At 50.5% G+C, this 57,671-nt stretch carries 54 protein-coding genes and 2 tRNA genes (2 of these 56 only partly in view); 19 read left to right on the top strand and 37 right to left on the bottom strand.

Annotated elements, in window-relative coordinates; genetic code table 11:
• The 6 genes from prfB to DDY07_RS02865 form a co-directional block, all read right to left on the bottom strand.
• On the bottom strand, positions 1-257 hold the start of the coding sequence (gene prfB, locus DDY07_RS02890; RefSeq protein ID WP_171694740.1) for a peptide chain release factor 2. The gene continues 841 nt to the left of window position 1, outside the view; 257 of the gene's 1,098 nt are visible here — the first part of the coding sequence; it begins with the start codon at positions 255-257; its stop codon lies off the left edge, out of view.
• A gap of 85 nt (positions 258-342) precedes the next feature.
• Positions 343-1,131, bottom strand: coding sequence for a prolipoprotein diacylglyceryl transferase (gene lgt, locus DDY07_RS02885; RefSeq protein WP_171694739.1), 789 nt, complete (start codon positions 1,129-1,131; stop codon positions 343-345).
• 95 nt (positions 1,132-1,226) lie between these two features.
• Entirely contained in the window at positions 1,227-1,541 is a 315-nt protein-coding gene (locus tag DDY07_RS02880; RefSeq protein WP_171694738.1) for a non-heme iron oxygenase ferredoxin subunit, read from the bottom strand.
• Between the two features lie 36 nt (positions 1,542-1,577).
• Positions 1,578-2,339: a class I SAM-dependent methyltransferase gene (locus tag DDY07_RS02875; RefSeq protein WP_253734602.1), complete on the bottom strand. Its 762-nt coding sequence runs from the start codon at positions 2,337-2,339 to the stop codon at positions 1,578-1,580.
• 19 nt (positions 2,340-2,358) lie between these two features.
• Positions 2,359-2,811 (bottom strand): Fe-S cluster assembly sulfur transfer protein SufU, encoded by a 453-nt coding sequence (sufU, locus tag DDY07_RS02870; protein WP_033157393.1) that lies wholly within the window; start codon positions 2,809-2,811, stop codon positions 2,359-2,361.
• On the bottom strand, positions 2,811-4,034 hold the full coding sequence (locus DDY07_RS02865) for a cysteine desulfurase (RefSeq protein ID WP_171694737.1): 1,224 nt from the start codon (positions 4,032-4,034) through the stop codon (positions 2,811-2,813). The genes sufU and DDY07_RS02865 overlap by 1 nt, the downstream gene beginning before the upstream one ends.
• 80 nt (positions 4,035-4,114) lie before the next feature.
• Here DDY07_RS02865 and DDY07_RS02860 point away from each other — a divergent pair, with 80 nt between their 5' ends.
• Positions 4,115-4,675, top strand: coding sequence for a Uma2 family endonuclease (locus tag DDY07_RS02860; protein WP_171694736.1), 561 nt, complete (start codon positions 4,115-4,117; stop codon positions 4,673-4,675).
• On the opposite strand, the gene sufD is transcribed toward DDY07_RS02860, so the two are convergent.
• The 5 genes from sufD to DDY07_RS02835 all read right to left on the bottom strand — a co-directional run bounded on the left by sufD (position 4,670) and on the right by DDY07_RS02835 (position 10,429).
• Complete coding sequence (gene sufD / locus DDY07_RS02855) at positions 4,670-5,959, bottom strand: Fe-S cluster assembly protein SufD (protein ID WP_171694735.1); 1,290 nt, start codon at positions 5,957-5,959, stop codon at positions 4,670-4,672. The genes DDY07_RS02860 and sufD overlap by 6 nt on opposite strands.
• Complete coding sequence (gene sufC, locus DDY07_RS02850; RefSeq protein ID WP_033157389.1) at positions 5,956-6,705, bottom strand: Fe-S cluster assembly ATPase SufC; 750 nt, start codon at positions 6,703-6,705, stop codon at positions 5,956-5,958. The genes sufD and sufC overlap by 4 nt, the downstream gene beginning before the upstream one ends.
• A gap of 651 nt (positions 6,706-7,356) precedes the next feature.
• The gene (locus DDY07_RS02845) at positions 7,357-8,007 is read right to left on the bottom strand and encodes a hypothetical protein (RefSeq protein WP_171694734.1); all 651 of its coding nucleotides are present in this window, start codon (positions 8,005-8,007) and stop codon (positions 7,357-7,359) included.
• A 509-nt stretch (positions 8,008-8,516) separates the two neighbouring features.
• Positions 8,517-9,965: a Fe-S cluster assembly protein SufB gene (gene sufB / locus DDY07_RS02840; RefSeq protein WP_171694733.1), complete on the bottom strand. Its 1,449-nt coding sequence runs from the start codon at positions 9,963-9,965 to the stop codon at positions 8,517-8,519.
• A gap of 14 nt (positions 9,966-9,979) precedes the next feature.
• A complete protein-coding gene (locus tag DDY07_RS02835) occupies positions 9,980-10,429 on the bottom strand; it encodes an SUF system Fe-S cluster assembly regulator (protein WP_171694732.1) in 450 nt (149 codons plus the stop codon).
• A gap of 370 nt (positions 10,430-10,799) precedes the next feature.
• On the opposite strand from DDY07_RS02835, the gene DDY07_RS02830 reads away from it, so the two are divergent.
• The 4 genes from DDY07_RS02830 to DDY07_RS02815 all read left to right on the top strand — a co-directional run bounded on the left by DDY07_RS02830 (position 10,800) and on the right by DDY07_RS02815 (position 15,994).
• On the top strand, positions 10,800-11,429 hold the full coding sequence (locus DDY07_RS02830; RefSeq protein WP_253734390.1) for a polysaccharide deacetylase family protein: 630 nt from the start codon (positions 10,800-10,802) through the stop codon (positions 11,427-11,429).
• Between the two features lie 172 nt (positions 11,430-11,601).
• Positions 11,602-12,561 (top strand): glycosyltransferase, encoded by a 960-nt coding sequence (locus DDY07_RS02825; RefSeq protein ID WP_171694731.1) that lies wholly within the window; start codon positions 11,602-11,604, stop codon positions 12,559-12,561.
• 58 nt (positions 12,562-12,619) lie between these two features.
• The gene (locus tag DDY07_RS02820) at positions 12,620-13,882 is read left to right on the top strand and encodes a putative O-glycosylation ligase, exosortase A system-associated (RefSeq protein WP_171694730.1); all 1,263 of its coding nucleotides are present in this window, start codon (positions 12,620-12,622) and stop codon (positions 13,880-13,882) included.
• A 36-nt stretch (positions 13,883-13,918) separates the two neighbouring features.
• Positions 13,919-15,994, top strand: a complete 2,076-nt coding sequence (locus DDY07_RS02815) for a sulfatase (RefSeq protein ID WP_171694729.1) — start codon at positions 13,919-13,921, stop codon at positions 15,992-15,994.
• Positions 15,995-16,035: 41 nt separating this feature from the next.
• Here the strand turns inward: DDY07_RS02815 and DDY07_RS02810 are convergent, their stop codons facing one another.
• The 7 genes from DDY07_RS02810 to DDY07_RS02780 form a co-directional block, all read right to left on the bottom strand.
• A complete protein-coding gene (locus DDY07_RS02810; protein WP_171694728.1) occupies positions 16,036-17,382 on the bottom strand; it encodes an IS5 family transposase in 1,347 nt (448 codons plus the stop codon).
• A gap of 191 nt (positions 17,383-17,573) precedes the next feature.
• Positions 17,574-18,578 carry an NAD-dependent epimerase gene (locus tag DDY07_RS02805; protein WP_171694727.1) on the bottom strand — a complete coding sequence of 335 codons (1,005 nt, stop codon included), beginning with the start codon at positions 18,576-18,578 and terminating at the stop codon, positions 17,574-17,576.
• Positions 18,579-18,580: 2 nt separating this feature from the next.
• Entirely contained in the window at positions 18,581-19,852 is a 1,272-nt protein-coding gene (tviB, locus tag DDY07_RS02800) for a Vi polysaccharide biosynthesis UDP-N-acetylglucosamine C-6 dehydrogenase TviB (RefSeq protein ID WP_171694726.1), read from the bottom strand.
• A gap of 45 nt (positions 19,853-19,897) precedes the next feature.
• Positions 19,898-20,503, bottom strand: a complete 606-nt coding sequence (locus tag DDY07_RS02795) for a TetR/AcrR family transcriptional regulator (protein WP_101051582.1) — start codon at positions 20,501-20,503, stop codon at positions 19,898-19,900.
• A gap of 63 nt (positions 20,504-20,566) precedes the next feature.
• A complete protein-coding gene (gene pgsA / locus DDY07_RS02790; RefSeq protein ID WP_033157381.1) occupies positions 20,567-21,127 on the bottom strand; it encodes a CDP-diacylglycerol--glycerol-3-phosphate 3-phosphatidyltransferase in 561 nt (186 codons plus the stop codon).
• Positions 21,117-22,946 (bottom strand): excinuclease ABC subunit UvrC, encoded by a 1,830-nt coding sequence (gene uvrC / locus DDY07_RS02785; protein WP_171697679.1) that lies wholly within the window; start codon positions 22,944-22,946, stop codon positions 21,117-21,119. Before uvrC ends, pgsA begins: the two co-directional genes overlap by 11 nt.
• A 1-nt stretch (position 22,947) precedes the next feature.
• Positions 22,948-23,595: a uracil-DNA glycosylase gene (locus DDY07_RS02780; RefSeq protein ID WP_171694725.1), complete on the bottom strand. Its 648-nt coding sequence runs from the start codon at positions 23,593-23,595 to the stop codon at positions 22,948-22,950.
• A gap of 407 nt (positions 23,596-24,002) precedes the next feature.
• Here DDY07_RS02780 and DDY07_RS02775 point away from each other — a divergent pair, with 407 nt between their 5' ends.
• Entirely contained in the window at positions 24,003-25,070 is a 1,068-nt protein-coding gene (locus DDY07_RS02775; protein WP_171694724.1) for an OmpA family protein, read from the top strand.
• Between the two features lie 87 nt (positions 25,071-25,157).
• Here the strand turns inward: DDY07_RS02775 and DDY07_RS02770 are convergent, their stop codons facing one another.
• The 11 genes from DDY07_RS02770 to DDY07_RS02720 all read right to left on the bottom strand — a co-directional run bounded on the left by DDY07_RS02770 (position 25,158) and on the right by DDY07_RS02720 (position 37,445).
• Entirely contained in the window at positions 25,158-26,117 is a 960-nt protein-coding gene (locus DDY07_RS02770; protein ID WP_171694723.1) for a GNAT family N-acetyltransferase, read from the bottom strand.
• 123 nt (positions 26,118-26,240) lie between these two features.
• Positions 26,241-27,893 carry an alpha-keto acid decarboxylase family protein gene (locus DDY07_RS02765; RefSeq protein ID WP_171694722.1) on the bottom strand — a complete coding sequence of 551 codons (1,653 nt, stop codon included), beginning with the start codon at positions 27,891-27,893 and terminating at the stop codon, positions 26,241-26,243.
• Positions 27,894-28,141: 248 nt separating this feature from the next.
• Complete coding sequence (gene pnp, locus DDY07_RS02760; RefSeq protein ID WP_367650907.1) at positions 28,142-30,223, bottom strand: polyribonucleotide nucleotidyltransferase; 2,082 nt, start codon at positions 30,221-30,223, stop codon at positions 28,142-28,144.
• Between the two features lie 80 nt (positions 30,224-30,303).
• Complete coding sequence (gene rpsO, locus DDY07_RS02755; RefSeq protein WP_171694720.1) at positions 30,304-30,573, bottom strand: 30S ribosomal protein S15; 270 nt, start codon at positions 30,571-30,573, stop codon at positions 30,304-30,306.
• Between the two features lie 109 nt (positions 30,574-30,682).
• Positions 30,683-31,600 carry a tRNA pseudouridine(55) synthase TruB gene (gene truB / locus DDY07_RS02750; protein ID WP_171694719.1) on the bottom strand — a complete coding sequence of 306 codons (918 nt, stop codon included), beginning with the start codon at positions 31,598-31,600 and terminating at the stop codon, positions 30,683-30,685.
• Positions 31,600-32,016 (bottom strand): 30S ribosome-binding factor RbfA, encoded by a 417-nt coding sequence (gene rbfA, locus DDY07_RS02745; RefSeq protein ID WP_171694718.1) that lies wholly within the window; start codon positions 32,014-32,016, stop codon positions 31,600-31,602. The genes truB and rbfA overlap by 1 nt, the downstream gene beginning before the upstream one ends.
• Positions 32,016-34,727 (bottom strand): translation initiation factor IF-2, encoded by a 2,712-nt coding sequence (infB, locus tag DDY07_RS02740; protein ID WP_171694717.1) that lies wholly within the window; start codon positions 34,725-34,727, stop codon positions 32,016-32,018. Before infB ends, rbfA begins: the two co-directional genes overlap by 1 nt.
• A 14-nt stretch (positions 34,728-34,741) precedes the next feature.
• On the bottom strand, positions 34,742-36,253 hold the full coding sequence (nusA, locus tag DDY07_RS02735) for a transcription termination factor NusA (RefSeq protein ID WP_033157370.1): 1,512 nt from the start codon (positions 36,251-36,253) through the stop codon (positions 34,742-34,744).
• Positions 36,243-36,728 (bottom strand): ribosome maturation factor RimP, encoded by a 486-nt coding sequence (gene rimP, locus DDY07_RS02730; protein ID WP_171694716.1) that lies wholly within the window; start codon positions 36,726-36,728, stop codon positions 36,243-36,245. The genes nusA and rimP overlap by 11 nt, the downstream gene beginning before the upstream one ends.
• Positions 36,729-37,270: 542 nt before the next feature.
• Positions 37,271-37,346: transfer RNA gene (locus tag DDY07_RS02725), tRNA-Phe, on the bottom strand.
• A 23-nt stretch (positions 37,347-37,369) separates the two neighbouring features.
• A tRNA-Phe gene (locus tag DDY07_RS02720) sits at positions 37,370-37,445 on the bottom strand.
• 192 nt (positions 37,446-37,637) lie between these two features.
• On the opposite strand from DDY07_RS02720, the gene DDY07_RS02715 reads away from it, so the two are divergent.
• Positions 37,638-38,459, top strand: a complete 822-nt coding sequence (locus DDY07_RS02715; RefSeq protein ID WP_171694715.1) for an HAD-IIA family hydrolase — start codon at positions 37,638-37,640, stop codon at positions 38,457-38,459.
• A gap of 33 nt (positions 38,460-38,492) precedes the next feature.
• A complete protein-coding gene (gene dhaK, locus DDY07_RS02710) occupies positions 38,493-39,479 on the top strand; it encodes a dihydroxyacetone kinase subunit DhaK (protein WP_171694714.1) in 987 nt (328 codons plus the stop codon).
• Positions 39,480-39,492: 13 nt separating this feature from the next.
• Here dhaK and dhaL read toward each other — a convergent pair whose 3' ends face one another.
• Both dhaL and DDY07_RS02700 read right to left on the bottom strand, forming a co-directional pair.
• Positions 39,493-40,140, bottom strand: coding sequence for a dihydroxyacetone kinase subunit DhaL (dhaL, locus tag DDY07_RS02705; RefSeq protein ID WP_171694713.1), 648 nt, complete (start codon positions 40,138-40,140; stop codon positions 39,493-39,495).
• Between the two features lie 164 nt (positions 40,141-40,304).
• Positions 40,305-40,817, bottom strand: coding sequence for a hypothetical protein (locus DDY07_RS02700; RefSeq protein WP_225893059.1), 513 nt, complete (start codon positions 40,815-40,817; stop codon positions 40,305-40,307).
• A gap of 272 nt (positions 40,818-41,089) precedes the next feature.
• On the opposite strand from DDY07_RS02700, the gene DDY07_RS02695 reads away from it, so the two are divergent.
• The 8 genes from DDY07_RS02695 to cpdA all read left to right on the top strand — a co-directional run bounded on the left by DDY07_RS02695 (position 41,090) and on the right by cpdA (position 49,583).
• On the top strand, positions 41,090-42,265 hold the full coding sequence (locus DDY07_RS02695) for an acetylornithine transaminase (protein ID WP_171694712.1): 1,176 nt from the start codon (positions 41,090-41,092) through the stop codon (positions 42,263-42,265).
• Between the two features lie 2 nt (positions 42,266-42,267).
• On the top strand, positions 42,268-43,167 hold the full coding sequence (gene argF, locus DDY07_RS02690) for an ornithine carbamoyltransferase (protein ID WP_033157364.1): 900 nt from the start codon (positions 42,268-42,270) through the stop codon (positions 43,165-43,167).
• Between the two features lie 47 nt (positions 43,168-43,214).
• A complete protein-coding gene (locus DDY07_RS02685) occupies positions 43,215-43,853 on the top strand; it encodes a TIGR04211 family SH3 domain-containing protein (RefSeq protein ID WP_084153328.1) in 639 nt (212 codons plus the stop codon).
• Positions 43,854-43,947: 94 nt separating this feature from the next.
• A complete protein-coding gene (gene ilvD / locus DDY07_RS02680; protein WP_171694711.1) occupies positions 43,948-45,795 on the top strand; it encodes a dihydroxy-acid dehydratase in 1,848 nt (615 codons plus the stop codon).
• A 287-nt stretch (positions 45,796-46,082) separates the two neighbouring features.
• Positions 46,083-46,910, top strand: coding sequence for a helix-turn-helix domain-containing protein (locus DDY07_RS02675; protein WP_171694710.1), 828 nt, complete (start codon positions 46,083-46,085; stop codon positions 46,908-46,910).
• A gap of 78 nt (positions 46,911-46,988) precedes the next feature.
• Positions 46,989-48,302: an amino-acid N-acetyltransferase gene (gene argA, locus DDY07_RS02670; protein ID WP_171694709.1), complete on the top strand. Its 1,314-nt coding sequence runs from the start codon at positions 46,989-46,991 to the stop codon at positions 48,300-48,302.
• 36 nt (positions 48,303-48,338) lie between these two features.
• The gene (locus DDY07_RS02665; protein ID WP_171694708.1) at positions 48,339-48,791 is read left to right on the top strand and encodes a GDP-mannose mannosyl hydrolase; all 453 of its coding nucleotides are present in this window, start codon (positions 48,339-48,341) and stop codon (positions 48,789-48,791) included.
• A 3-nt stretch (positions 48,792-48,794) separates the two neighbouring features.
• Positions 48,795-49,583 carry a 3',5'-cyclic-AMP phosphodiesterase gene (gene cpdA, locus DDY07_RS02660; protein WP_171694707.1) on the top strand — a complete coding sequence of 263 codons (789 nt, stop codon included), beginning with the start codon at positions 48,795-48,797 and terminating at the stop codon, positions 49,581-49,583.
• On the opposite strand, the gene DDY07_RS02655 is transcribed toward cpdA, so the two are convergent.
• Entirely contained in the window at positions 49,580-50,107 is a 528-nt protein-coding gene (locus tag DDY07_RS02655) for an RNA pyrophosphohydrolase (RefSeq protein ID WP_020482442.1), read from the bottom strand. The genes cpdA and DDY07_RS02655 overlap by 4 nt on opposite strands.
• A gap of 153 nt (positions 50,108-50,260) precedes the next feature.
• Here DDY07_RS02655 and DDY07_RS02650 point away from each other — a divergent pair, with 153 nt between their 5' ends.
• Positions 50,261-50,917, top strand: a complete 657-nt coding sequence (locus DDY07_RS02650) for an HAD-IB family hydrolase (protein ID WP_171694706.1) — start codon at positions 50,261-50,263, stop codon at positions 50,915-50,917.
• 60 nt (positions 50,918-50,977) lie between these two features.
• Here DDY07_RS02650 and DDY07_RS02645 read toward each other — a convergent pair whose 3' ends face one another.
• Positions 50,978-51,208, bottom strand: a complete 231-nt coding sequence (locus tag DDY07_RS02645) for a sulfurtransferase TusA family protein (RefSeq protein ID WP_020482444.1) — start codon at positions 51,206-51,208, stop codon at positions 50,978-50,980.
• A 74-nt stretch (positions 51,209-51,282) separates the two neighbouring features.
• Between DDY07_RS02645 and cysG the strand changes: the two genes are divergently transcribed.
• Positions 51,283-52,674 carry a siroheme synthase CysG gene (gene cysG, locus DDY07_RS02640; protein WP_171694705.1) on the top strand — a complete coding sequence of 464 codons (1,392 nt, stop codon included), beginning with the start codon at positions 51,283-51,285 and terminating at the stop codon, positions 52,672-52,674.
• Positions 52,675-52,881: 207 nt separating this feature from the next.
• A complete protein-coding gene (locus DDY07_RS02635; protein ID WP_036274679.1) occupies positions 52,882-53,217 on the top strand; it encodes a c-type cytochrome in 336 nt (111 codons plus the stop codon).
• 76 nt (positions 53,218-53,293) lie between these two features.
• Here DDY07_RS02635 and DDY07_RS02630 read toward each other — a convergent pair whose 3' ends face one another.
• The 4 genes from DDY07_RS02630 to DDY07_RS23805 form a co-directional block, all read right to left on the bottom strand.
• Positions 53,294-53,908 (bottom strand): hypothetical protein, encoded by a 615-nt coding sequence (locus tag DDY07_RS02630; RefSeq protein WP_171694704.1) that lies wholly within the window; start codon positions 53,906-53,908, stop codon positions 53,294-53,296.
• Positions 53,909-54,050: 142 nt separating this feature from the next.
• Complete coding sequence (locus DDY07_RS02625) at positions 54,051-55,262, bottom strand: argininosuccinate synthase (RefSeq protein WP_033157351.1); 1,212 nt, start codon at positions 55,260-55,262, stop codon at positions 54,051-54,053.
• A gap of 96 nt (positions 55,263-55,358) precedes the next feature.
• Positions 55,359-56,618, bottom strand: coding sequence for a lipid IV(A) 3-deoxy-D-manno-octulosonic acid transferase (gene waaA, locus DDY07_RS02620; protein ID WP_171694703.1), 1,260 nt, complete (start codon positions 56,616-56,618; stop codon positions 55,359-55,361).
• 301 nt (positions 56,619-56,919) lie between these two features.
• On the bottom strand, positions 56,920-57,671 hold the 3' portion of the coding sequence (locus DDY07_RS23805) for a hypothetical protein (protein ID WP_216614698.1). It continues 157 nt past the right edge of the window; only the last 752 of its 909 coding nucleotides appear in the window; its start codon lies beyond the right edge, outside the window; it ends in the stop codon at positions 56,920-56,922.

Below are 57,671 nucleotides of genomic sequence, written 5' to 3'. Positions count from 1 at the left end.
ATCAACAGCAATTCTTCAGCGTCGGACAGGCCTTGTTCCAGTTCCAGGATAGTATTGACAATGCCTTCCAACATTGCCCTCTCCTTACCCATGGCTTGCGCTTGTTCCGGCTTATTCCAGATCGCCGGATCTTCCAGCTCGCGCAGCACTTCCACCAAACGCTCACTTTTTGTATCGAAATCCAGATAGCTTTTCAGACCGGCGCTACGCTCACGCAGGTCGGCTATTTTGTATTTAATGGGATTAATTTCTTGCATGAACTCTCAAAACCGAAACAGATACCCCAACGGGGCAGCATACGCCGGGCAGCCCCGGCGATTGAAAGTCGGGGATTATAAACGATTAAGCGACAGGCTTGGGCTGATGGTTTTTCATAGACCAAACGATGCAGCCAATGCCGGCCAGCACGAACGGCATACTGAGTAGCTGGCCGGTGGTGAACATCACCCCGGTGTCGTACATGGCTTGCTCGGTTTTAAAGTATTCCAGAACAAACCGCACGCTGAACAGCATGCTGATGAAACAGCCAAACACAAAACCGGGCTTATCTGCGTGTTTTTTATAAATCGCCAACGAAATCCCATAAATCAGCAGATAACACACTGCTTCGTATAGCTGTACCGGATGACGCGGCAGCGGATCGATCCGCGCAAACACCACGGCCCAGGGTTGTTCTGACGGAATCCCTAAAATCTCGGAGTTGAAAAAATTACCGATGCGAATCAGCGCACCGGCCAACGCAGTCGGGATACTGACGCGATCCAACAACCAGAAATAACTATCACTGTATTTGCGCCGGTATAAATATAAAGCCAGAATGATACCCAGCGTCGCGCCGTGACTGGCCAACCCACCTTCCCAGACTGCCAGGATTTTCAAAGGGTGAGACAAATAATAAGCAGGATCGTAGAGCATGGTATGACCCAGGCGCGCACCGACGATGGTGGCAATCACCATGTACCAAAGCAAGGTATCCAGCTCTTCGATGTTCTTACCTTCACGCTGGTAAATCCATTGCATGGTTAAAAAACTGCCGACAAAGCCGGATGCGAACATCAAGCCGTACCAACGGATTTTCAAGAAGCCGAAGTCGACGAGAATAGGGTCTATATTCCAGATGAAGTGTTCCATGATGATGCGGGAGTTGTTACGGTTGAATCGCGAAAGATCGGGAATTCTAACGCCGACTGGCTTTTTTCGCCGTTTATCTTTTGCCTGGCGCCGGTTTAGTTAGGATTCTCGACTTGTATCCGGCCGTCAACTATCCGTACCGCAAAAGTAGCCACATCTTCGTAAGCCGGCGCACATTTTACCGCGCCGGTTTTCACGCAAAACCGGGCGCCGTGGCGCGGGCAAACAATTTCGTCGCCGTCAAGCTCGCCACTGGCGATTTCAGCGCCGTCATGGCTGCACACGTCTTCGATCGCATAACACTGTCCATCGATTTTAAAAACCGCCACATCGGTACCATCGACATCCACCAGCACATGCTCCCCGTTTGCCAGTGCCGATTCGGCCACCACATCTATCCAATCACTCATGCTTGCCTCGTTTGGGTTTAAGTTTCGTCTGCAAAGTCATTTCAGATAAACATCGTATCTAAGCAATTTACCCTGATAAGTTTCGCTAGGCTTGCCGCCCAGCGGCTCCGCATAGTCGGGGCTTTTCACTACCACCCGCTTGCCGGTAGCTTGCCAAGCCGTCGCGAACAATTCCGCCCTATCCAGGTCGTCCCCCAATATATCGCGCAGTATGGCCATCGATTTCCGGGTTGCCGCGGTTTGCTTGCGCTTGGCTGGAAACATCGGGTCCAGATAAATGCAATCCGGTGTTTCCGATAAACCCGCCAGTAATTCGATGGCATTTCCAACCATTAACTCGGGCGTTTGCAACTGCCGGTTTAGCACCCAATCCTTCCGCGCCAGACGCTGAAAACCATCGGCAATCAGCTCGGCCATCACCGGCGAGCGCTCGATGCAGGTCAGTTGATAACCCATGCGAAATAGCGCCAAGCTATCTTGGGCCCAGCCTGTGGTGCCATCGACGACGGTTTTGGTTTTCTTGCCGATGGCCTGCGCCAACAAGTCTTTTTTGGGAGCTGGGTAGGAATGCTGCTCGCCGGGACGCGGATCGACATCCACCGCCAAACCACCCTTTTTCAGGGTTTGTTTATCCAGCAACTTCAGACAAGCATCCCGATAACAAAGAAAGAACGTTTGCGGCAATTCAGCGGGTAAACTTTGCAAGGCCAGCAAAGGCCAGCCCAAGCGTTCGGCGAGAGCCTGACTGGCGGACAACACCGAGTCATCGGCATAAACCACCGCCCCCTGCTCGGACAAACTCCTCACGCGCGATAACTTATTCGGTGGAGATCGACTGCGCTTCGTTTTTCAAAGCAGCATCCAAGGTATGCCAAGCCAAAGTCGCGCATTTCACCCTGGCAGGATATTCGCGCACGCCGGCCAATACCGCCAGTTTACCGATGGCCTCCAGATTGATTTCCTCGGTTTTGCCGGTGGTCATTTCATGAAATTGTTTGAACAAGGCATCGGCCTCGGCTTCGGTTTTACCTTTGACGATTTCGGTCATCAACGATACGGACGCCGTGGAAATCGCACAACCGGAACCTTGAAAACTGGCGTCGCTAATCACGTGATCGTCGATTTTCAAAAACAGCGTCAGCCTATCGCCGCACAAGGGATTGAAACCTTCCACTTGGCGATTGGCATCAGCCATCACCCGGAAATTGCGCGGATTGCGGTTGTGGTCGAATATGACCTCTTGGTATAGATCGCGTAAATCTTCAAACATTAGCCGAACACCTCTATTAGGGATTGGATGCCTTGCATCAACACATCGATTTCTTGGCGGGTATTGTACATGGCAAACGAGGCCCGCGCCGTGGCCGGAACGCCGTAAAAATCCATCACCGGCATCGCGCAATGGTGACCGGCGCGGATGGCGATGCCCAAACTATCCAGCATGGTGCCGATGTCGTGCGGATGAATCCGATCCAGGGTAAACGACAAGATGCCACCTTTGTGCGCCGCCTGGCCGATGATGTTCAGGCCCTTGATCTGCTCGGCTTGCTGCGTGGCGTAATCCAGCAACTCGGCTTCGTAGGCGGCGATGTTGTCCATGCCAATACCGCTGACGTAATCGATTGCCGCACCCAAACCGATAATTTCGGCGATGGCCGGCGTGCCGGCTTCAAATTTATGCGGCAGACCGGCGTATTCGGTTTTTTCGAAAGTGACCTGCCGAATCATGTCACCACCGCCTTGATACGGAGGCATCGCTTCCAACAGCGCTTGCTTACCGTAAAGCACACCGGTGCCGGACGGTCCGTAAAGCTTGTGCCCGGAAAACACGTAAAAATCGCAATCCAAGGCTTGCACATCCACCGCCATATGCGGAATCGCCTGAGCACCATCCAACAATACCGGAATCTGCTTGGCATGGGCTGCGGCGATAATCTGCTCTACCGGATTGATCGTACCCAGCGCATTGGACATTTGAGTGATCGCTACCAGTTTGGTATTGGCGTTCAACAGTTTTTCGAATTCGTCGAACAGCAATTCGCCTTGTTGATTCATCGGCGCGACCTTCAGCACCGCACCGATCTGCTGGCAAAGCATTTGCCAAGGCACGATGTTGGCGTGATGTTCCATCGCGCTGATGACGATTTCATCGCCGGCTTTGAGTTGCGATTTACCGTAGCTTTGCGCGACCAGGTTAATCGCCTCGGTGGCCCCACGTACGAAGATGATTTCCTTAACGCTGGCGGCATTGATAAACGCCCTGACCTTTTCCCGAGCCCCTTCAAACTTATCCGTGGCGCGGACGCTTAAGGTGTGCACACCGCGATGGATGTTGGCGTATTCATGACTATAGGTGTGTAGGATGCTGTCGATGACCGCTTGCGGTTTATGGCAACTGGCAGCGTTATCCAGGTATACCAAGGGTTTGTTACGGATGGTTTCGCCGAGGATGGGAAAATCGGCACGGATTTGTTCAATTGGAAATATGCTCATCGCTAACTGTTTGGTTTAATTGATTTCGTCTGTACTAAACACTAGAATCGAGTAAGTCGATTCGCTAATGGGATAAAACTATGGTCGCCGTCTTTCCGCAAAAACACCTTACTGACATCGCCGAGTGGCACCGCATGGGGGAAGCCGGGATTTTCCCGCCGGAAGCTCGTATGGAACTCATCGAAGGAGAAATCTTACACATGGCGCCGATAGGATTTAATCATGCAGGACATGTTACCCGGTTAACTCGTTACTTCTTCCGTTTGTTGGATGACACCGTTTCGATTCGGTCTCAAAACCCCATCCAACTTGGCGATCTATCCGAACCCGAACCTGATTTAGTTTTGGTAAAGCCGGATACCGACGACTACACAACCCGCCACCCTAGCGCTGCCGACGTCTTGCTACTGGTTGAAGTCTCCGACAGTACCTTACGCTTCGACCGCACCCAAAAACTGCGCCTGTATGCCACCCACGGCATTACCGAATACTGGATCGTCAATCTGGTCGACGAGTGCCTGGAAGTGTATCGGCAACCGCAAGACGGTGACTATTTGGATAAATCGCTACTGACAAAAGCCGATAGTTTCAATCTCGTGGCGTTACCGGCGCTTCAGGTTTCGGTCGCGGCTATCTTATAAGCTGATCGCCGGAAACCGCACCAACAGTTGCTCCAACAGCAAGGCTTTCAACTCGGCGTTGTCGACCTTATCCACCATCTCGTTGGCAAACGCAAAGGTCAGAATGTTACGGGCCGCCTCTTCATCCAAGCCACGCGATTGCAGATAAAACACCGACTTTTCTTCCAACTGCCCTACCGTCACGCCGTGCGAACATTTCACATCGTCGGCATAAATCTCCAACTGCGGCTTGGTGTCCACTTCGGCATCCGCCGATAACAGCAGGTTGCGGTTGTTCATTTCCGAATCGGTACGCTGCGCATCTTCGGCCACGATCACCCGGCCTTGAAATACCCCCCGCGCGCGGTCATCCAACACGCCTTTATAAAACTCCCGGCTAATGCCGTGCGGTTTTAGGTGATTAATTCGAGTGTGGTTATCGATATGCTGGCGCTTGCCGGCCACAAATAGCCCGTTCAATGAACACTCCGCTGCGGTATCCAGATCACTATGAATATCGCTGCGCGCCAAAGCACTTCCCAAGGCAAAATTGTGATGATTGAAGCGACTATCCCGCGCCTGCTTCACATAGGTGCCACCAAAATGCTGAGCCTTTTCCGCTTCAAGCTGCACTTTGTACAGCACCAACCCCGCATTGCTGCCCAACAGACATTCGTTTACCGAGGCGGTGAAATAACTATCGATGCTGCCCACATAGGTTTCGATCACTTCCGCTTCGGCTTGCTCGTTGATCACCAGTAAATTACGGGTCGCCGCCAGCGCATCGGCGTGGGTCACCACGTGCAGAATCTGCAAGGGCTTGTCCAACTGCTGCTTGGCCTCCACTTCGATTACCACGCCGTCGGTAAACCAGGCATTATTGAAGGCCACCAAATTGTGTTCGGCGCTGGTCACAGCTTGACCCAATCGGCTTTCCAGCCATGCCGGGCGGTCTTGCAGGGCTTGTTTAAAACTGGAAACAGACACTTGGCCTGACAAATCTCGCAGCCGAGACAAGGACGCGGAAAATTGGCCATTAACCAACACCACACTGGCGGCATCCTCCAAACGGTATTGGTTCAACCAATCTTCATCGACCAGCTGATTGGCACTGGGTACAAACACGGTTTTATTCAGCGCCGACAGATTGGTATAACGCCACTCTTCCTCGCGATTGCCGGGAAAACCATTGACCGCGAAAGTCTGCAAGGCCTGATTTCTGAAACCTTGCAACCAAGGCAAATCCAGTCCCGGCAAACTCGCCGCCAAGCCGGAATATTCTGCTAAGTACGCCGCGCCGCTCATGCCGCTTGCCCTTCCAGCCAACTGTAACCGCGCTCTTCCAATTCCAGCGCCAGTTCTGGGCCACCGGATTTAACGATCTTACCATCTGCCAATACATGAACCACATCGGGCTTGATGTAATCCAACAAGCGTTGGTAATGGGTAATCATCAAAAACGAACGCTCGGCCGAACGTAGGGAGTTAACGCCCTCGGCGACGATACGCAGCGCGTCGATGTCCAAGCCCGAATCGGTCTCGTCGAGGATGCACAGCTTCGGTTCAAGCACTGCCGCCTGCAAAATCTCATTGCGCTTCTTCTCGCCGCCGGAAAAACCTTCGTTAACCGCGCGGTACAAGAATTTTTCGTCCATCTGCAATAGCTTGACCTTGCTTTTGACGATAGTCAGAAAATCCATTGCGTCCACTTCCGGCAGACCGTGATGCTTGCGCATCGCATTCAGCGCGGCCTTCAACAGATAAATGTTGCTGACGCCGGGGATTTCCACCGGGTATTGAAACGCTAGAAACACGCCTTCGCGGGCGCGGATTTCAGGGGCCATCTCCAGCAAATCTTTGCCGTTGTAGGTCACGCTGCCTTCGGTGACTTCGTAACCGGGCTTGCCGGACAATACGTGCGACAAGGTGCTTTTACCGGCACCGTTGGGGCCCATGATGGCGTGGACTTCGCCTGGGTTTATGTCCAGGGTTAGGCCTTTTAATATGGGTTTATCGTTAATGGTTACGTGGAGATTTTTGATGCTGAGCATACGTTTAGTCACCTAAGTTTTTTAAATATTTCCGAACCTTATCGTTCCCACGCTCCGGCGTGGGAACGCAGCCGTCGACGCTCCAGCGTCACCATTGGCTTGGCTAGGCTTTTAAACCCAGCACTTAAATCTTTGTTTTTGTGTCGCTATCGCGACGGTGTTTTAAAGTCGGGTCTCGGCCCGACAGCCGAGATACTTTCGCTACGAAAACCATCCTTGGTTTTCGCCCTGCGGGCCAGCCTATCGGCTGTTCAAATTCGTTCCAGACGAATTTGTGCATCGCCAAAAGAAAGTATCCAAAGAAAAGGCGACCCGAATACCGCTTGTTCCCTGCGCTCCGAAGCTTTTGAACGGGGTTGCCGAAAGGGGCTTCCTGCCCCTTCGGCAACGCGCCGCATCCATGCGGCGCCCCTACGGGCTAATCCGCTCAAAAGCTCCGGTGCTCGGCGCGGCATGCGGGAATAAAACCATCCCGCAAATTAAAGCTATAAATCGAAATAGTAGGTTCGATTAGCGAAGCGTAATCGGACGTATGTTTAAAATTGGATCTATTAGTTAAATACCTAAATAATTCTTGCCAAAACAGAAAAACCAACCCTTTATTAGAATTCATTCGTCCGATTACGCTTCGCTAATCGGACCTACGCGGGCTTAAATGTTTATGATTTTTGTTTTTAACCTATCGATATCCATATTATATTCAGAAATCTCTATTTCTATATTCCGTAACCTAAAAAACATCATTGAAAACTCTTCACCAATTTCCCTAAGTTCATTTAGGAGCGAATCACACTCAGCAGCTCGTTGTTCAGACTCTTCTATCTCTTTTTCAAATTGAGGGTCATCTGGAGAAATATTTCCAAGTCCTCCATACTTTTCGAGAAACATTAACCTATGCACAATCTGCGTATTATTAACCCCAGAAATAAGGATATCGAACATTCGATCATATTCAACTTGTAAAACGCTGATACGTTCTAAATTAATATTGATAAATTGAGTTAGTGCAGCTAGTTTTATATTCTTTTCTTGCGCATCAGTTGATTGTTGTAGCAACTGTCTTGTCTTTTCAAGCTCATCTTTCTGCAACTCATAAGTCTTACAAATCAAGTAAAAAGCAAATACAGCCACGATAGGACTGAGGATACCACCTATATAGCTCCCAAATGCTCCCCAAACTTGAGTATCTTTCGAAACTTGATCATTAAAGTTGATAAAATAGCTAGCAAAAACAAAGAAAAAAATTGCGTATATAACAATCATTTCTTTCGTTTTAAATACATTCGCTTCCGATTTTCGCATCTTTAACTCTTCACCTATTAGGCCCAATATTTATTTCAAATAGTGTTTATAGGATGAATTGAGCAACTCGTAGGATGTGCTGAACGCAGTGAAGCGCATCTGTCGCGAACGATGCACCTCCTATCGTCGGCACATCCTAAAAATTCTTTCAACATCAAAAACATCCAACTGCTTTAAATCCACGACGGGGTTGTTCCCGTTATTCCGCCCCGAGCATCGCAGCTTTTGGCGAGATCAGCCCGCAGGGGAGCGGCAGGGATGTCGCTCGTTTTCGGAGGGCCAGGGATGGCCCTTCCGAAAACCCTCGCCAAAAGCGAGAAGCGCAGGATTAAGGCGGAATTCCGGGTGGCCTTTTCTTTGGATACTTTCTTTTGGCCAAGCAAAAGAAAGTATCTCGGCTGTCGGGCCGAGACCCGACTTCAAAACAACCCGTCGCGACAGCGACACTTTAATGCTGATTCCGTTTATGGTTCGACAAGCTCACCACGAACGGAATCAACGAGACACCTCTAACCTACCGCCCCTTCCAAACTAATCCCCAACAACGCCTGCGCCTCCACCGCAAACTCCATCGGCAATTCCTTAAACACTTCCTTACAAAACCCATTCACAATCATTGATACGGCATCTTCCGCAGACAAACCGCGCTGCTGGCAGAAGAACAACTGGTCTTCGCTGATTTTGGAAGTGGTCGCCTCATGCTCGACCTGCGCAGTCGGTTGTTTCACTTCCACATAAGGAAACGTATGCGCGCCGCATTTATCACCAACGAGCAAGGAGTCACATTGGGTATGGTTGCGGGCGTTTTCGGCGGACTTGGCAACTTTAACCAAACCGCGATAGGTGTTTTGGGCCTTGCCAGCGGAAATACCTTTCGAGACGATGGTGCTGCGGGTGTTTTTGCCGATATGGATCATCTTGGTACCGGTATCGGCCTGTTGCAGGTTGTTGGTCAAGGCCACCGAGTAAAACTCGCCAACCGAATCGTCGCCCAGCAACACGCAGCTTGGATACTTCCAGGTAATCGCCGAGCCGGTTTCCACTTGGGTCCAGGACACTTTGGAGTTATGCCCGCGACATTCGGCGCGCTTGGTGACGAAGTTGTAGATACCGCCTTTGCCGTCTTTGTCGCCCGGATACCAGTTTTGCACGGTGGAATATTTGATCTGGGCGTTGTCCAAAGCCACCAACTCAACCACTGCGGCATGCAACTGGTTTTCGTCGCGCATCGGTGCCGTGCAGCCTTCCAGATAAGAAACGTGCGAACCTTCGTCGGCGATGATCAAGGTCCGTTCGAACTGGCCGGTGTTGGCGGCGTTGATTCTGAAGTAAGTGGACAATTCCATCGGGCAACGTACGCCTTTGGGGATATAAACGAAGGAACCGTCGGTAAATACCGCTGAATTCAAGGCGGCGAAAAAATTGTCGCCGGTCGGCACTACGCTACCGAGATATTGCTTCACCAAATCCGGATGTTCGTGCAGGGCTTCGGAAATCGGGCAGAAAATCACACCGGCGTCTTTCAATTTGCCTTTGAAGGTAGTAGCTACCGACACACTGTCGAATACTGCATCCACTGCAATCCCAGCCAGTCGCTCTTGCTCGTCGAGCGGGATGCCGAGTTTTTTATAAGTATCCAGCAACTCCGGATCGACCTCATCCAGGCTTTTAGGGCCGGCTTTTTTTGATTTGGGCGCGGAGTAATAGCTGATTGCTTGATAATCGATAGGATCGATCTTGAGTTGCGCCCAGTCTGGCGACGGCATGGTCTGCCAATGTCGAAAGGCTTTCAGCCGATATTCCAACATGAACTCCGGCTCGTTTTTGACCTGGGACAGCCGGCGAATCACGTCTTCGTCCAAGCCCGGCGGAAAGGTATCGACTTCCAGTTCGGTCACAAAACCTTGTTTGTATTCCTGACTGATGAGATGTTCAATTTCTTGTGCGCTGGTAGACATAATCTTTTTGGTAATTAGCGAAACAACTGGTTAACCGGAATCAAGACTTCGTCCGGCTGTTTAAACGGCATAATCAGGTCGGCTAAAGTGACCGACTCGAGCGCGTTGGCTATTTTTTGGTTGATCAAATGCCAATTGCCTTGTATCCGGCAACCGCTGGCTTGATCGCAACCCTTGTGCGATGCCGTGCACTCGGTCAGCGCAATCGGCCCTTCCAAAGCACTAATCACGGTTGCCACCGTAATTCGGCTCGGCTCTCTAGCCAACGCATAACCGCCCTTGGCACCCCGCATGGAACTCAACACGCCGGCCTTGAGCAATATTTTTAATATTTTGCTGACTGTAGGCTGCGCGATGCCCGTCGCTTCTGCGATCTCCAGGGCACCGTGCACGCGACTCGTATCTCTGGCCATATAGCTCAAGATAACCGTGGCATAGTCCGTCAACTTACTCAGCCTTAACATTACACTCTCTTTTCATTTAGGACTATTTTAGTCTTATTTAAATCCTGAGTAAATAGCTTGGTTATTAAAAATCTTACTTTCGCATGGACACCTTATTTTGGGTTTTCGTGCACTGCGCTATCTGGCTTAGCATCCCGGAAAAACAGCCTGAGATAACTTTTCCCTGAAAATCTTGGTTTTTTGCAATACACTTATTTTTAAGGAACGAAACATAAGCCATTTGATAAAAGCCATGTCCCAAACTCGCAGCCCTATTGTTTTGATGTATCACGGTACGCCCGACGCTCAACCCGAGTCGCATTACTCGATAAGCGCGGACTTGTTTGCGAAGCATTTGCGGTATCTACAGCAAGAAGGTTGGACAACGGTTTTGTTCAAAGACTTGCAAAGTGCCAAATCGCTACCTGAAAAAAGTGTGGTCATTACTTTTGATGATGGCTACGAAGACAACTATTCGGGGGCTTTTTTGCCTCTGATGGCGCTTGGGATGAAGGCCACATGGTTTATCGCTACCGATTGCATCGGCGGTCATGCCCATTGGCTAGGCAAACCATCTACTCAGACACGGATGCTAACGGCGGAACGCTTGCTTGAAATGCATACAGCCGGAATGGAAATTGCCTCGCACACCTGCTCGCATCCAGACCTATCCGTGCTCAGCACTGACCAACAACAATTCGAACTTTCAAAAGCCAAAACCGTTCTTGAAGATTTATTGTCAACCCAAGTAAGCAGCCTGGCTTATCCTTTTGGCAGATTCAACTCTGATTCAATCACCCTAGCCGAACAAACAGGCTATAGCATGGCTTGCACCACCCGTCCCGGCTGGTTCGATAGCGAACCAAACCCTTACCTAGTTAGGCGTATTGCCATATTCTCCGGCGACAGTGCCAGTACACTAGCTCGCAAATTAAGCTTTGCGGACAACGACGTATCGTGGAAAAAGATGACTCGCTACTATGCGAACCGTGTTTGGGATAAACTGCGTCATACGAGTTGATGGCTAATACCAATGCAGCGTTTAGCGTCGCTATGAACCAACAGCGATAAACAGCGCCGAAATTCGTCCCCACCAGAATTCAATACTTTTACGCCGAGCCGAAAACCTAAAACCCTAAGAACATGACTTTGCCCGGCAACTCTTTACCACTCCCTGCATTTAGATATCGAAAATGAGCCTGGAAAAAGCCTCTAAAAAGCTCACATTCGCTTTTTGCACTTACAACCGAGCGGAAAGACTGGAGAACCTGGTCTTTGCCATGCGCGCACAATCTTGTCCGATTCCATTTGAAATTCTTGCTGTCAACAATAACAGTAGCGACGCGACAAGCGAGGTATTGAAACAACTTCAGCAACTACCCGGCCCGACGCTCCGCTGGGTGCACGAGCCCAACCAAGGCATAGTCGCAGCGCGCAACAGAGCCATACAAGAGGCAATCAATTCCGACATTCTGGTGTTTATCGACGACGATGAACTACCTTTAACCGGACTTTTAGAAACCGTTACACACGCATACCTCAGCGAAGGCGCCGAATGTGTTGGCGGACGAATCGATATAGACTTTACGCACCATAAGCGTCCGGAATGGCTTGACGACGAATTGTTGGGATTTCTAGGTGCGCTAGATCACGGCAAACAAGCTTTCTGGATAGAAGACAGCACCACACCGGTTTGGGCCGGCAACATTGCATACGACATGGCGATATTCCGAAACGATCCGGCATTGCGCTTTGATAGCAGGTATGACCGCAAAGGTAAAACCATAGGAGGAGGCGAAGATGTGATGATGTTTAATGTGCTGCTCCAGCAAAAGCGCCGAATACGTTACCGCCCGGACATGGCAATACTTCACGCCGTCGAACCCTGGCGACTGCGGCGGCGCTACTTTTTAGATGTTCATTTTCTGGCCGGCTATCGCGGAGCGATTAATGACTTTCCGGTCTACCATCGCACCTACCTGGGCATACCGCCATTCTTAATCTCGCAAATTGTCCGCCAAACTTGGCAATGGCTTGCCTTGGCATTTACCGCAAAACATAGCCTGCGCCAGGCAATGAATGTCAGCTACTCTCTCGGACAAATATGTGGCTGTTTTTCACGTTGGAAAAACAAATTATTAATAAATAATTAAATTAATCTGTCCATTAAAAGCTTAGTTAAATGCATTAAAACCTACTAAATTAAACTCCGTGCGCGACATAGTTGTTCTTATTTTTCTGATATGCTGCATAGTTGCCGCATTAAAAAAACCATGGTGGGGGGTGCTATCATTAGCAATATTCAGCTACTTGAATCCGCACGCCTATGCCTGGGGAGCGGTACGTTCGCTACCGGTATACTATGTGTTATTTTTGGTAGTTGTTGTCAGCACGTTCAACACCAAAGATAAACAGCCCATCCCTAAAGATTGGCGAATTTCAGTTTTTATAACACTTTGGTTCTATTTTATATTTACCACAACCCAATCGCCTTTACAGGATATTGCCTGGGAAAAATTTTTGTTCGTCTCTAAGGTATTTGTGCCATTCTATTTCACATGGGTACTCATCAATACCAGAGAAAAACTCTATTATTTGATTTCCACCATAGGCGCCTCTATCGGCCTTGTTGCAGTTAAAGGTGGTATATTTGCCATCCTAACCGGCTTTGGTCACCGCGTATACGGCCCCCCCAATACGCAATTCGAAGACAACAATTTATTTGCCGTTGCGATGTTGATTGCAGTGCCATTGCTACTAGTATGGGAAAAAGAAGTACGGAAGAGCTGGCTTAAAAAAGGAATATTGCTATCCATTCCTATCATTTATGCCGCTTCATTATCATCATGGTCGCGAGGGGCATTACTTACCATGATCGCTCTGACGTTTACGCTGATCTCAAACAGCAAACGTAAATACTTGATGATACCCCTGGTAATCGGCGGTACATTTTTTGTAATCCCCTATTTGCCTGAAGAATGGTTCGGACGCATGCACACTCTGGAAACCTATGAGGAGGACGCATCCGCCATGTCACGTATCGAAGCATGGACAGATGGCTGGAATCATGCACTGAGCCACCCGTTTACCGGGGCGGGATTCGATGGGTGGATACATGTCACGATGCGTGATTGGCACAGTTCTTACGTAGAAATGCTTGCTGAGCATGGCTTTATTGCATTCGGATTATGGATTTCGCTGATACTGGGTAGCGTTCTTGGCTTAACCCGTTTATCAAGTCAAGCGAAACGAGTAGATGGCATGGAATGGGTACGCCATTACAGCCTAATGGTCAGAACCTCGATCATTTGCTATATGGTTGGCACCGCTTTCCTCGGCTTATCCTACTGGGATTTGATTTATCATTTAGTATTTATATCGATGTTAATTAAAAAATTCGCATTGCAAGAGTTTTCGGAAAAAGCACGCATAAATGAACAGCAGTACAAAAAAAATCGAAATATAATAATTTAGCCACCAATCATACTCATCCAATCGAATAAAATAGAGATGGAAAAAATACTGGTGTCCCTCTACTGCTCATCTGCTGCCGCACTGCTGTTTACTATTACATTAATAATACTTACCTTACACAACTATTCTCGTACCGGACCCGGCATCCAAAAAGAAATAGAAAAAAAATTTGGGTATTATGTAGTTTTCGCCCTAACCAGGTTAGCCGCTTGGTTATTTGTCATATTTTTTCTGACATCCTTACCCGGTTCTATTGCAGCTTATTCACTATCAAAGCTTACTGCATTGATAGAATTTAATTTCATCACAGGCTTAAGCTGCTGCTTAATATCAACCACGCTAGTTACTACCTACTTTTTTTTACACCAACTTCTTTACACACCAGGCACCATTCAATTATCTTTCCAGTATAGATTTTCCAGATTATTTGTTATATGGAAGATATTATCTCCGAAAATAATAAGTGGCATAAAGTTTTCATTAACTTCATTACTGTCTGGAACATCGGTAATCGCTCTATTTTTAGCTATCGAAGAAAATAATACGCTGCTAGTGCTCTATATACTAGCTTTGGCTGGTTTATATGCTTACATCTATTACGCAACGATAGTTACCGAACCAGCTATCGCTAAAGCATCGTCTCAAACAAAACCCAATGTGATTATGATAGGTTCCGATACATTGCGCCATGACAGACTAGGCGGCAGCAACTATCACAGAAACCTTACCCCCAACATTGATAAATTAAGCGCGAATGGCTTACGACTCGATAAATGCATAACTCCTGTCGCCAGAACCGCACCAAGTATTGCGTCCCTATTTACCGGATTATGGCCGCATAACCATAAAATTCGCGATAATTACCCATCCTTGGCAGACTGTAAACTACCGCAACCGTCTTTAATCGACATATTAAACGAACAGGGTTACTTGACTGCATGCATCTCCGATTGGTGCGGAGCCGATTTCGCAAAATTAAGTTTTAACTTCAAGGAAATCTCGGTCGCTGAAGATCAATGGAATATCAAACTACTACTAAGACAAGGTCCGTCTTTAATCCGAAACGTATTATCGCTTTTCACCAATAACACATTAGGAAAACGCTTCTTACCCGAGTTCTATTATCTGGCCGGCGTACCCTTGATCCGAAGCTTAAGTCGCGAATGCCGCCAATTAATTGCCCATTCGGCGAAAAACTCGCAGCCTTTTTTTATTAATTTGTTCACTTCGGCCACGCACGTCCCTTTCAATTCGGAGTATCCCTATTACAACTTATTTACCCCAAAAGACTATAAGGGTGAATCACGGTTTATTATGACCAGACTCGCCTCGGCGGAAGAAATTATCAAAAAACAGGAAAAAACCTCGGAGTTTTTCGACATCCCGCAAATTATTAATTTATATGACAGCTGCGTCAAACAATTCGACGATGAAGTGGGGAAAATAATAGATTATATTGAAAAGTCTGATTTATCCGATAATACCATCGTCATCATATATAGCGATCATGGTGCGGATTTTTTTGAAACGGGATGCTGGGGCCAGGGCAATACCTTGGTAGGAAACGACCCCAGCGGCAGAATTCCATTGGTGATGAAGGGCCCAGGAGTGCCTGGTGGCGTAAACTTTAAGCCGACCACCCGCTCCATTGACGTCATGCCAACTTTGTTAGATTTGTTGAATATACCTATTCCAACAACGCTCGACGGTGTTAATTTGATTCCTTATGTGAAAGCACAGACATCACCGGAGCTTTTTGCTTTTCAAGAAACAGGGATTTGGCTAGGAAAGATACCTGGCTTACATCCTGAACAAATTTTATATCCCAACATTGTTGAATTACTGGATATTCCTGATAAAAAATCCGGCACACTGGTAGTCAACGAAAAACATTATCCCACGGTTATCCGCGCGAAAAGCCGGTCCGTACAGAATGAAAAGTGGAAACTAATATATATAGCGACTTATACAAAACCTGTGTATCAGCTATACGACTTAGAAAACGACCCATATCGGGATGTAATAGAGTCTCATCCCGATATATTTGCGGAGCTTAAAAAGCTATTGGATAGCCACATCGAGAGTGACCCTTTATTTGAATCTGCTAATTAGTCGTCCCTGAAAAAACCGAAGTTTTTCATGAGCGACGCCCCTCATGCGAACGATAAAATTTGCGCTGCTGAAAATGCGCCCCAAAGCCGAGACAGCAGCTGCCAAATATGGGGCCAAAAAATCCTCAACCGCCTGAGGATCATGCGGATGTTGTGGCCGGCACCGCACAGGATGGTATGCAACGCATCGCCCAGTTCGCCTTTCAGGTAGTTGCGCCCCAATAATCCGTCGTTCTTCAGGTGGCCGATGATCGGTTCGATGGCGTTGCGGCGTTTGAGTGCGCGTTTGAGTCGTCGTGTATCCACGCCGCGTTTTTGCCGGGCTTTGTAAATCGTGACCCCGGGTACCTCGACACCCCGATAACCCAAGTCCACAAACGCTTCTTTGGCGCGGGTACCGCTCAGTATTTCCGCCTGTTCCAGACAGGATTCCAAGGTGCGTCCATCATAAGGATTGCCGGGAAAGCTGCGAGCGCCGAGCACGAAATTGCTTTTGTTGGTGACGGTGATGCCCACTTTGACGCCGAATTCATACTTCTTGTGGACTTTGCCTTTGGCAATGCATTCCACTTCCGGGGCATGAAAGCTGTACAGCTTGTTTTTATCCTGGGGTTGCTGATTCAAAATCCGTTGGGTTTTCGCCAGCGTCTCTTTGAACGCCCCTTTGACGGCGTCGGATTGATTGTCCAGTTGACGCTCAATATCTCGATACACCCGGCCCACCAGGGTTTTCAATTGTTTGAGCATTTTGCGTTTCCGCTTCATTTGCTTGGCATGATGGTAGCGGTTTGCCAATAGCAATAAATACGGGGCCTTGCGGTTGTAATTTTGCCGCAACGGAATTTCATGTTGCTCGGCTAAACGCACCAGGTGTTGGCGGCAGCGTTCATACAGTTTTCCATCCGTCGGATACGTGATGGCTTTCTCCTGGACGGTGCTATCCACTGTCACCGATTCAAAGTCCTGCTTATTTACGGTCTTGCTATTTACGCCAGCCTGGATCGTCACTGATAACATCCATTCACAGCCTGCTTCGCCAATTCGCTTCCGCCAATACGTCAGCGAGGTGGGATGACAGGGTGTCTGATGCTGGAAGTACTCTGCGCCGCAAAAATATTGCCAATAGGGATTTTCCAGCCACTGTGCCACGACCGCTTCGTCGGAGCGTGCAAACACATGTTTGAGGTAATGGAGACCGGCAATCAGTCGCGTGGGCAAGGCAGGAGCACCTTGCTTTTCGGTAAAAAACTCACCGAACGCATCATCCAGTACTTTCCAATCAATCAGGTTAGCCAGTTGGTAAAGTTCATGCCTCGGGTTTAACAGATCGGCCAGAGGTGTGTTGAATAAATCGATTTGGCCACTCGTTTCTTGGGATTTTGGCTTCATTTTCGATAAAAATTTGCAAGAAATTAATAGCTATTTTACCGATTTCTTGCAATTATTACCCGGCTTTTTTATTAAATCTTTATTGTAATTCAATGCGTTAGCGTTTATTTTATGGCTTTTCAGGGACGACTAATTAAAATACAAAGCTGTTGCACAGTTTAAAACTGCGCAATCGGGGTATCAAAAATTATTCACTGATAATACTGAAGATACCAAGCAACAAACCGTTCAATCCCCTGCTCGATAGTCGTGTTTGGTTTATAACCAACATCCGCTACCAAGGCCTCTACATCGGCGAACGTATCCGGGACATCACCAGGCTGCAAGGGCAATAAATTTTTCTCGGCAGTTTTACCGAGAAAACGCTCCAAGGTTTCGATATAAGACAGCAGTTCTACCGGATTCTGGTTACCAATGTTATAAACCCGCCAAGGTGCTCTACTGGTGCCTGGATCGGGTTTTTCTCCACTCCAGTCCGGATTCGGCGAAGCGTTATGATCCATGGTCCGAATCACGCCCTCAACGATGTCGTCTATATAAGTGAAATCGCGGCGGTGCTTACCGTAGTTGAATACATTGATTTTCTCGCCATTCAAAATCGCTTTGGTAAATAAAAACAACGCCATGTCTGGGCGACCCCACGGCCCATACACAGTAAAAAAGCGCAAACCTGTGGTAGGCAATTGATACAAGTTGCTGTAGGTGTGCGCCATCAGCTCATTGGCTTTTTTTGACGCGGCGTACAAGCTCAAGGGATGATCGACATTGTCATGCACGGAGAACGGCATGGATTCGTTGGCACCGTAAACCGAACTGCTTGAGGCATATACCAAGTGCTCCACCTGATTATGCCGGCAACCCTCCAAGATATTGATGAAACCGACAATATTACTATCGATATAGGCATGCGGATTCTCGATGGAATAGCGCACACCGGCCTGAGCCGCCAGATTAACCACTTTTTGCGGCTGGTGCTTTTTGAATAGTGCATCCATACCGGCTCTATCGGCAATATCCAGCCTGACATCGGTATAGCCGGCAAAATCCTTGATCCGATCCAAGCGACTCAATTTCAGGTTAACATCGTAATAGTCGTTGAGATTATCGACACCAATAACTTCGTCACCACGCTCCAACAATCTGAGCGCCAAATGATTGCCTATAAAACCGGCCATGCCGGTCACCAGAATCTTCATTCTTAAAGCCTTGCGTCTGTTTGATCCGTAGGAAACAAGTATTTCAGGTCATACACAATGGCTTGCGGCGTACCTAAAGCTCTGACGTCTGAAATCGCCATTTTTCTGAACTCGTCATGGGCCACAGCCAGAATAATCGCGTCGTATTTTCCTGCTACCGGTTTAGCGACCGGCGTTATACCGTATTCGTGTTTCGCTTCCTCAGCATTAACCCAGGGGTCGTAGACCTCGACATTGACGCCATAAGTCTTCAATTCGGCAATGATGTCTACCACCCGAGTGTTACGAATGTCCGGACAGTTTTCTTTAAAGGTCAAGCCCATGATCAACACATTAGCTTCCTGGACATGCACACGCTTCTTCAGCATCAGCTTTACTAATTGCGACACGACGTATACCCCCATGCCATCGTTGATTCGACGGCCGGAAAGTATCACTTCCGGGTTGTAGCCGATAGCTTGAGCTTTATGGGTTAAGTAGTAAGGATCCACACCGATACAGTGCCCACCGACCAAACCTGGGCGAAACGGCAGGAAATTCCATTTAGTCCCCGCTGCCAGCAATACTTCTTCAGTATCTATTCCGAGTTTGTTAAAGATCAAAGCCAATTCGTTGATTAAAGCGATGTTGACGTCGCGCTGAGTGTTTTCAATGACCTTTGCAGCCTCGGCGACCTTGATACTGCTGGCTTTGTGCGTGCCCGCAGTAATGATGCTTTTATATAAAGCATCTACTTTTTCGGCTATTTCAGGCGTAGAGCCCGAAGTAACCTTCAGAATATTGGTGACACGGTGTTGTTTATCGCCGGGATTAATGCGCTCAGGGCTATAACCGACATAAAAATCCCGGTTAAACGTTAAACCCGACACTTTCTGCAGAATCGGTACGCACACCTCTTCGGTTGCGCCGGGGTAAACAGTGGATTCGTAAATGACGATATCGCCGGACTTTATTACCTTACCCAACAAATCGCTGGCTTTTTGCAGCGGCGTCAAATCAGGTTGTTTATGTTCGTTGATTGGCGTGGGGACTGTGACTATATAAACCGAACAATCGGCTATATCTTGTAAATCTGCGCTGTAAGTCAGTAACTTGGCGTCGGCGAGTTCTTCTTCACTAACCTCCAGAGTATGGTCGCGACCTGCGCGTAATTCCTGAATTCGATGCTGGTTAATATCGAAACCTACGGTTTGATATTTTCGTCCAAACTCGACAGCTAGCGGCAACCCCACGTACCCAAGCCCAATCATACCGATTTTAATGTTATCTAACATCTAGTAAATCCTCCTCCGCCCCGCTCTGAGTTTTAATGACTTGAATTACTTTTTAACTATACAGCCCCATGCCGTCAGCCAAGCTTGTGCCTGATAGCTTTCCGCCGTTTTCGGCAAGTTGCCGCTCAACACCATCGCCAAGGTATGATTGATAATGCCGAAGAAATAAGTGTAGGCCAATAAGGGATCCAGTGCCTTCATCTCGCCGTCTTTGACGCCATTCTGAAAAATCCGTTTTATTTTAATAAACGCGGGCGTTTCCAGCAGGGGCTTAGGTTCCGCCAAAAATTCTTCGCTTTTAACAAATAACAAGAACTCGACGATTTCCGGAGCGTCATCGGTTAATTTGAAGAGTAAATCGACTATTTCCCGCAATTGTTCGGCAGCTTTGCGATTACGGCGGCGAATATCATCAATCGATATGCTCAGGCTATCCAGAATATTTTCGTACAAGGTTTGCGCGATGGCTTGCTTGGTTTTGAAATACTGACTAATGCCGGTACTGGTTGTTATACCCGCCGCATCTTTAATATCGGTTAATGAGGTATTGAAATATCCCTTCTTGGCAAACAGCTTTAAAGCAGCCTGCAACACTTCATCCTGACTGATGGTTTTATTCGGTTTATTTTCTAATTCTAATTCTTGTTCCATGCTCTTATATACAGCTTTACCTGCTGTTTACTCTCTGTTGTGGCAGTATCGATACTGCTTTTATTATTCGTTGATGGTGGAGAACGCCGCGACAAGGTAATTAACCATAGACCATAAGGTTAAAATCGCCGACAAGTATAACAACCAGTAACCCATGGTATTGATAGGCAGGCCTAATAAATCATCCCTATAAAGCAACAAACTGACTGCCGTCATTTGCGCCGTGGTTTTCCATTTTCCCAATTGCGAAACCTTGACTTTGGCACGCTGACCAATCTCAGCCATCCATTCTCTCAGCGACGCAATCGCAATTTCCCTACCGATAATGATAGCCGCCGGCACCGCTAGATAAGGATTGCCTTGAGCCTGCACCACCAATACCAGAACAAACGCCACCATCAATTTATCGGCCACCGGATCCAGGAATGCACCAAAAGCGGTTTGCATATTCATTTTTCTGGCCAGATAACCATCAAGCCAATCGGTGAAACCGGCAACCAGAAAAATTGCGGTACAGGCCAGATTGGAATATTGCCACGGCAAATAAAACACGATGGCCAACAAGGGAATCAGGGCGATCCGCAACAGGGTTAAATAGGTCGGAATGGTAAATCTAATGGCCATCTTGATGGTGAAATGTATCGTAAATTCGCTGCGCTAATTGTCGGCTAATGCCATCTATACTGGCTAAAGCATCCACACCCGCGCTGGACACACCCTGTAACCCGCCAAACTGTTTCAGCAAAACCTGTCGTCTTTTCGGCCCCAGTCCGGCAATATCTTCCAGTACCGATTGTTTGTTAACCTTACCGCGTCGCTGCCTGTGTCCCGTAATCGCGAAACGATGCGCTTCATCGCGAATCTGTTGAATCAATAGCAAGGCGGAAGCCCCCGGCGTCACATCCAAGGGCTGCCGATTACCGACCAGAATGATTTTCTCCATGCCGGCTTTGCGATCAGGACCTTTAGCAACACCGACTATCATAACATCGTTTATCTCCAATTCAGCCAAAGCCTTTTCCGCCTCAGCGACTTGGCCTTTGCCGCCGTCTATTAAAAGGATGTCCGGCGCAGGATGCTCGCCATTCTTCAAGCGGCTGAAGCGCCTAAAAACCGCCTGATGAATCGCCGCATAGTCATCGCCTGCGGTAATGCCATCGATATTGAAGCGCCGATAATCGGATTTCACTGGCCCTTCTCTGTCAAACACCACGCAAGACGCCACGGTCTGCTCGCCTTGGGTATGACTAATATCGAAGCACTCCAGACGAGTGGGCGTGGTATCGCAGCCCAGTTCCTGCTGCAAACTGACAAAGCGCCCTTGTAAGCCCTGCTGATCAGCCAGCCTAGCGTTAAGCGCACTGTCGGCGTTTGTTATGGCCATTTGCAACCACTTCATCCGCTCGCCGCGCACATTATTGGCAATCGCTACCGCATGCTTGGCCTGCTCGGCCAATACTTCGGCCACCAAAGCAGCTTCGGGCAAGGCATGACTGACGATCAATTCGTGAGGTACGGTTTTGTCCAAATAATATTGGGCGATGAAAGCCTGCAAGATTTCCTCGGGCTGATTTTCATCGTCGACTTTCGGAAAAAACTGTCGGTTGCCCAAATGTTGACCGTTGCGGATAAAAAATACCTGCACACAGGCCACACCATTTTTAGCCGCGCACGCCAAAATATCCACATCGCCTTTTTCCCCTTCCACACAATGTTTTTCCAATACAGCGCGCAAGCGGGCGATTTGATCACGATAGGCTGCGGCTTGCTCGAACTCCAACTGCGCGGCCGCGGCTTCCATCTTCACTACCAACCGATCAATTAATAAGCCACCCTGTCCCTCCAAAAATAGAATCGTATTTTCCACATCGGTGGCATACTGCTCTTTACTGACCAGCCCCACACAAGGCGCGGTACAGCGCTCGATCTGATGTTGTAGGCAAGGTCGAGAGCGAGCACTGTAATAGGAATCTTCGCATTGCCGCACCGGGAAAATTTTTTGCAATAACTTCAAGGTTTCCTTCACCGCACTGGCGCTGGGATAAGGCCCGAAATACCTGCCCCGCCGCTTCTTGGCGCCGCGATGAAAAGTTAGCTGCGGAAAATCGTGGAAACTAGAGATGAACACATAGGGATAGGACTTATCATCGCGCAAGCTGATGTTGTAGCGCGGCTTGTGGCGTTTAATCTGCTGGCTTTCCAGCAGTAAGGCTTCACCCTCCGTGTGGGTCACGGTTACCTCTATACCGGCGACCTTGGCTACCATGGCCTGCTGTTTAGGCGAAGCATTTTGACTTCTGAAATAGCTGGAAACCCGATTTTTCAGATTCTTGGCTTTGCCGATATAAATGATCTCGCCTTTCTCGTCCAACATCTTGTAAATGCCGGGACGCTGAGTTAGCGTCTTCAAAAAGGCTTTGGCGTCAAATTCGCCCGGTTGCATTTCAGTCACCGGCAGATAGCAAGTTTTGAATGCTTACAAACACCGCCGCCAGCATCTCCATGCTCAGGCGCTTGGTCTGCACGTTATAGCGACTGCAATGGTAAGAACTGACCAGCGTGTTGCCGTCCGGCAATTCAAAACTTACATGATGAGCAAACTTAGCCGCACTAGTCTTCAACCCATATGCTCGCAATACCGCCTGATGGGCGATATTACCCAAAGCCAAAATCACCGAATGTTTCGGTAGAGTTTTAATTTCGGCCGCCAGATAAGGATTGCATTGTTTAATTTCATCGCCGGTGGGTTTGTTTTGCGGCGGCAAACATTTCACGGCGTTGGTAATCCGACAATTGCTGAGCTGCAAACCATCGGCCAAATTCGTCGATGCCAATTGATTGCTATAACCAAAATCATACAAAGCCTGATACAGCAACAGACCGGCATAGTCGCCGGTAAACGGTCTGCCGGTGGCGTTCGCGCCGTGCATACCCGGTGCCAAGCCAACAACCAGCAAGTGCGCTTGCGGATCGCCGAACGGTGCCACCGGCAAGGCGTGATAAGCAGGATATTTCGCCTTCACTTCACAGAGAAATTCGCTTAACCGCGGGCATGCTCGGCAGTCTTGCTTGAAATAGGATGAATAAGTCATAAAACGATAAACACTCAAATTGGCGGAATTTTACCTGAGGCCCAGATTTCTTGCGTCGCTCGCTTTGCTTATTAACCTGCGTATCTAAAACATCCTTACTTCCGTCTTCGCCGGAATAACCTTCCGGAGAGAATAAGCGACGGCTTGACCGCAAGCGGTCCTAGCCCGGACTTTCCAAATTCCCATAAGCCAAGCCCGGAAACAGCCGACTGGAATACCGCAAATACTGGCACCGGATAAACCTAAACGTTTGCTAATAGCCAAAATTGTGGTATTTTTACAACATGCTTAGCAGAATCTGCAATTCCCTTTGATTTTTAAAGCCTATTTTTTCTAATCATGGCTTTATTACTCCATCTCAAAAGCAACGAATTATCTATTTTTTACAAATAACAAAAGGAGTCTTTATGTTGAAGAAAAGTTTACTGGCAATCGCCATGATGACGGCGCTCGGTTCCGTGTCGACGGCACAAGCCGACGAGTTCCTTGACGACAGATGGTACGCGGCGCCCTTCGGCACTTTCGTTCAACCGGGTGGTGATCGTAATGCGCATAGCGGTTGGGGCGGCGGTTTGGGCCTGGGTAAGATCATCAATGAACATCTGAACATTGAGATCAGAGGTTTGTACCAAAACTTGGAAGGCGCTAAAAGCAATGGCAACTGGGATTTGACCGGCGGTACTGTCGACGCGCAGTATTATTTGTTTAGAGATAAATTCTCGCCTTATGCAGTAATCGGCGTGGGTGGCATCAATAGCACCCATAATGGTGACAGCGGCGCGGGCTTCATCGGCGAAGCGGGTGCGGGTTTTACTTATGAATTGCATGACAACTTCCTGATTCGCAGCGACGTCCGCTACCGTTACAACAACAACTTCAACGCCAAACTACAACCCGGCACCGAAGAATTTCATGACATGACGGTTAATCTGGGTTTCGTGGTCCCGTTCGGCGAAAAACCTAAAGCAGTTGTCGCAAAAGCCGAACCAACCCCGCCGCCCACCCCAGTACCGGCTCCAGCGAAACTGGATTGCTCAAAAATGGATGACGACAAAGACGGCGTAAACAATTGCGTCGATAAGTGTCCAACGACATTACCAGGGGTAGAAGTTAGCATCTACGGTTGCTGGATTGTTGATGTGAAATTCGATAACGACAAAGACGTGATCAAACCACAATATTTCCCAAAACTGGATAAAGTCGTTGACCGCATCAAACAGTATCCTGACATGGCGTTTGAAGTTCAAGGCCATACCAGCAATACCGGTTCGTACAAACACAACCTGGACTTGTCGGAGCGCCGGGCATTGGCGGTTAAGAAATACCTGACCAAAGGCAGCCACTCTCCTAATATCACTTCACACGGTTATAGCTGGGATAGGCCAATCGATACCAACGAAACCGAAGAAGGCCGCGCCAATAACCGCCGAGTACAGTTGGAAGTGGATGGTAAAGCCCAACAGACATTGAAATAGTAAGCGAACCTGGTTAAGTCAATTGATTCAGCACAAAAACCCGCCGTTAGGCGGGTTTTTTATATGCGCACGAGGAAGATCAAAAAACTACAAACTCAATGCCCTAAATTCCGCACAAGCACTTGAACGCTGCCAGACCCGCTCAAACTCTTCGCGCAATGGCCGATGACGTGCCGGCAAATTAGGACTCCAATGCCCATCGTAGCGATTACCCAGCAAGCGAAATAAATAGCCGTCGCTATCGTTGATGATAAAAGCAGAAGGATATTGCAAATCTTCAGCTTCATCGGGCACACGAATCAAAAAATATGACGGTAAGCGCTGAGCCAATTCCACGATAGGATGAACCTGATGACGCAGGCTGGCTGGTTCCTGAACGATAATCTGCACACTGGCGTTACGATTGCCGAGAGTAAATTGTTTCAGAGCCTCGACAAGGTCTTTTTGTCCATATAAAACAAAGTCCAGATCCCGGCTGTAGATACAAATCTGCCGACGAGCCGCCATCACCAGTTGCCGGGTAGCGGTTAAGGTCGATTCGACAGTCTCCAGACGGACAGCGTCAACAGAAACTTCTCGGGTCTGGAGCACGGATCGCAACGTTTGTTCAAGCGGCTGCAATATAAGCCTGATAGCCTGATGCGGAATGCCGGCTTCAGCAAACCCTTCGCCTTCCGCGACAAAACCGAATTTTTGGTAGAACCCCAATGCTCTAAGTTGCGCGTTGGCGGTAATAGTAGTCAGCCCCAAGTTACGCGCTTTGTCGATTGCTGCACGCAACAAAGATTCACCAACACCTTGTCCGCGCCATTCGAGTAGAACCGCCATTCGTCCAAGCTTGCCCTCCGGCGAAAGTCGACACGTAGCGATTGGCCGATAATCCGCATCCCGCACTAAAAAATGATGGCAGTCCGCATCAAGTTTGTCGAACTCCACTTCTAACGGTATTTGTTGCTCGACAACGAACACCAAATTTCGCACATAACATATGTCCTCAAAATCAACGGCGTAGCTGGCTGGCTCGAGATAACAGTTGGCAATTTGCATAGCGCGATGGATGAGTAGTAAGAGAGTGAATCAGTTTAGATACACTTTGCTGAAAATTCGACTCGGCAAGCCGATTGCATGACCTACCCGACGGACCGGATGGCAGAGAACACAAGCCTAAATTCAAACGTCCCTTTTGATCTTCGACTGCAAATGCTCGGCAAGCCGCTTCATCGCTTCTGACGAATCATCGGATGCCAGATGGACATTGATGATACTGGGCATGCTTTGGTTATTCAGGGCAATTAACAGTGCCTCTTCAAATTCAGCTTCCGTTCGCGCATCGTAGCCCGCTAAGGGCCCGAAGAGCTCTCCCAATCGATCGAATCGCCATGGATTTATATCGTTGAATGGGCCCTCGAGAATACAACGCTCCGTACTGTAGCCGTCGTTGTTAAACACCACCACGATGGGATTCAAACCCAGACGAGCATGAGTCGACAATTCGGTGCCAGTCATTTGAAACGCCCCATCGCCGACTAAAATCAATGCCCGCCGATCCGGACGCGCGATTTGCGCACCTAACGCAGCCGGCACAGCAAAACCCATCGTGGTGTAAAAAGCCGACGCCAAAAATTCGCTTTGCTCGTGGACGCGCAAATCGATAGCGGCAAACAAGCAATCGCCGACATCGCACACCACGATCATGTCGTTGCTTAACGCACTATTCAGCCGCTCGACTAGTCTGGCAGTGGTGATTGGCCGGTCCGATTCCGGAAAAGCATGGTTTCTTGACGGTTCCGGAATGGATACGCGACTGGCTCCGGAGGCATTAGCCGAGCCGGCTAAAGCCCCGAGAAAGTCTTCCAAGGCAATGCCTGGATAACGATGCGCGCTGATTACCACCTCGTTCAATGCCGCGCGAATGGTTGAATGGGAATTGAGTTTTGCCGTGTAGATACCGGTATCGATCTCGTTCAAGGTTACACCCAACATCAACAGCAAATCGGACTTTTCGACTCTGTCTCGCACGGCCTCCGAACTCATCGCACCTTCGTAAATTCCTAGATACGCCGGATGCCGTTCGGACATCACCGATTTACCGGTTAGCGTGGCGACCACGGGCAAACCGGTACGCTCCACGAAATCCGCCAAAGCGCTTTGCAGCCCGCGTCGATGCAATTCAACACCCGCCACGATCATCGGCGACTTCGCTTTGGATAATAACGCCATGGTTTCGGCAAGCGCTTCGGATAGAGCAGTTTGGTCACTGGTAAACTGTTCTACTGACTCAGTCGGCATGGGATAGCCTTCCGCCATTACCAAGTCGCGGGGAAGCTCGATGTATACCGGCTTGCAAAAACGCCGCGCGGCTTCGATAGCATGGTCGATTTGCCGAAAGGCGATCACCGGGTCGTTTAGCACCACCGACGCGCAGCTAATCCGTTCGAAAATTTCCCGCTGAAAAGTAAACGGCCCAAATCGATGGTGAATCAACGGATCGTCTTTCTGCTCGCCAACGCCGGGCGCGCCACTGATCAGTACCACCGGCGAGGATTCTGCATAAGCGCCGGCTATGGCGTTGACGGTGTTTAAAGCACCGACACCGTATGTCACCGCCAACGCGCCCATGCCCACGCAACGCGCATAACCGTCGGCCGCGAAGGCTGCGGAATCTTCTCGGGTGGTGCCGATATGCCGAACCTGACTTTTTATCATCAGATCATAAAACCCCAACACATAGTCGCCAGGCACGCCAAAGATGTCTTTTACACCGGCTTGATATAGGCGCTTGAGGAGGTATTGTCCAATCGTATCGAATTTGGCAGTGCTCATAGCGCTTTGTGACCTCCGAATAGAATTAAACTGTGAGCACTGATTTGTAAAAGACCCATATTGCTCAACCGTTTTAACAGGACGATTAAGAGTCAATACTGCTGAGCCCCGCCTAAAAAGTCAACAGACATTCGTAGTCCCCGGTAATTACGATTCAAAAGCATCACAATCGCGGCAACATAAGATTCTGAATTTCAGCCACAAAAAAAGGGCCTTGCGGCCCTTTTCGTTGCAGAGTCGAACCGAACTTATTCGCTATCGACTTCTTTCATGCTCAAGCGTACGCGGCCTTGACGGTCGATTTCCAGTACTTTGACTTTAACCACATCGCCTTCCGACAGTTTGTCGCTGACTTTTTCCACACGTTCGTCGGAGATTTGTGAAATATGCACCAAACCGTCCTTGCCCGGCAGAATGGTCACAAACGCACCGAAGTCCATCAAACGCACCACTTTGCCTTCGTAGGTTTTACCCACTTCGACTTCGGCGGTGATTTCTTCGATCATGCGCCTGGCTTCTTCGCCCGCCGCTCTGTCGACAGAGGCTACGTTGACCACGCCGTCGTCGGTCAAATCGATGCTGGCGCCGGTGGCTTCGGTAATCGCGCGAATAGTCACGCCGCCTTTACCGATGACTTCGCGGATTTTAGCCGGATCGATTTTGAAGGTGATAATGCGCGGCGCAAAGTCGGACATTTCGGAACGGGTGCTGGACAAGGCTTTGTTCATCTCACCCAAAATGTGCAGACGGCCTTGTTTGGCTTGTTCCAGCGCAACTTTCATGATTTCGGCGGTGATACCGTCGATCTTGATGTCCATTTGCAGCGCGGTGACGCCATTTTCGGAGCCGGCCACTTTAAAGTCCATATCGCCTAAGTGATCTTCGTCGCCCAGGATGTCGGACAAAACTGCAAATTGATCGCCTTCCTTGATCAAACCCATTGCAATACCGGCAACGGGCGCCTTGATCGGCACGCCGGCGTCCATCAAGGCCAAGCTGCTTCCGCATACAGAAGCCATGGAGCTGGAGCCGTTGGATTCGGTGATTTCCGATACGACGCGCAGGACGTAAGGGAACTCGCCCATGTTTGGCAATACCGATTGCACGCCGCGCTTGGCCAGACGGCCGTGGCCGATTTCACGGCGCTTCGGCGAGCCGGTACGGCCGGTTTCGCCAACGCTGAACGGTGGGAAGTTGTAATGGAACAGGAAAGTATCTTTATATTCGCCGGCCAACGCATCGATGATTTGCGCGTCGCGCTCGGTCCCCAAGGTCGCGACGACCAACGCTTGGGTTTCGCCGCGGGTAAACAATGCAGAACCGTGGGTTCTCGGCAACACGCCGGTACGAATCGTAATCGGCCGAACAGTCGTCAAATCGCGGCCGTCGATACGTTTACAATCATTCAGAATCGCACCGCGCACAACATTGTATTCCAAGGTTTCGATGACGTTGCGGATGTCTTTTTCGTCGTAGAGACCTTCGGCGGTGAGTTTTTCGACCACGGCACCACGGATTGCGCTTAGGGCATCCTGTCTAGCCAGTTTCTCGGGGATTTGATAGGCCGATTTGATTTGCGCTTCGGCTTCAGCGGCAACAGCGGCTTTCAATGCTTCGTTATCCGCAGGTGCTGTCCAGGTTATTGCCGGTGCAGCTGCTTCTGCAGCAAATTCATTGATCGCATTGATCGCAACCTGCATTTGCTCGTGGCCGAACAATACCGCGCCCAGCATCACGTCTTCCGGTAGCACATCGGCCTCTGACTCTACCATCAATACGGCTTTGGAGGTACCGGCAACCATCAGGCGCAAACGCGACTCCTTCAGTTGCGGCAACGTGGGGTTCAGCACATATTGGCCATCGATATAGCCGATGGTTGCGGCGCCCAGCGGGCCATTAAACGGCAAACCGGAGACCGCCAGCGCAGCGGACGCACCAATGATGGCCGGCGCTTCGGTATCGATTTCCGGATTCAAGGACAGCACGGTGGCAATGATTTGGACTTCGTTAGTGAAGCCTTCGGGAAACAACGGACGGATCGGACGATCGATCAGGCGCGAGATCAGCGTTTCGTTTTCGCTTGGGCGGCCTTCGCGTTTGAAAAAGCCGCCAGGAATTTTACCCGCGGCAAAGGCTTTTTCCTGATAATCCACCGTCAGCGGGAAAAAGTCGCCACCGCTGCTTTCTTTTTTGCCGACCACGGTCACCAACAGAGTGGTACCTTCGACATCAATGATTACCGCGCCGTTGGCTTGGCGGGCAATTTCGCCGGTTTCTAAGGTGACGAGACGATCGCCGTACTGAAATTGTTTCCTGATAGGATTCACTATAAGGTTCCTTTGTTTAAAGGTTATGCTAAAAATTTGCCTTAAAGCAGAAACGGCGCCCGATGCGCCGTTTCCAGTTTGTGCTACTTACGAATGCCCAAACGTTCGATCAACGAACGATAACGAGCCACATCTGTGTCTTTCAGGTAATCCAGCAATTTACGGCGTTGGTTTACCATGCGCAGCAAGCCGCGGCGCGAGTGGTTGTCTTTTTTATGGGTCGCAAAATGCGGAGTCAGCTGGTTAATGTTGGCGGTCAACAAAGCAACTTGGACTTCGGTTGAACCTGTATCGGTATCCGACAAACGGTATTCTTCAACAATGGCTTTTTTTTGTTCTGCGGTTAATGACATTCTTAATCCCTATCGATTAATTTTGATTGAATAAAGGCCATCGTTTGATGACCGTGTAGCCGCTATCTCCACAATAGGGTGTAGAAACTTTGCGGTTTTTCCCGGAAAATCAAGTTGTTTGATCTTCCAAATGAAATAGTTTTTTCGGCGCTAGTTTACCATCCAATAGAATTTCTCCCAACCCCAAAAAGGCCTGCGGCGAGTATATTCTGACCTGGCCGGCCATACCGCCGTTAAAGGCTATGCGCTGACCCAGCTTGATTTTTTCGGCCTGCTCAGTAGACAAAGATACCTCCGGGATCGCCTTCAGGGGTACATCCAGTTCGATTAAGGTATTCTGCAATTCTGCAAAGCCCATAGCCTGCAACTGCTGCAGGGTATAAGCTTGCTCCAGATCGAACATACCCGCCTTGGTTCTGCGTAACGCAGTTACCGTGCCGCAGGTCCCCAACCAGTGACCAATATCTTCCGCCAGCGAACGAATATAAGTACCCTTAGAGCAAAATACATCCAGCCTCAATTGCCCCAATTCGGCATCGAAATTTAACAGCTGCAATTCATAAATAGTGATGGCCCTGGGCTGACGGTCCACGGTTTTGCCTTCCCTAGCCAACTCGTACAACTTCTTGCCTTGATGCTTGAGCGCCGAATACATCGGCGGCACCTGCTCAATCGGCCCGGTGAAATGCTGCAAACAAGCTTGCAACTGCACGCCATCCAGGGCTGGCACCGGCATTTCAGCGACGATTTTACCTTCGCTATCGCCGGTATCGGTCATCACGCCCAATTGTATCGTTACCTGATAACGCTTATCGTCATCCAGCATCAATGCCGAGACCTTGGTCGCCTCACCGAAGCACAAGGGTAACAAACCGGTAGCAAGAGGATCCAGCGCCCCGGTATGCCCGGCCTTGTTGGCATTAAACAATCGCCTGACTTCCTGCAAGGCCTGATTGGACGATGCGCCTAAACGTTTATCGAGCAGCACGATGCCATGTACATCGCGCCCGGACTTACGTTTTGCCATCAATCGTCCTGTTGCGGTTTATCGGCCCCGGCTTCCGGCGCAGCACCAGCATCCTTAACTTCGTCGTGATGCAAATCGCCCAGTAACTCGGCGACACGCATCCCGGTGTCGAAGGAGTGGTCATAGTAAAAATGCAGTTCCGAGATATGCCGCAAACGCATGCGCCTAGCCAGCTCATGCCGAATAAACGGCGAAATTTCGTTCAACACCTTCACATTAGCACGCTTAGCAGCGTCATCTTGGGCATCCAACACCGTCACGAATATCTTGGCAACCGCCAAATCCTTGGACAATTCGACGTCGTTAATCGTGACAAAACCCAAGCGGCTGTCATCGACATCACGCTGTAATATCGACGCCAACTCTTTCTGCATTTCCGATGCAACCCTTTGACTGCGGCCGAACTCTCTTGCCATTAGATTTCCCGTCTGACTTCGATACGTTCAAACACTTCGATCTGATCGCCGTTTTGCACATCGTTGTAGTTTTTCACGCCGATACCGCATTCCATGCCCATTTTCACTTCATTGACATCGTCTTTGAAGCGGCGCAAGGATTCCAGCTGGCCTTCGTATATCACCACATTGTTGCGCAATACGCGAATCGGCAGATTGCGCTTGACGAAGCCGTCGATAACCATACAACCGGCCACCGCGCCGAATTTCGGCGAACGGAATACGTCCCGTACTTCGGCCAGACCGACGATTTTTTCCTGGATCTCCGGTGCCAACATACCGCTAATGGCTCGTTTCACCTCATCGATCGCTTCGTAGATGATGCTGTAGTAATGCAGATCGATGTCTTTTTCTTCGATCAATTTACGAGCCACCGCATCGGCACGCACATTGAAACCGATCAAGATCGCGCTGGAAGCCAAAGCCAAGTTGGCGTCGCCTTCGTTAATACCACCGACACCACCGTAGATGCATTTAACTTGTACTTCTTCAGTGGACAAACCGACCAACGACTCACGCAAGGCTTCCAAACTGCCTTGCACGTCAGTTTTGATAACGACGTTAAGTGTGGACGTTTCGCCGGCGGACATCCGCGAGAACACGTCGTCCAATTTCGACGCATGTTGCGCCGCGTGACGACTGGAGCGTTTACGGTCTTCCCGGTGAGCGGCAAGCTCTCTAGCAACCCGTTCATTCTGAACCACCAGGAATTCATCACCCGCATCCGGGGTACCCGACAAGCCAAGAATCTCCACAGGCATACTAGGCCCAGCCGACTTAATAGCGTGGGCGTTTTCGTCGAACATTGCCCTTATCCGGCCATATTCGTGACCGCAGAGGACGAACTCGCCTTTGCTCAACGTACCTTTTTGAATCAATATCGTCGCCACCGCGCCGCGGCCTCTATCCAGACGCGATTCGATACAAATACCGGAGGCGATGCCATCGACCGGCGCTTTCAATTCCAGCACTTCCGCCTGAACGATCAGCGCTTCGATCAATTCATCAATACCGGTACCCACTTTCGCCGATACCCTCAGGAATTGCACATCGCCGCCCCACTCTTCCGGCACCACATTCAAGTTGGCCAGTTCTTGCATGACACGGTCCGGATTCGCTTCCGGTTTATCGATTTTGTTCAAGGCCACGATGATGGGCACATTCGCGGCGCGCGCATGATCGATGGCCTCTCTGGTTTGCGGCATCACACCGTCGTCAGCAGCCACCACTACGATCACGATGTCGGTTACTTCCGCACCACGTGCCCGCATCGCGGTAAACGCGGCATGGCCTGGCGTATCCAGAAAGGTGACAGCACCGTGGTCGGTTTTAACCTGGTAAGCACCGATGTGTTGGGTAATCCCGCCCGCTTCGCCGGCAGCAACCCGTGTTTTGCGGATGTAATCCAGCAAAGAGGTTTTACCGTGGTCAACGTGACCCATAATGGTGACAATAGGCGCGCGTAATTGGACTTTACGTTCGTCGCTATCACCTTGCACCTCGGCCAGCATTTCCTGTTCAAAGTCATCTTCGCTCTGCATGATGGCTTTGTGGCCCATTTCCTCAACCAAAATCACCGCCGTTTCTTGGTCGATGGTTTGATTGATCGTGGACATGATGCCCAGCTTCATCAAATGCTTGATGACTTCAGCGGCCTTGATGTTCATTTTTGCAGCCAAATCCGAAACCACGATGGTTTCCGGAATGGTGACGTCATACACAGTCGGCGCCACCGGCTTCTCAAACTTATGTCGAGCCTGATTGACATCGATCTCGAATTCAGGTTTTTCCCGACGCGATGGCGCCTTGCCTTTTTTGCCTTTGCCGCCGCGACGCGCGGCATCACCGCCGCCGCCAATATCGCCATCGGTAGACGGGCCGCGAGTGGGCTTGAATTCGGCTTTTTTCTTATGCAGCGTGGTTTGTTGCTGCTTGGCTTCGGCTTTTTGTTTGACTTTTTCTGCGGTTCTTTGCACCGCAGCTTCCAGCCTTTCTTTCTTTTCTTTTTCCAGACGTTGCTCTTCGGTCAGCTCCGGCGCCGCAACCGGTGCAGGTGCTTCAGCCTTAGCGACCCGCTCAGACTGGACTTCTGCAACAACCGGCAACGCCTCGGCCACCTGCTGCTCTGCAGCAACCGGTTCCGCACTCACCGTCACAGCGGGTGCGGACGCATCAACCGACTGAGCAATTTCCGCGCTGTCCACCACTTGCTCTTCTGCGGCAGACTGTACAGCCTTCTGTTCGTGCAATTGCTTACGTTTTTCTTCTTCGATAGCTTGTTGCCGTCTCTGTTCTTCCAAAGCTTGTTTGGCTAATTCGGCCTGTCTTAGTTCGTCGTTTACAGAGGAGGCATCGCTGCGCTTGATATAAGTCTTTTGCTTGCGAACCTCGACACTGACGGTTTTCACCGCGGTACCCGGCGGTGAGGATTGCCTTAATTCGGTTTTGGTACTGCGTTTCAAAGTAATGCGTTTGGGGGCGGCGGCTTCCTGATCGGCGTCCGACTTGCCGTGGCGCTTGCGCAAGTGCGCGAGTAATTTGACTTTCTCTTCATCGTTTATCACATCGTCGGGCGCGCTGGCGGTCAAGCCGGCTTCCTTCAATTGTTCTATAAAACGCTCCAAAGGGATGCCAACAACCTCTGCCAATTCCTGTACTGTTTTATCGCTCATAGTATCCTCCTGCCTCAGCCCTTATCCTCTGCGAACCAAGATTCGCGGGCTTTCATGATTAGTTTACCAGCACGCTCCTCGGTCATGCCGGTAAATTCGATAATGTCGTCTATCGCCTGCTCCGCCAAATCGTCCAGGGTCACAATGCCCTTGGCCGCCATTTGGTGCGCCAACTCTTCGTCCATGCCTTCCATCGCCATCAATTCCTCGCTAGGCACGGCGGTTTCAATTTTTTCTTCGGATGCGATAGCACTGATCAACAAAGCATCCTTGGCGCGAGTGCGCAAAGCTTCCACCAACTCTTCGTCGAAGCCTTCGATTTCCAGCATTTCGTCGACGGGGATGTACGCAATTTCCTCGATGTTATTCAATCCCACATCAACCAAAATGCTGGCGATTTCTTCATCGACATCCAACAACTCCATGAACTGCTGCTTGGATTTGGCTGCAGCTTCGTCGTGGTTTTTATCTACTTGCGCAGCATCTTGAATGTTTAATTCCCAACCCGTCAATTCGGTTGCCAGACGGACATTTTGGCCGCCACGACCGATAGCTTGCGACAAACTGTCGGTAGCCACCGCCACGTCCATGCTGTGCTTATCTTCGTCGACCACGATCGATTGAATTTCGGCCGGCGACATGGCATTAATCACGAATTGCGCGTCGTTGCTGTTCCATAAAATAATATCGACCCGCTCGCCCGCCAATTCATTAGAGATGGCTTGAACCCTGGAGCCACGCATACCGACACAAGCACCAACGGGGTCCAGGCGCGGATCGTTGGCTCTGACAGCGATTTTTGCGCGGGACCCGGGATCGCGAGCCGCCGCCAAAATATCAATCAAACCTTCACCGACTTCCGGCACTTCCAAACGAAACAGCGCAATCAATAATTCAGGCGCGGTGCGGCTGACAAACAGCTGCGGACCGCGCGGCTCGGAACGTACGGCTTTCAAATAGCCACGCACCCTATCACCCATTCTAACCGGCTCTTTCGGGATCATATCTTCCCGGGCAATATAGGCTTCGACATGACCACCCAAATCCAGGTAAACACTGCCTTTCTCCAAGCGTTTGACAACACCGGTGACCAACTCGCCAACCCGGTCCTGATAGGCTTCGACAATTTTCTTGCGCTCGGCTTCGCGCACTTTCTGAATAATGACTTGCTTGGCAGTTTGCGCGGCAATCCGGCAAAAATCGACCGATTCGATTTCTTCTTCCACATAATCACCAACTTGAATATTGGGATTATCGAATTGCGCAACTTCCAGCAACACCTGCCAGCCAGGATGTTCGACGTCGCCGTTAATCTCGGGATTCGCATCGACGACCAACCACCGCCGATAAGTCAAGTAATCACCAGTATGCCGATCAATGGCTACTCTAGCTTTAATTGGATTTTCGTAACGCTTGACAGTCGCCGCTTCCAAAGCGGATTCAATGGCCTGAAAGATAATTTCCTTGTCTATTTCTTTTTCGTTAGCAAAAACATCTGCCACCAATAAAATTTCTTTATTTGCCACTGCGACCTCCTTTATTGATTATGTAATCCGGCACCAAGCGTGCCTTGCTCATTGCCTGAAACGGGATTTTTAACAACTGCTCACCATCCTGTACCAGAATGGCATCGTCTTCGACCACCTTGATCTGGCCGGTAATTTTGCGGCGTTTATCGATGGGCTTGAATAAGCTCACCAGCACAGTGCTCCCCAAAAAACGTTGAAACTGGCTGAGTTTGAAAAACGGCCGATCCGCACCCGGCGAGGATACTTCCAGATGGTATTCACCTTGAATCGGATCTTCGACATCCAGCACCCCGCTAATCTGGTGGCTAACCTTGGTGCAATCGTCCAGCAATATCCCATTGTCGCTGTCGATATAAATGCGCAACATGCCGTGTGTTGGATGCGGGTTGTACTCTATCCCCACACACTCATAGCCAAGACCTTCCACAATTGGCTCGATCAATTCCACCAAATGTTCAGGAGCCTGTTTCATTAACGCCTCACCTTTTCAAACCCAAAAAAAAAGAGCCTCAGGCTCTTCCATAAACAACCAAAACCCGTGGGCTTCGCGTTTTTCGAAAGCCCACAAAAGAAAAAACCCCTGAAAGGGGCTTTCTTAGCAAAACCACGCCTGAAACAGCATTGAGGACAACTCACTCGCTTATCGAGACAACAATCTCAAAAAACCACGCTTATCAGGAAACAATTTACCGCCTCAAAAACTGCGGCGAAAAATTAAAAACCGAATTATAACCATATCTTTCAAGGATGTAAATCGACATTCCACGCCACTGTACAAGTACTTGGCTAAATCCTGAAACCTACACTCTCGACAGAATTGTATTCACACCGAAATTTACAAGGATGACACAGGAGACAGAGCCCGCAGACTCGCTCACCATCGAAATCGTCCAAAGGTATGGCATTGAACCGAGCCGCTATTCGTCAGCTACTTACCGACTGAAACAAGGAAAATCTTGGATTTGAGAGACTCTAGCCGATCAAACGCTATTGCGAGGGGAATATTTGTTCAGGTGGTGCCCAGGGACAGAATCGAACTGTCGACACGAGGATTTTCAGTCCTCTGCTCTACCGACTGAGCTACCTGGGCAGCGACTTAACCTAAAACAAGAATGGTGCCCAGGGACAGAATCGAACTGTCGACACGAGGATTTTCAGTCCTCTGCTCTACCGACTGAGCTACCTGGGCGTCAAGAGCCGCGCATTAAACTAGGTTACAAACAATTAGTCAAGGAAAATACCACCAATCCCGGCTAACTGGACAGCAGGCGGTGATGTATGCAATTCTTCCGCACCGCAAATTCCTGACATTTTTAGCGCCAAATATCAGACTTTGCAGACACAAACCCCATTTAAACAACCCAAACAACCGAGACCGTTTATGCAAGCTTTCACCGACATCCGCGCCCTGATCATAGACATGGATGGGGTACTTTGGCACGGCGACCGAGCTCAAGCCGGACTCGTAGATTTTTTTCAGACTCTGCGCGAACTAAAGCTACCCTTTATCCTGGCCACCAATAACGCCAGCCTGACAGCGGAACAGTATGTCGATAAGCTGGCAAATATGGGTGTAACGGTAACGTTGAATGAGATTCTGACTTCGGGCATGGCCACAGCGCTATATTTGTCCGAACGCTACGATCCCGAGACTACTCGCGTATTTGTGATTGGCGGCATCGGTGCCCGGCAACCGTTGCTGGATTTGGGCTTTAAACTTACCGGACTTTACGAGACCGAGCCGGATCAGCGCGCACATCTGGTGGTTTGCGGCATGGACCGAGAACTGAGCTGGGACAAACTGGCCACCGCCACCCTGAATCTGCGAGCCGGCGCGCACTTCATCGGCACCAACGGTGACCTATCGTTACCTACCGAACGCGGCGAAACACATGGCAACGGTGCCATTCTGGCAGGCTTGACCGCTTCCACCGGCATTAAGCCGATGATTATCGGTAAACCGGAGCCTATTATTTATCGACAGGCATTGAACCTGCTGAATGTCGACCCCGCCTATACTGTCGCTATCGGCGATCGGCTGGATACCGACATTCTCGGCGCAGTGCGCACCGGCATCCGCAGCCTGATGGTGCTCAGCGGCGTATCCACCGAACAAGATGTCGCTGCAGCGGATTTCGGTCCAACCTGGATTATGCCGGACATACGCGACATCACCGAAAGCTTGCGCCACAGCAAACTCTAAGCTCATTCCACGCCCTAACAGCGGAGGCGAATCATGAAAAAATTTATCGACAGCCCGGACACCTTACTGCAAACCAGCCTGCAGGGCTTTGCCAAAGCCCATGCCGACATCGTGCAATTCAATCCGGAACCAAAATTCGTATATCGAAACGTGCGCAAAACCGGCAAAGTCGCGCTGATTTCCGGCGGCGGCTCCGGTCATGAACCGCTGCACAGCGGCTTCGTCGGCGTCGGCATGCTGGATGCCGCCTGCCCCGGACAGGTATTTACTTCACCAACGCCTGACCAGATGCTGGCCGCGGCGCAAGCCATGGACGGCGGCGCTGGCGTGCTGTTTATCGTTAAAAATTATGCCGGTGATGTGATGAATTTTGAAATGGCCGCCGAGATGCTGGACCTGCCCAACGCCAGCGTTTTGATTGACGACGACATCTCCTTACCCAAAACCCACAGCATCGGCCGTAGAGGCGTGGCCGGCACCACCATCGTCGAGAAAATCGTCGGCGCCGCCGCCGAATCCGGCGCTGACTTAGCCACCTGCAAGGCACTGGGCGAACGGGTCAATCAAGCAACCGCCTCGATGGGTGTCGCCTTGACCAGCTGTACGGTGCCGGCCTTGGGCCATCCAACTTTTGCTATTGCCGACGACGAAATCGAGCTAGGTGTCGGCATCCACGGCGAACGCGGCCGCGAGACAAAGAAGCTGGTGAGCGCCAGCGAAATTGTCGACCAATTAGCCGGACATATTTTCGATGAATTGCAACCCGCCGCCGACCAAGCCGTGTTGCTGCATGTGAACGGCTTCGGCGCCACACCATTGATAGAGCTACATTTGATTTACGAATTGGCCTGGCAATATTTCAGCGAACGCGGCGTGATCGTCCAGCGCTCTCTGGTAGGCAACTTTACTACGTCACTGGATATGGCAGGTTGTTCGCTAACGCTGACGCTGCTGGACGAAGAAATGCTGGGTTTTTGGGATGCGCCGGTGAATACCGCTGCGTTGCGCTGGGGTTGTTGAAGCAGGCAACAATCTAAGCGGGTTGAACCTGGGCGTTTTTCAACACCTCGGCAATCGCCGCGATCATCAACTGCGCAGTCTTGGCACCGGCATCGATATGGCCCTTGCTGCGCTCGCCCAGAAACGAGGCCCGGCCCTTGGTGGCAAGCATGTCCCGAGTCGCTTCCACGCCTTCTGCCGCCACCAGGCTTAGGCTATCCAGAATCTCGGCCAGCGGCTTACCCGCAGCCGCATGCTCCCGCAACTCCTTGGCGACCGGCACTAGCACATCCAGCATGGTCTTCTCACCAACATCAGACTTGCCGCGTTGCTTCACAGCCTCGACTGCCTGCAAAAATGCATCAGAAAACCCAGCAAGATCGATAAGCTTGTCCTTAGCATTCTTTGCCAACGCGATGAACAAAGTCGCGTACAAAGATCCGGACGCACCACCGACAGCAGCCATCACCGTCATGCCAATTTTCTGCCAAGCCGCCACCCAGTCGAGTGTCGCAATCTCACCGGCATGCTCGCGTAAGGCCTGCAAACCACGCTGTAAATTAAACACATGGTCGCCGTCGCCTATCGCTTGATCCAGTTCCGTTACTTCTTCGGCATGCGCATCAATGGTCTCAATCAACGCTTGAATCAATTCCGGAAACAAAGATGGGGTCAATGACATGCCGCCTCCGCGCAACAAAACAATTAAGTTTGCTGAGCATAGCTAAAACGCCCTATTACTGTCCAGCCATACACATTCGCAGACACACTGTGCTAGAGAACATTTGGCAAATTCTCAGCTTCCGCCGAACCGATGACGGCCGAGATAGCTGAATGACTGACGATTTATCTATTTTCCAGCGCCAACGCATCCAGAAACGGCAACTCCGTATCCGCGTCATACACGCTGAAGTGATATTTATCCTTCAAATATTCCAAAAGCCAGGCGTTGGTGTCGGCTCTGCGCTGCCCGGCAGCCTCGTTCATTTGTTGCAAGCGCTGACGCACCGCGTGTTGCGGCAATAACAACAGCTCAATATCGGCCATTGATACGAATTTTTCCGGATCGGGGTTCTTGCCGTTAAAAATCTTGAATAGCTGATGCTTTTTTAAGCCCAAATGCGTGTTGAGCTCGTCCTTAAACTCGATGAATAACGGTAACAAATCGCTACCGACACACGAGTCTTCATGCAGCTTGTGTAAGCGATTCAGCAAATGGTAGACCGCAAACCGGTACAATTCCGACTCACGCACAAACAGCCGAGCGGCCATGGCACGCACGGCAATCCGATCGGAATTGTTCAACCGGATCGAAACGATGTGCTTTTTATCGTCTAAAAGATGTTCGTTGTCGTTCAACGCAAGTCCTTTGTGAGTAATCGCCGGCAAACTCAAACCGGTCGAAACAACTTAATTTGCGAGAATTTAAAGCATCAATGTTACAGATTTATAACAAACGCCCAGACACGCGAAAATTTCGGGCAAATCGCTCCACTATTGCTACGGACATCCGGCAAAACACTGGATTTTGAGGAAAAGTATTTATTGCGTACGCGGGATGAAAAAAATATAATCGCGCGCTTTTTTCGAGCGAATAGCGTTTTTCAAAACACTTTCAGAGTCTTAGCACAATGACCAGTCACATCATGCCTACCTATGCCCGCCAGTCGGTCACTTTTACACGCGGCGAAGGCGCGTGGTTGTGGGATACCGATGGACGCCGCTATCTCGACTCGGTGGCCGGTATTGCCGTGTGCAACCTGGGCCACGCCCATCCGGCCGTGCATGAAGCGCTGTGCCGGCAAAGCAAAACCTTGCTGCATACCTCCAATCTTTACGGCGTAGAGTTGCAGTCGCAACTGGCGGATAGACTGATCGAGCTAAGCGGCATGGATAATGTGTTTTTCAGCAATTCCGGCGCCGAAGCCAACGAAGCGGCGATAAAAATCGCCCGCAAATACGGCCACCAGCAAGGCGTTGAAAACCCAGTAGTGTTGACCATGGAAAAAAGCTTCCATGGCCGGACTATGGGCACGCTGAGCGCCACCGGCAACACCAAGATCAAGCAAGGCTTCGCGCCGCTGTTGGCCGGGTTTACCCATGTGCCGTACAACGACATGCCGGCTATCGAAGCAGCTCTCGCCGCCGATAAAAACATAGTCGCGATCCTGGTTGAACCGGTGCAAGGCGAAGGCGGGGTGAATATTCCGGCGGCGGATTACTTAAACCAAATTCGCGCACTATGTGATCGGCACAATCTGCTGATGATGCTGGATGAAATTCAAACCGGCGCCGGCCGTACCGGGCGCTTTCTGGCTTATCAACATCCCGGCATCCTGCCGGATGTTTGCACGATGGCTAAAGCCTTGGGCAACGGCGTGCCAATTGGCGCTTGCCTGGCACGCGGCAAAGCAGCGGATGTGTTACAAGCCGGCAATCACGGCTCGACGTTTGGCGGCAATCCACTGGCCTGCAGCGCTGCCTTAGCGGTACTGGAAACTTTATCAACCGGCACCTTGATCGCCGATGCGCAATCAAAGGGCGAACAAATTTGCCAGCGCTTCAAAAACGCACTGGCAAACACCCCGCATATCGTCGATATTCGCCATAAAGGCTTGATGATAGGCATTGAACTGGATCGGCCTTGCGGCGAATTGGTCGGAAAAGCCTTGGCGGAAGGCTTATTGATCAACGTCACTGCCGACAACACTATCCGTTTGCTGCCGCCGCTAATCATCGACGACGCACAAATATCAACGCTGACAGACACCCTGACAGCGCTCATTCAGGCATTTTGCAGACAATAACCATGCAACCCAGACACTTCATCAGTCTGCTGGATTTGTCCAGCGCCGAACTACACAACCTGATTCAACGGGCCATTCAGCTCAAATTGCATCGCACCCCGGACTATCAGCCCTTCAAAGGTAAAGTGCTGGCGATGATTTTCGAAAAATCCTCGACCCGCACCCGTATCTCCTTCGAAGCAGGCATGGCCCAATTCGGCGGCAGCGCCCTGTTTCTATCACCCAGAGACACGCAACTCGGCCGCGGCGAACCCCTGGAAGATAGCGCCAAGGTGATCTCCAGCATGGTGGACTGTATTATGCTGCGCACCAACAATCACGAAACGGTCACCACCTTTGCCAAGCACTCGCGAGTACCCGTCATCAACGGCCTGACCGATTTGCTGCACCCGTGTCAATTGCTGGCCGATATGCAAACCTATTTCGAGCTGCGCGGCGACATCGCCGGCAAAACCGTAGCCTGGATCGGCGACGGCAATAATATGTGCCATTCCTATATCAATGCGGCTCGCCAATTCGACTTTAAATTGAACATCGCCTGCCCTGTCGATTACCGTCCGCAGCAAAGTATCGTCGATGCCGCCGGACATAGAGTGGCGTTTTTCAATACGCCGGAGCAAGCGGCACAGCAAGCCGATTTAGTGGTGACGGACGTCTGGGCCAGCATGGGACAGGAAGAGGAACAAAAAAAACGCGAATTCGTATTTAAGGATTTTCAGGTCAACAGCAAAACCATGGCTGCCGCCAAAACCGATGCGCTGTTCATGCACTGCCTGCCGGCACATCGCGGCGAAGAAGTGACAGCCGAGGTCATCGACGGCCCACAAAGCGTGATATTTCCGGAAGCCGAGAATCGCCTGCACGCTCAGAAAGCGCTACTGGAATTTCTCATCTGCCGATAATTTCGCTAGAATCGCCGCTTTCTTTACGCCGAACGAAGAGTGATACTGTGAAAAAAACTTTTGCCTACCTGTTTGCCTGTCTGCTGATTAGCCCGCTTGCCATGGCAAGAACCGCCTACGTCACCGACAAAGTTGAGGTGCCGTTGCGCAGCGGCGAAAGTGAGCGCACCAAGATCGTCAAAATGTTGGAAAACGGCATCCCAGTCAGCGTATTGCAAGAAAGTACCGAAAACGGCTATACCTATATACAAACCAGCAGCGGCGCGGAGGGCTTCATTCTCAGCCGCTACCTGACCGGCGAACCCAGCGCCCGCAATCAACTGGAAGCCGTCAGCAAAAAACTCGAAGCGCTGCAGGAAGAAAACAAACAACTTAAAGCCGGACAAGCCAACAGCCAGGAAATTGGCAAAGAACGCGATAAGCTCAGCGCCGACCTTAGCGAACTTCAGCAAACTGCCGCCAATGCGATACAACTCAAACAACAGCGCGACCAATTGCAGGAGCGCGTCATCTCCGTCGAACGCGAACTACAACAATTAAAACGCGAAAATCAGGCGTTGACCGACAGCAGTAACCAGGACTGGTTTTTGTACGGCGGCGGCTTGGCTTTATTCGGCGTATTGCTGGGCTTTATTCTGCCCAAACTCAGCTGGCGCCGCCGTTCCAGCGGCTGGGATAGTTTTTAGTTTTAAACGAATTAGCCGCAGGACCGCCCTGCTTCAAATGACGCCCTTTCCCGCGGCAGTTTAAGCGCCGCTTTTGCTTTCATCTGGAATCACCATGCCTGCATACCGTTCTCATACCACCACTCAAGGCCGCAATATGGCTGGCGCGCGCGCATTGTGGCGCGCCACCGGCATGAAAGACGGCGATTTCAATAAACCGATTATCGCAGTAGCCAATTCTTTCACTCAGTTCGTGCCGGGCCACGTACATTTAAAAGATCTTGGCCAATTGGTGGCACGCGAGATTGAACTGGCCGGCGGCGTCGCCAAGGAATTCAACACCATCGCGGTAGACGACGGCATTGCCATGGGTCACGACGGTATGCTGTATAGCCTGCCCAGCCGCGATTTGATTGCCGACAGCGTCGAGTACATGGTCAATGCGCATTGCGCCGATGCGATTGTCTGTATATCCAACTGCGACAAAATCACCCCGGGCATGTTGATGGCGGCTATGCGCATCAATATTCCGGTGATCTTTGTCTCCGGCGGCCCGATGGAAGCCGGTAAAGTAAGGTTGGCGGAAAGCGCGGACATCAAGAGGCTGGACTTGGTGGACGCCATGGTCATGGCGGCAGACAGCAAAGTATCCGACACCGACCTGGCTGCTGTCGAACGTTCGGCCTGCCCGACCTGCGGCTCCTGCTCCGGCATGTTCACCGCCAATTCGATGAACTGCCTGACCGAAGCACTGGGCTTGTCGTTGCCGGGCAACGGCACCATGTTAGCCACCCATGCCGATCGCGAACAATTGTTCAAACAAGCCGGCCGCCGTATCGTCGAACTGGCCAAACAATATTACGAGCAAAATAACGCATCGGTGCTGCCGCGCGCGGTGGGTTTTAAAGCCTTTGAAAATGCGATTGCCCTGGACATTGCCATGGGCGGCTCCACTAACACCATCTTGCATCTACTGGCTATTGCTCAAGAAGCCGGCATCGATTTCACCATGGCGGATATTGATCGCATGTCCAGAGTGGTGCCGCAACTGTGCAAGGTCGCGCCCAACACCAACAAATATCATATCGAAGACGTGCATCGCGCCGGCGGCATCATGGCGATTCTGGCCGAACTTAACCGGGCGGGTCGCTTGCACACCGATGTACCCACCGTGCACGCCAAAACTCTCGGCGATGCCCTGGCACAATGGGACATTACCGCCAACCCCGACGATGCCGTAAAAACTTTTTATCTGGCCGGCCCAGCAGGTATCCCTACGCAAGTGGCATTTAGCCAGAACACCCGTTGGCCCAGCCTGGACACTGATCGTGCCGAAGGCTGTATCCGCTCCATTGACCATGCCTTCAGCCAGGAAGGCGGGTTAGCGGTATTGCACGGCAATATCGCTCTGGATGGCTGCGTGATCAAAACCGCCGGCGTCGATGACAGCCTGCTGGTATTTGAAGGCAACGCCCATGTGGTCGAATCGCAAGATGAAGCGGTAGAAAACATCCTCAATAACAAAGTCAAAGCCGGCGATGTAGTAGTGGTGCGTTACGAAGGCCCCAAAGGCGGACCCGGCATGCAGGAAATGCTGTATCCGACCAGCTACATCAAATCCAAGGGTTTGGGCAAAGCCTGCGCGCTATTGACCGACGGCCGTTTTTCCGGCGGCACCTCCGGCTTGTCCATCGGCCACTGTTCGCCGGAAGCGGCAGCTGGCGGCGCGATTGGTTTGGTAAAAAATGGCGACCGTATTCGTATTGATATTCCCAAGCGCACGATCAACGTAATGGTGAGCGACGAGGAACTGGCCCAGCGCCGGACCGAACAGGATAAATTGGGCTGGAAACCAGCCAAGCTGCGCCCCCGCAAAGTTTCAGTGGCGCTGAAGACGTATGCTCATTTTGCCACCTCCGCCGACAAGGGCGCCGTGCGGGATTTGTCCAGGCTCGAAGATTAGTACCTTTACGATGCAACAAAAGGCTTGATGGCTTTGGCTGTTAAGACGCCATCAAGTGTTCAACTTTGCATATCAACCAACACGTGGTCATTTGCTGCTTCCAAAATATCTGGAAGCAGCCTTACTATTCCGGTTAACTCCTTACAAGCTTCGCCAGAATTTTCAATGCTGTACCCCATAGAGGCAGCACATAATTTTTGGTAGCGATTGCAACTGAAGCGATCAAACCGGCTAAATCGTGTAATTGATCCATTACCGCCGCAACTTGGCCTTAATCCCAATCGCTGATGAAACGCTTCCTGCTGCAACTGCTCTACATCTGGAAACAAAAGCTGAAAATCTATTTCATAGCCGGCTGGATCGGTGCCGGCATGGGAATATTTTTATTGGCGCCCAGTTACGATTACATCAGTTCGCGCGAACGCAACGCCGATCCGCTTTCCTCTATCGAATTCGTGCTCGGCCAGTTCACTGAAGTAATGACCGGCCAAATCAATCAGAACAACCTGATTCTGTTCTACGCCGAAATCGGCGCGATACTAGGTCTGCTATCGCTGGGTTTTTATCAGATACTGCACAAGCGGTTGGTCGCTTTGGATGCGTTGAAAGTCGAGCTGGAAAAAGATTTACCAACCATCATCCGCCAAGGCGAAGGACCGTTACTGGAGTTTAAATCGTCGCTGCGCTGGGATATTCAGGAGCAGCGCGTCAATAAGGCCCTGGAAGGCGTGATTATGAAAACCCTGGCCGGTTTCTTCAACAGCCCGGTTGGCGGCACCTTGCTGATCGGCGTGGCCGACAATGGCGAAGTCCTCGGCCTGGACTCGGATTTCCAAACCCTGAAAAAACCCGACCATGATGGTTTCGAGCAAACCTTGATGACTGCGATCTCCAGCACTCTGGGGGCCGATTTGTGCCCGCTGATCCACGTGCTTTTTCATAAATTGGCCGACCGTGATGTCTGCCGGGTTATTGTCTCCCCCTCACACCGGCCCGTGTTTCTGACGCAGAGCAACACCCCCAAATTCTTCGTGCGAACCGGCGGCGGTACTCGGGACCTGAACATTCAAGAAGCGCTGGATTATGTGGCCAGCCGTTGGAAAAAAACCAAATAACCAGCCCTGATTGGGTTTTAACGCCGGCAAAGTTACACTAAGCAGCCAGCAACCCCGCAACCGATTCGTAAACACTCCATGGAACATCAATCAACTTTCGTTAATTGGTTCAGAAATTCGTCGCCTTACATCCATGCTCATCGCAACCGCACCTTTGTGATCTTTTTCGGCGGGAACGCGGTGACGGAGCCGGAGTTCGACAATCTGATTCACGACTTCGCGTTGCTGAGGAGTCTGGGCGTCCGGCTGGTACTAGTGCACGGCATTCGCCCGCAGATCGACGAACAAGTCACCGGGCATGGCAACACACCGCAGTTTCACCACCATTTGCGGATTACCGATGCCACCACGCTGCAATACGTCAAGCAGGCCGCAGGTCTGGTACGGGTGGAAATTGAGGCCCTGTTATCGATGGGTGTGTCCGGCTCGCCGATGGCCGGCGCCAAAATACGTGTCGCGTCCGGCAATTTCGTTACGGCCAAACCCTTGGGCGTACTGGATGGCATCGACTATTGTCACACCGGCAAGGTCCGGCGTATCGATGCACAAGCCATTCATCAGCAACTGGATCAACACAATGTGGTGCTGATTTCACCTATCGGTTATTCGCCCAGCGGCGAAATTTTTAATCTGTCGGCCGAGGAAGTGGCAACCGAAGTAGCCATCGCCTTGCAAGCCGAAAAATTGATTTTGTTGACCGAACAAAATTGCGTATCGCCTGGCGATAATCATCCCATCCAACAGCTCACCACGGCTCAAGTTTCAGCACTATTGCAAGAGACGCCAACGGTCCCGGATGAAGTCGCCCGTTCATTACGCGCCGCGATGCAAAGCTGCGAAAAAGGCGTACAGCGCGCGCACTTGATCAATAGGCATGTGGACGGCGCCTTACTCCTGGAACTGTTTACCCGCGACGGTATCGGCACACTGATCAGCTCTAACGCCTTCGAAACTATACGGGCAGCGACATTGGACGACATCGGCGGCATTATGGAGTTGATCAAACCTTTGGAGCAGCAAGGCATCCTGGTCAAGCGTTCGCGGGAAAAGCTGGAGATGGAGATCGGCGACTACGTCGTTATCGAGCGCGACGGTCTGATCATCGGCTGCACGGCGTTTCATCCGATGGCCGACGGCAATAGCGCGGAAATCGCCTGTCTGGCGGTGCATGCCGATTATCAAAAAGGCGCGCGCGGCAACAGTTTATTGGACTATCTCGGCAACAAAGCCAAAACCGAGCACATCCAGCGTTTGTTCGTGCGTTCCACTCAAACCGTGCATTGGTTCGTCGAGCGCGGTTTTGCGCCGTGCGAAATCGACGATTTGCCCGAACCGATGAAAAGCGCTTACAACTATCAGCGCAATGCCAAGGTATTGTATAAAGACGTTTAACATCACCTTCCACCCACTCAGCTCACGGAATATAGGATGCTCAATAAACAGGATTTTCTGACAGTCGTAAAAAACACCCCCCTAGTCGCTATTGACTTAATTGTGCGTTCCAGCAAGGATGAAATATTGATGGGCTTGCGCATGAATGAACCGGCGGCGGGTTATTGGTTCGTGCCGGGCGGTAGAATCTATAAATCAGAAACGTTGGCAGCCGCGTTTCAAAGAATTACCGAAACCGAGTTAGGCACTGCCTACAGCATCGAAAGCGCTGATTTACTGGGCGCCTTTACCCATCTGTATGAGACTAATTTTGCCAAACAGCCGGGCATCACTACCCATTACGTGGTTTTAGGCTATCAATTGCAGCTTGACCTGGATATTAATCAGCTACCGGCACAACAACATTCTAATTACCGCTGGATTGGCAAAAACGAAGACTTGAGCGAGGTTCACCCTAACAGCCAAGCCTACTACCCCTATCTGCGCTGACCAATGCCTGCTTTAAAAGTCTTGCAGTTAACCGACCTGCATATATTGCCGCATGCCGGCGACAGGATGCTTGGTATCGATACCGAACAGTATTTCCAGCAAACCCTGGCCCACGCGCATGCTACTCTCGGCCCGTTCGATTTGATTTTATTGACCGGCGATTTAGGCCAAGACCCTAGCGCCGATAGCTACCGGCGAATTTGCCGGCATCTGCAAACTTATCAAACACCTTGCCTGTGTTTGCCGGGTAATCATGACGACTGGAAACTGATGCAAACCGAGTTGAACGTTGACTTCGTCAGTTGCCGTAAACATGTGCTGCTGAAGAATTGGCAGATTATTGCGTTAAACAGCCAAAAACCCGGGTGCCCCAGTGGGTTTCTATCACCGGAAGAACTGATATTTTTACGGCAAACGCTAAGCACACACGACATGCCTGCGCTGCTGGCGGTGCATCATCATTGTATTGCCAGCGGGAGCAGTTGGATGGATACCATGCAAATTGAGAATGGCGAGGCATTGCTGGCAATATTGGAACAGTTCCCGCAGGTTAAAGCCATCACTTGCGGTCATTTGCATCAGGAAATGCAAACTAGTCATAGACAAATAGCGATATACGCCACGCCGGCCAGCTGTTTTCAGTTCAAACCGTTTGCCGCCGAGTTTGAACTGGATACGCTAGCTCCCGGCTACAGGATCTTCGAATTGGGGGATGACGGCGACTTGCGATCCAGATGCTATCACCTGCCCATCAGCATGAGCGGCTTACAAACCAACCAGCACAGTTACTAACCAAACGCCAATCTTCCGGATAAATAACTCTCGGCGTTGACTCCCACGTCATTGGCAATCAACAAAGCTCCTAATTCGTCCATCGCTTTGCGGTACACCCGGCGTTTGAAGTAAACCACATCTTTCAGCGGATACCAGTACTCCACCCACTTCCAGTTATCGAACTCCTGCTTGTGCCCGCAATCGAACCTGACATTCGATTCATCTGTCATCAAGCGCAAAATAAACCAAATCTGTTTCTGCCCGATGCACAAGGGCGTGGAATTTTTGCGGATATACCGATCCGGCAGTTTATAGCGCAACCAATAACGGGTGCGCCCCAGCAACTGCACATGCTCTGCACACAAGCCGGTTTCCTCCCACAACTCCCGATACATCGCGGTTTCCGGGTCCTCGTCGCCATCGATCCCGCCCTGCGGAAACTGCCACGAGTTAGCGCCCTTGCGCTTTGCCCAAAACACACGACCCTCGTCATTGCAAAGGATAATGCCGACATTAGGCCGGTATCCTTTCGAGTCTATCATGTAAAAACCTGTATTATTTGCCGCCCTGTTGCTAATGCCTGGATGTTAAAATTAACAACGGCACGGCCATTAAAATGAATGGCGCAATTGTTCCACAAATAACCGGCGGACGCCACAGGCCGCTACTTTTTTCTTTATGACGACGGATTTGCCGTGAGCTTAGCGATTTTTGATCTGGATAACACGCTGATCGCCGATGACAGCGATTTTTTATGGGGCCAATTTTTAGTCGACCGTGGCATTGTCGACAAAGACCAGTATGAACAGGCCAATAAAAAATTCTACGAGGATTACAAACACGGCACGCTGGATATTGTCGAGTTTTTGCATTTCTCACTGGCGCCACTAGCCCAACACGACGCAGAGCAACTGTATCGCTGGCGCGCTGAATTCATCGAAACGCTGATCGAGCCGATCATGCTGGAGGCTGCCCAAGCTTTGGTGGAAAAGCATCGCGCGGCCGGCGACACCTTGCTGGTGATTACCGCCACCAATCGCTTCGTCACCGAGCCTATCGTCAAGCTATACGGTATCGACAACCTGCTGGCTACCACACCGGAATTTGTCGATGGTCGCTACACCGGTAAATTCAACGGCACACCCTGCTTTCAGCAAGGAAAAGTAGTGCAGCTGAACGACTGGCTGGCCAATTCCACGGAAACGCTGGCAGGCAGTTGGTTCTACAGCGATTCGCATAACGATTTGCCGCTATTGAGCTTGGTCGATCAACCGGTTGCTGTCGATCCCGACGAAAAACTACGGGAAGTTGCTCGGCAAGCAAACTGGCCGATTATTAGCTTGAGGAAATAAAAGCTGAGGACAAGGGTCAAAAGAAGCGCCCTTTTGACCCTTTATAATATTGAATCGCTTCTATTTTTTCTGTATAAAGAATACTTGTTTATCGGCTTCCTTGAATATCTTCAGCGGAATATGTCCCGCTTGATCGATATAGACGCCAAAGTCCAAATGGGCCGCCGGATCGGTAGCAATCACTTTGACTACCCTGCCGCTTTCCACTTCCATAATCGCCTTTTTCAAACGCAGCAACGGTAACGGACATTGCAATCCGCTGGCATCGACTTCCAAATCAAATTCGATCATAGTGGTGTTCACTCAACTGTTCTTTAGACAACGCTTATAATAACACCAACCCCAGACCACGAAAATCAAGCACCATGGATTACTTCCCGCTTTTCTTAAAACTAAAAGACCAGCCATGCCTGGTTGTCGGCGCCGGCGAAATCGCCTCGCGTAAAATCGAGCTCCTGGCAAAAACCGGCGCGCGAATTACCGTGGTGGCTCTGGAAATTGGCGCTAGCGTCGCGGAAATGGGGCGCAATAATCAAGTAGTAATCCAACAAAAGGCCTTTGCTGCGGACGATGTGAAAGGCATGCGCGTGGTCATATCGGCCACCAACCAGCGCACGGTCAACGAAACGGTTGCGCAAGCTGCGACGGCTCAGAATATTCCGGTGAACGTGGTGGATAATCCCGATTTATGCAGTTTTATCTTTCCGGCGATTGTTGATCGCTCGCCATTAATCGTAGCGGTGTCTTCCGGCGGCGTGTCACCGGTTCTCGCGCGCTTACTGCGTTCCAAGGTGGAAAGCGCCATTCCCGGTGCGTTCGGGCTGCTGGCGCAGTTTGCCGAGGATTTTCGAGCATTGGTTAAGGAACGACTCAAAGAACCCAACCGCCGCAGGGTATTCTGGGAAGACGCCTTGCAAGGCCACATCGCCGAATTGGTGTTTTCCGGCCGCCGCGAGCAAGCTGCAATAGAATTACAAGCCAAACTTGATGCGGCTGAGCAGACACAAAATCGCGGCGAGGTGTATTTGATCGGTGCCGGCCCCGGCGATCCGGATTTATTGACTTTTCGAGCCCTGCGCTTGATGCAGCAAGCGGATGTGATCGTCTACGACAGGCTCGTCTCCCAGGAAATATTAGAAATGGCTCGCCGCGACGCGGAGAAAATCTACGTGGGCAAGCAACGCAGCAATCACAGTCTACCGCAGGAATCGATCAACGAGTTGCTGGCGAATCTGGCTTTGTCGGGCAAGCGCGTCGCACGCCTGAAAGGCGGCGATCCGTTTATTTTCGGCCGAGGTGGCGAGGAAATCGAAACCCTGATGCAGCAAGGCATTCAGTTCCAAGTCGTACCAGGCATTACCGCTGCCGCCGGCTGCGCTAGCTATGCGGGAATTCCGCTGACCCATCGCGACCATGCACAGTCGTGCACCTTCGTTACTGGGCATTTGAAGGACGGCAACATCAACCTCAACTGGAGCCAGTTAGCCTCGCCTAATCAGACCGTCGTGATTTATATGGGTCTGGTCGGTTTGGAGACTATCTGCCAATCGTTGATCGATCACGGCTGCCCGGTCGATCAACCAATTGCATTGATTCAACAAGGCACTACCCGCCATCAGCGAGTCATTACCGGCACCCTGGGCGATATGCCTAAACGTGTCGAAAACGCGGACATTAAACCACCGACCTTGATCATAGTGGGCACCGTAGTGCGCCTGCGCAAACACTTGGAATGGTTTCAACCCGGCCAAAACTAAGCACATGTGAATTTTTCCTTATTTCAGGCGATGTTAAGTTTTACTTGGAAAAATCAGCCCGCAAACCCGGTAAAGGCGCGAGCGACAGAGAAAATCGATTGAATTTTTCGCTAAAGTTCCCTATCCTTTACCCGCTTAATTTCCCAATGAACTGCCTATGCAAATAAGAATATGCAGTTCTTTTTTTAAACACAACGAGAGAATCATATGAAAAAATCATTCGGTTTATTAGTAGGCGCAGCTTTGATCGCTATCAGCGGACAAGTTGCAGCTAACGAAGCGGAAGAAATCGGCGCGAAAATTTATGAGCGTGCTTTCGGTCGTGGTTGCGGCGCTTGCCATGACATCGCTTCTAACCCACAATTATCTGCTTTGATCGGCGCGGGTAAACTGCCTAAAGACCAATTTGCCAAAGTCTTAAAAGAAGGCAAAAACGGTATGCCTAAAGCTGTTGCAGCTATCATGGAAGTCGGTCCTGTGAAAAAAGCAGGTTACACCGAAGACCAAGCTATCGATGCAGTTTACGAATATCTGAAAAAATAATCGTAGCCTTACAGGCAAACAAAAAGCCGCTGCCCCTCACGGGACAGCGGCTTTTTTATGGTCGTTATACTACAAGTTAGTCTTGACGGCCGAGATACGCCTGTTGGCTGCGTTGATGGGTTAAGCGGTAACGGTTGCGTAGCCAAACTCCGGCAATCGCCGCAATCATCAATCCGCAAGACACAAAGGTCAGATAAACCAAATCCTTAATGTCGTTCAATTCCTTGATCAGGGCCTGATTGGCAGCCGCACCTTCCACTTTTGCCGGCGAATCAACGGAATAGGTAGTGAGTATTTTGACATCGCCTTTCAGATCCTGAATGGTCTGCAGGGAATCAGCCACGCTACCCTTTTTGATATTCTCTTCCAGGGCTCTTAGCTTGCTGTCGATAGACCCGCTTAACAAGCCGAACAACTGGCCTTTCAAGGCGCTGATTTCGGCGGATAGCGCCGGATTCTGCGTGGCATACACTGCCGAGATAGCCTGATGCTTTTGTATTTCGGTCAACAGATTTTGTTTAGGCAGTAAGACAAAACCCAACAAAAAAACCGCCGCCATCAACGCCAGAACCAGCATTAACAAAAAGCGATTAGCCTTCATCAGCGCCTGATGCTGATGGGCGCGCAGATAGACTATCTCATGCTTATCGGTATTGACATCATCCAGATTAATCTCAGGCATATCGCTCATTATTCTTTTAGTGTTGCTAATCGGGAAGCTCTATTGATTTCCTAGAGCACGCGGCGCCTAAACGGCACCCCATGCCCGCCGGAAATACATCGGCGCATTATACAAGCTAAATCAAAAATGTCCTGTTTTATACAAACCGCGATCAACGACCTTTTTTGGCGGCAATCCGCATTCTCAGGGCATTCAGTTTAATAAAGCCTTCGGCGTCTTTTTGGTTGTAAGCACCACCATCTTCTTCAAAAGTCGCGATATTTTCATCGAACAGACTATTGGTTTCCGAGGCGCGACCGACCACAACCACATTGCCTTTATACAACTTCACCCGGACCTTGCCGTTAACGTTGACCTGTGAGGCATCGATCATGGTTTGTAACAGCGCCCGCTCCGGACTCCACCAGTAACCGTTGTAAATCAAGGACGCATAACGCGGCATCAACTCGTCTTTTAAGTGCGCCACTTCGCGGTCCAGGGTCAGCGATTCGATGGCGCGATGCGCTTTCAACATCACCGTGCCGGCAGGCGTTTCGTAGCAGCCTCTGGACTTCATACCGACATAGCGATTCTCGACGATGTCCAGACGGCCAACGCCGTTAGCACCGGCAACTTTGTTCAATTTTTCCATCACCTGATGCGGCGTATGCGGCACATCGTCGATAGCGACGATGTCACCATTCTGATAGGTAAGTTCCACGTAGGTCGCTTGATCCGGGGCATTTTCCGGCGATACGGTCCAGCGCCACATATCTTCTTCCGGTTCCGTCCAGGGATTTTCCAAAATCCGGCCTTCGTACGAAATATGCAACGAGTTGGCATCCATGGAATAAGGCGAGGTTTTACCCTTTTTCATTTCCACGGAAATGCCGTGCTGTTCGGCATAATCCAGCAATTTTTGCCGCGAATTCAAATCCCATTCGCGCCAAGGGGCGATGATTTTAATATCCGGACGCAAGGCATAAGCGCCCAATTCAAAACGCACTTGGTCGTTGCCCTTGCCGGTCGCGCCATGAGAGACCGCGTCAGCACCGGTTTCATTGGCGATTTCGATTAAGCGTTTGGCAATCAAGGGACGGGCAATCGAAGTGCCGAGCAGATACTCGCCTTCGTAAATGGTATTGGCACGGAACATCGGAAACACGAAATCGCGAGCAAATTCTTCGCGCAAATCGTCGATATAAATTTCCTTGATGCCGGCAGCAGTTGCTTTAGCGCGAGCCGGCTCCAGTTCTTCACCCTGACCGATGTCGGCGGTAAATGTCACCACTTCACAGTCGTAGACATCTTGCAGCCATTTCAAAATAACCGAGGTATCCAAACCACCGGAATAGGCCAACACCACTTTTTTAATATCCGACATAATGCGCTTCACACCTTTTACAAATTAAAAAACGGGCGAATTATAACGGAAAACCTCAACGAGTTGCCCGCTAACCGCCCTAACCCACACGTAAAACTACAGGCACTGCGCCAACAAACCCACCACCCGTTTTGTCGCGCCTTGGTTATTTTCTACAAACGACCTACCGTTATCGATCAATCTATTTCTAAACGCTACATCGCGATAGAGACGCAACACTGCATCGGTTAGGCTTTGGCTATCACGACACTGTATCGCCCCTTCCAAGGCTAAAATGCGCTCGGCAATTTCCTGAAAATTAAACATTTCCGAGCCAAATAACACTGGCACGCCAATGGCGGCCGGTTCCAATACGTTGTGACCGCCGACCGGCACCAGGCTACCGCCGACAAAAGCCAGATCGGCAGCGGCGTACAACATTTTTAACTCACCCATGCTGTCAGCGATATAAACATCGGTTTGCTCATGATGCTGCTTTTGCTCGCTACGCATCGCCACCGCCAAACCCTGCTGTTCGCAGAGCTTTTTAACGGTTTGAAAGCGCTCAGGATGGCGTGGCACTATCAACAACAGCAATTCGGGTATCGATGCTTTAAGGAGCGGGTAAAGCGCCAGAAATATCTCTTCTTCGCCCTGATGAGTGCTAGCTATGATCCAGACCCAACGCTGGGCAAATAATTGTTGTTTCAATAGCTGCCCAGCCGCGACCGTAGCCGCATCTACCGCCATATCAAACTTGATATTCCCCAGCACCTGTACTTGCGCCGATTCAGCACCAATCTCGATAAACCGCGAGCGATCTTCCTCGGTTTGCGCTGCAATCGTGTGCACGCAAGCTAAAGCCGGTTTAACCAACCGCGGGATTTTTTGATAAGAACGCGCAGATCGCTCGGACAATCGCGCGTTAATCACAAATAGTGGAATCGCCTGCATCGCACAGGCGGCAAACAAATTCGGCCAGATCTCCTTTTCCATGATCACCGCCAGCCTTGGCCGAAAATGCTTAAGAAAGCGCGCGACTATAAAAGGTAAATCGTAAGGCAGATAGACGTGTTCGACTTGGTCAGCCAGTACAGCTTGAACACGCGCCGACCCTGTCGGCGTGGTGGTGGTGACCAACACCGGTATTTCCGGATATTCAGCCTGCAATAGCTTAAGCAATGGAAAAGCCGCTTCCGCTTCGCCCACCGAAACCGCGTGCAACCAAATGACATCGCGCTTTGATGGGGTGGAATAGATGCCTAAGCGTTCGCGCCAACGCTGCCGGTAGGCCGGCGCTTTGATGCCGCGCCAGTAAAGCCTAAACAAAACGGCGGGTAAAATTAAACCGAAAACCAATGTATAGAGACGACGCATCGGCTTTTAAAACCTGTAAGCCAGCTGCGAAATAAAGCGTCTTAAAGCTAGCGTTGCGTCCTTGGACATTAGCGCACCCTCAAAAATACCGGGGAGTATATCAAAGGGTAAACCTAAAATTTAACTGCTAACTGTGATCAGAACTCGGTACAAGGTAGCGACGAATCTATTGGGAGGAACGGTCGACCACATCCTTAGCCGCCCCGTAACAAAGACGCCATCCCTGGCAAATCTTCCTGATTATTCCTAAAACCACATTCCCTGCGCTACAAACCGTCAGACTTGCAGCATACTTTCACCCTTACGCCGCGACGGCAGCTTTACGGCGACCGCCAAAACCGATCATCCCGGCCATCGCGCTGCCGAATAACCAAACGGCGCCAGGAACTGGCACAGCGGCAATGGATAACTCGTAGCCGGAGACGTTTGCATTCCATCTGCCGACGCCGTTACCACCCAGCGCAATCGTATAAACTTGGCCTGCCTCTGCGAAAAACTCAAGATAATTCACAGCATCGACGGTAGCGTCATGAGTCAGGTACTCCATACCGGAACCAACGCCCACATTGTAGAAAGGGTTGCTGGTATTTTCCGGCTTGCCGGTGTTATTCCAACTACCGTGGTGGCTATAAGCTACCGAGTTGGTAGTATCCATACCTTTAAACACGGTAACGCCAAAATTACCGTTAATGGTGCCCAGCGAGGTCAGGTTCAGCCTCAGTACAGTAGAGATGTCGGATTTAATCAAACCCATGTCAATTTGGTGTTTCCAACCGGTTGGACCTGTTGCAGTGGGTAACCCGTCGTTACCCAGGCCATTATCTTTCCAAGCACCGGCGCCCGTATCAATTTCCGCTGCCACGCCATAATCAGCCAGTGCGTCGGCGGCAGACACCTCCAAGGTTCCTGGTCCGTGAATCGCGGCAGCCCAGTTCAAATGCGCGCGACCGGTATATCCGAACGGCAACGCACCGCCTGTTGTACCAAGCCAAGGCACTTGGGTACCTTGATAGCCGCCGCTTTCAGGGCCGGTAGCAATGGTATCGACATCAG

Origin of the sequence: Methylomonas sp. ZR1 (assembly GCF_013141865.1) — a bacterium.
Taxonomy (GTDB): Bacteria; Pseudomonadota; Gammaproteobacteria; order Methylococcales; family Methylomonadaceae; genus Methylomonas.
Note: the sequence above shows the minus strand (reverse complement) of the source record. Positions and strands in the feature narration are given on the sequence as shown.

Excerpts from the sequence above, each read along its gene's own strand:
- DDY07_RS02795 (WP_101051582.1), bottom strand. The coding sequence starts at position 20,503 with ATGGAACAAGAATTAGAATTAGAAAATAAACCGAATAAAACCATCAGT.
- DDY07_RS02765 (WP_171694722.1), bottom strand. The coding sequence starts at position 27,893 with ATGAGCACTGCCAAATTCGATACGATTGGACAATACCTCCTCAAGCGC.
- DDY07_RS02635 (WP_036274679.1), top strand. The coding sequence starts at position 52,882 with ATGAAAAAATCATTCGGTTTATTAGTAGGCGCAGCTTTGATCGCTATC.
- dhaL (WP_171694713.1), bottom strand. The coding sequence starts at position 40,140 with ATGTCATTGACCCCATCTTTGTTTCCGGAATTGATTCAAGCGTTGATT.
- lgt (WP_171694739.1), bottom strand. The coding sequence starts at position 1,131 with ATGGAACACTTCATCTGGAATATAGACCCTATTCTCGTCGACTTCGGC.
- DDY07_RS02780 (WP_171694725.1), bottom strand. The coding sequence starts at position 23,595 with ATGACTTATTCATCCTATTTCAAGCAAGACTGCCGAGCATGCCCGCGG.
- tviB (WP_171694726.1), bottom strand. The coding sequence starts at position 19,852 with ATGTTAGATAACATTAAAATCGGTATGATTGGGCTTGGGTACGTGGGG.
- rpsO (WP_171694720.1), bottom strand. The coding sequence starts at position 30,573 with ATGTCATTAACCGCAGAACAAAAAAAAGCCATTGTTGAAGAATACCGT.
- DDY07_RS02845 (WP_171694734.1), bottom strand. The coding sequence starts at position 8,007 with ATGCGAAAATCGGAAGCGAATGTATTTAAAACGAAAGAAATGATTGTT.
- DDY07_RS02770 (WP_171694723.1), bottom strand. The coding sequence starts at position 26,117 with ATGCAAATTGCCAACTGTTATCTCGAGCCAGCCAGCTACGCCGTTGAT.
- DDY07_RS02695 (WP_171694712.1), top strand. The coding sequence starts at position 41,090 with ATGACCAGTCACATCATGCCTACCTATGCCCGCCAGTCGGTCACTTTT.
- DDY07_RS02825 (WP_171694731.1), top strand. The coding sequence starts at position 11,602 with ATGAGCCTGGAAAAAGCCTCTAAAAAGCTCACATTCGCTTTTTGCACT.
- DDY07_RS02665 (WP_171694708.1), top strand. The coding sequence starts at position 48,339 with ATGCTCAATAAACAGGATTTTCTGACAGTCGTAAAAAACACCCCCCTA.
- cpdA (WP_171694707.1), top strand. The coding sequence starts at position 48,795 with ATGCCTGCTTTAAAAGTCTTGCAGTTAACCGACCTGCATATATTGCCG.
- rbfA (WP_171694718.1), bottom strand. The coding sequence starts at position 32,016 with ATGGCAAGAGAGTTCGGCCGCAGTCAAAGGGTTGCATCGGAAATGCAG.
- ilvD (WP_171694711.1), top strand. The coding sequence starts at position 43,948 with ATGCCTGCATACCGTTCTCATACCACCACTCAAGGCCGCAATATGGCT.
- dhaK (WP_171694714.1), top strand. The coding sequence starts at position 38,493 with ATGAAAAAATTTATCGACAGCCCGGACACCTTACTGCAAACCAGCCTG.
- sufB (WP_171694733.1), bottom strand. The coding sequence starts at position 9,965 with ATGTCTACCAGCGCACAAGAAATTGAACATCTCATCAGTCAGGAATAC.
- cysG (WP_171694705.1), top strand. The coding sequence starts at position 51,283 with ATGGATTACTTCCCGCTTTTCTTAAAACTAAAAGACCAGCCATGCCTG.
- sufU (WP_033157393.1), bottom strand. The coding sequence starts at position 2,811 with ATGTTTGAAGATTTACGCGATCTATACCAAGAGGTCATATTCGACCAC.
- uvrC (WP_171697679.1), bottom strand. The coding sequence starts at position 22,946 with ATGCAACCGGGCGAATTTGACGCCAAAGCCTTTTTGAAGACGCTAACT.
- DDY07_RS02880 (WP_171694738.1), bottom strand. The coding sequence starts at position 1,541 with ATGAGTGATTGGATAGATGTGGTGGCCGAATCGGCACTGGCAAACGGG.
- DDY07_RS02715 (WP_171694715.1), top strand. The coding sequence starts at position 37,638 with ATGCAAGCTTTCACCGACATCCGCGCCCTGATCATAGACATGGATGGG.
- DDY07_RS02630 (WP_171694704.1), bottom strand. The coding sequence starts at position 53,908 with ATGAGCGATATGCCTGAGATTAATCTGGATGATGTCAATACCGATAAG.
- DDY07_RS02625 (WP_033157351.1), bottom strand. The coding sequence starts at position 55,262 with ATGTCGGATATTAAAAAAGTGGTGTTGGCCTATTCCGGTGGTTTGGAT.
- DDY07_RS02655 (WP_020482442.1), bottom strand. The coding sequence starts at position 50,107 with ATGATAGACTCGAAAGGATACCGGCCTAATGTCGGCATTATCCTTTGC.
- DDY07_RS02805 (WP_171694727.1), bottom strand. The coding sequence starts at position 18,578 with ATGAAGATTCTGGTGACCGGCATGGCCGGTTTTATAGGCAATCATTTG.
- pgsA (WP_033157381.1), bottom strand. The coding sequence starts at position 21,127 with ATGGCCATTAGATTTACCATTCCGACCTATTTAACCCTGTTGCGGATC.
- argA (WP_171694709.1), top strand. The coding sequence starts at position 46,989 with ATGGAACATCAATCAACTTTCGTTAATTGGTTCAGAAATTCGTCGCCT.
- DDY07_RS02810 (WP_171694728.1), bottom strand. The coding sequence starts at position 17,382 with ATGAAGCCAAAATCCCAAGAAACGAGTGGCCAAATCGATTTATTCAAC.
- DDY07_RS02860 (WP_171694736.1), top strand. The coding sequence starts at position 4,115 with ATGGTCGCCGTCTTTCCGCAAAAACACCTTACTGACATCGCCGAGTGG.
- rimP (WP_171694716.1), bottom strand. The coding sequence starts at position 36,728 with ATGAAACAGGCTCCTGAACATTTGGTGGAATTGATCGAGCCAATTGTG.
- DDY07_RS02835 (WP_171694732.1), bottom strand. The coding sequence starts at position 10,429 with ATGTTAAGGCTGAGTAAGTTGACGGACTATGCCACGGTTATCTTGAGC.
- waaA (WP_171694703.1), bottom strand. The coding sequence starts at position 56,618 with ATGCGTCGTCTCTATACATTGGTTTTCGGTTTAATTTTACCCGCCGTT.
- infB (WP_171694717.1), bottom strand. The coding sequence starts at position 34,727 with ATGAGCGATAAAACAGTACAGGAATTGGCAGAGGTTGTTGGCATCCCT.
- DDY07_RS02645 (WP_020482444.1), bottom strand. The coding sequence starts at position 51,208 with ATGATCGAATTTGATTTGGAAGTCGATGCCAGCGGATTGCAATGTCCG.
- sufD (WP_171694735.1), bottom strand. The coding sequence starts at position 5,959 with ATGAGCGGCGCGGCGTACTTAGCAGAATATTCCGGCTTGGCGGCGAGT.
- DDY07_RS02675 (WP_171694710.1), top strand. The coding sequence starts at position 46,083 with ATGAAACGCTTCCTGCTGCAACTGCTCTACATCTGGAAACAAAAGCTG.
- DDY07_RS02865 (WP_171694737.1), bottom strand. The coding sequence starts at position 4,034 with ATGAGCATATTTCCAATTGAACAAATCCGTGCCGATTTTCCCATCCTC.
- sufC (WP_033157389.1), bottom strand. The coding sequence starts at position 6,705 with ATGCTCAGCATCAAAAATCTCCACGTAACCATTAACGATAAACCCATA.
- DDY07_RS02775 (WP_171694724.1), top strand. The coding sequence starts at position 24,003 with ATGTTGAAGAAAAGTTTACTGGCAATCGCCATGATGACGGCGCTCGGT.
- DDY07_RS02815 (WP_171694729.1), top strand. The coding sequence starts at position 13,919 with ATGGAAAAAATACTGGTGTCCCTCTACTGCTCATCTGCTGCCGCACTG.
- argF (WP_033157364.1), top strand. The coding sequence starts at position 42,268 with ATGCAACCCAGACACTTCATCAGTCTGCTGGATTTGTCCAGCGCCGAA.
- truB (WP_171694719.1), bottom strand. The coding sequence starts at position 31,600 with ATGGCAAAACGTAAGTCCGGGCGCGATGTACATGGCATCGTGCTGCTC.